Source organism: Mesorhizobium sp. M4B.F.Ca.ET.214.01.1.1, assembly GCF_004791545.1.
Taxonomy (GTDB): domain Bacteria; phylum Pseudomonadota; class Alphaproteobacteria; order Rhizobiales; family Rhizobiaceae; genus Mesorhizobium; species Mesorhizobium abyssinicae.
Window position 1 is genome coordinate 5206 of the sequence record NZ_SRUX01000005.1, and the last position, 56233, is coordinate 61438.

Annotated in this window: 54 protein-coding genes (1 of these 54 cut by a window edge); 30 read left to right on the forward strand and 24 right to left on the reverse strand. The window is 66.0% G+C overall.

Translation table 11 applies throughout. The features are described from left to right. Together EN857_RS11655 and EN857_RS11660 are read right to left on the reverse strand one after the other, a co-directional pair. The coding region (locus EN857_RS11655) for a VCBS domain-containing protein (protein WP_210235135.1) at positions 1-1562 on the reverse strand (1562 nt) is incomplete at its 3' end. Between the two features lie 677 nt (positions 1563-2239). Further along, positions 2240-3037, reverse strand: a complete 798-nt coding sequence (locus tag EN857_RS11660) for an IclR family transcriptional regulator (protein ID WP_127393914.1) — start codon at positions 3035-3037, stop codon at positions 2240-2242. A 237-nt stretch (positions 3038-3274) separates the two neighbouring features. Here EN857_RS11660 and EN857_RS11665 point away from each other — a divergent pair, with 237 nt between their 5' ends. Genes EN857_RS11665 through EN857_RS11680 form a run of 4 tightly spaced genes read left to right on the forward strand, consistent with a single transcriptional unit; the run spans position 3275 to position 7784 of the window. Beyond that, on the forward strand, positions 3275-4327 hold the full coding sequence (locus tag EN857_RS11665) for an ABC transporter substrate-binding protein (protein WP_127393913.1): 1053 nt from the start codon (positions 3275-3277) through the stop codon (positions 4325-4327). Positions 4328-4345: 18 nt separating this feature from the next. Next, on the forward strand, positions 4346-5854 hold the full coding sequence (locus EN857_RS11670; protein WP_128272850.1) for a sugar ABC transporter ATP-binding protein: 1509 nt from the start codon (positions 4346-4348) through the stop codon (positions 5852-5854). Next, positions 5851-6816: an ABC transporter permease gene (locus tag EN857_RS11675; protein WP_127392081.1), complete on the forward strand. Its 966-nt coding sequence runs from the start codon at positions 5851-5853 to the stop codon at positions 6814-6816. The genes EN857_RS11670 and EN857_RS11675 overlap by 4 nt, the downstream gene beginning before the upstream one ends. Next, positions 6813-7784: an ABC transporter permease gene (locus EN857_RS11680; RefSeq protein ID WP_127392080.1), complete on the forward strand. Its 972-nt coding sequence runs from the start codon at positions 6813-6815 to the stop codon at positions 7782-7784. The genes EN857_RS11675 and EN857_RS11680 overlap by 4 nt, the downstream gene beginning before the upstream one ends. On the opposite strand, the gene EN857_RS11685 is transcribed toward EN857_RS11680, so the two are convergent. Further along, on the reverse strand, positions 7758-8699 hold the full coding sequence (locus tag EN857_RS11685; protein ID WP_127392079.1) for an amidohydrolase family protein: 942 nt from the start codon (positions 8697-8699) through the stop codon (positions 7758-7760). The genes EN857_RS11680 and EN857_RS11685 overlap by 27 nt on opposite strands. Before the next feature lie 77 nt (positions 8700-8776). On the opposite strand from EN857_RS11685, the gene EN857_RS11690 reads away from it, so the two are divergent. The 9 genes from EN857_RS11690 to msuE all read left to right on the forward strand — a co-directional run bounded on the left by EN857_RS11690 (position 8777) and on the right by msuE (position 19499). Then, entirely contained in the window at positions 8777-10099 is a 1323-nt protein-coding gene (locus EN857_RS11690) for an alanine racemase (RefSeq protein WP_127392078.1), read from the forward strand. A gap of 37 nt (positions 10100-10136) precedes the next feature. Further along, a complete protein-coding gene (locus EN857_RS11695) occupies positions 10137-10481 on the forward strand; it encodes a RidA family protein (RefSeq protein WP_127392077.1) in 345 nt (114 codons plus the stop codon). 10 nt (positions 10482-10491) lie between these two features. Continuing rightward, positions 10492-11502 carry a succinylglutamate desuccinylase/aspartoacylase family protein gene (locus EN857_RS11700; RefSeq protein ID WP_127392076.1) on the forward strand — a complete coding sequence of 337 codons (1011 nt, stop codon included), beginning with the start codon at positions 10492-10494 and terminating at the stop codon, positions 11500-11502. A gap of 41 nt (positions 11503-11543) precedes the next feature. Then, on the forward strand, positions 11544-12722 hold the full coding sequence (locus EN857_RS11705; protein WP_127392075.1) for a hypothetical protein: 1179 nt from the start codon (positions 11544-11546) through the stop codon (positions 12720-12722). A gap of 67 nt (positions 12723-12789) precedes the next feature. Then, complete coding sequence (locus EN857_RS11710; protein WP_127392074.1) at positions 12790-13851, forward strand: glycosyltransferase family 4 protein; 1062 nt, start codon at positions 12790-12792, stop codon at positions 13849-13851. 44 nt (positions 13852-13895) lie between these two features. After that, positions 13896-16058, forward strand: a complete 2163-nt coding sequence (locus tag EN857_RS11715) for an amylo-alpha-1,6-glucosidase (protein ID WP_127392073.1) — start codon at positions 13896-13898, stop codon at positions 16056-16058. Positions 16059-16218: 160 nt separating this feature from the next. Continuing rightward, a complete protein-coding gene (locus tag EN857_RS11720; protein WP_127392072.1) occupies positions 16219-18000 on the forward strand; it encodes a trehalose-6-phosphate synthase in 1782 nt (593 codons plus the stop codon). Next, positions 17997-18791 carry a trehalose-phosphatase gene (otsB, locus tag EN857_RS11725; protein WP_127283727.1) on the forward strand — a complete coding sequence of 265 codons (795 nt, stop codon included), beginning with the start codon at positions 17997-17999 and terminating at the stop codon, positions 18789-18791. The genes EN857_RS11720 and otsB overlap by 4 nt, the downstream gene beginning before the upstream one ends. Positions 18792-18938: 147 nt before the next feature. Then, positions 18939-19499, forward strand: coding sequence for an FMN reductase (msuE, locus tag EN857_RS11730; RefSeq protein ID WP_127310866.1), 561 nt, complete (start codon positions 18939-18941; stop codon positions 19497-19499). Between the two features lie 16 nt (positions 19500-19515). Here the strand turns inward: msuE and EN857_RS11735 are convergent, their stop codons facing one another. The 8 genes from EN857_RS11735 to EN857_RS11770 all read right to left on the reverse strand — a co-directional run bounded on the left by EN857_RS11735 (position 19516) and on the right by EN857_RS11770 (position 28282). Then, positions 19516-20592: an ABC transporter ATP-binding protein gene (locus EN857_RS11735; RefSeq protein WP_127310867.1), complete on the reverse strand. Its 1077-nt coding sequence runs from the start codon at positions 20590-20592 to the stop codon at positions 19516-19518. Further along, complete coding sequence (locus EN857_RS11740; protein WP_127283730.1) at positions 20589-21389, reverse strand: ABC transporter permease; 801 nt, start codon at positions 21387-21389, stop codon at positions 20589-20591. Before EN857_RS11740 ends, EN857_RS11735 begins: the two co-directional genes overlap by 4 nt. Position 21390: 1 nt before the next feature. Continuing rightward, positions 21391-22251 carry an ABC transporter permease gene (locus EN857_RS11745; protein ID WP_127283731.1) on the reverse strand — a complete coding sequence of 287 codons (861 nt, stop codon included), beginning with the start codon at positions 22249-22251 and terminating at the stop codon, positions 21391-21393. 67 nt (positions 22252-22318) lie between these two features. Beyond that, on the reverse strand, positions 22319-23323 hold the full coding sequence (locus EN857_RS11750; RefSeq protein ID WP_127311878.1) for an ABC transporter substrate-binding protein: 1005 nt from the start codon (positions 23321-23323) through the stop codon (positions 22319-22321). Between the two features lie 64 nt (positions 23324-23387). After that, positions 23388-24863, reverse strand: a complete 1476-nt coding sequence (locus EN857_RS11755) for an aldehyde dehydrogenase (protein WP_135897637.1) — start codon at positions 24861-24863, stop codon at positions 23388-23390. Further along, on the reverse strand, positions 24860-25909 hold the full coding sequence (locus EN857_RS11760; RefSeq protein WP_127392304.1) for an LLM class flavin-dependent oxidoreductase: 1050 nt from the start codon (positions 25907-25909) through the stop codon (positions 24860-24862). The genes EN857_RS11755 and EN857_RS11760 overlap by 4 nt, the downstream gene beginning before the upstream one ends. A gap of 5 nt (positions 25910-25914) precedes the next feature. Continuing rightward, positions 25915-27702: an alpha/beta fold hydrolase gene (locus EN857_RS11765; protein WP_135858656.1), complete on the reverse strand. Its 1788-nt coding sequence runs from the start codon at positions 27700-27702 to the stop codon at positions 25915-25917. Continuing rightward, a complete protein-coding gene (locus tag EN857_RS11770; RefSeq protein ID WP_135858657.1) occupies positions 27695-28282 on the reverse strand; it encodes an amino acid synthesis family protein in 588 nt (195 codons plus the stop codon). Before EN857_RS11770 ends, EN857_RS11765 begins: the two co-directional genes overlap by 8 nt. Before the next feature lie 241 nt (positions 28283-28523). Here EN857_RS11770 and EN857_RS11775 point away from each other — a divergent pair, with 241 nt between their 5' ends. After that, positions 28524-29201, forward strand: a complete 678-nt coding sequence (locus tag EN857_RS11775; RefSeq protein WP_127285730.1) for a GntR family transcriptional regulator — start codon at positions 28524-28526, stop codon at positions 29199-29201. A gap of 65 nt (positions 29202-29266) precedes the next feature. Here the strand turns inward: EN857_RS11775 and EN857_RS11780 are convergent, their stop codons facing one another. Together EN857_RS11780 and EN857_RS11785 are read right to left on the reverse strand one after the other, a co-directional pair. Continuing rightward, on the reverse strand, positions 29267-29572 hold the full coding sequence (locus tag EN857_RS11780; protein ID WP_127392302.1) for a hypothetical protein: 306 nt from the start codon (positions 29570-29572) through the stop codon (positions 29267-29269). A gap of 218 nt (positions 29573-29790) precedes the next feature. After that, positions 29791-30822: a hydroxyacid dehydrogenase gene (locus tag EN857_RS11785; protein WP_127392301.1), complete on the reverse strand. Its 1032-nt coding sequence runs from the start codon at positions 30820-30822 to the stop codon at positions 29791-29793. A 142-nt stretch (positions 30823-30964) separates the two neighbouring features. Between EN857_RS11785 and EN857_RS11790 the strand changes: the two genes are divergently transcribed. The 5 genes from EN857_RS11790 to EN857_RS11810 all read left to right on the forward strand — a co-directional run bounded on the left by EN857_RS11790 (position 30965) and on the right by EN857_RS11810 (position 35873). Further along, on the forward strand, positions 30965-32038 hold the full coding sequence (locus EN857_RS11790; protein WP_127392307.1) for a LacI family DNA-binding transcriptional regulator: 1074 nt from the start codon (positions 30965-30967) through the stop codon (positions 32036-32038). Between the two features lie 75 nt (positions 32039-32113). Beyond that, positions 32114-33103, forward strand: coding sequence for a substrate-binding domain-containing protein (locus EN857_RS11795; RefSeq protein WP_245493492.1), 990 nt, complete (start codon positions 32114-32116; stop codon positions 33101-33103). Positions 33104-33250: 147 nt separating this feature from the next. Beyond that, positions 33251-34237, forward strand: a complete 987-nt coding sequence (locus tag EN857_RS11800; protein WP_127311935.1) for an ABC transporter permease — start codon at positions 33251-33253, stop codon at positions 34235-34237. Further along, entirely contained in the window at positions 34234-35010 is a 777-nt protein-coding gene (locus EN857_RS11805) for an ATP-binding cassette domain-containing protein (RefSeq protein WP_127311936.1), read from the forward strand. Before EN857_RS11800 ends, EN857_RS11805 begins: the two co-directional genes overlap by 4 nt. A gap of 5 nt (positions 35011-35015) precedes the next feature. Further along, complete coding sequence (locus EN857_RS11810; protein WP_127287229.1) at positions 35016-35873, forward strand: sugar phosphate isomerase/epimerase family protein; 858 nt, start codon at positions 35016-35018, stop codon at positions 35871-35873. A gap of 19 nt (positions 35874-35892) precedes the next feature. Here the strand turns inward: EN857_RS11810 and EN857_RS11815 are convergent, their stop codons facing one another. The 8 genes from EN857_RS11815 to pcaQ form a co-directional block, all read right to left on the reverse strand. Then, entirely contained in the window at positions 35893-37338 is a 1446-nt protein-coding gene (locus EN857_RS11815; RefSeq protein ID WP_135858660.1) for an aldehyde dehydrogenase, read from the reverse strand. A gap of 45 nt (positions 37339-37383) precedes the next feature. Then, positions 37384-38169 carry a coniferyl-alcohol dehydrogenase gene (locus EN857_RS11820; RefSeq protein ID WP_127390950.1) on the reverse strand — a complete coding sequence of 262 codons (786 nt, stop codon included), beginning with the start codon at positions 38167-38169 and terminating at the stop codon, positions 37384-37386. Positions 38170-38171: 2 nt separating this feature from the next. Continuing rightward, on the reverse strand, positions 38172-39233 hold the full coding sequence (locus EN857_RS11825; protein WP_127390951.1) for a branched-chain amino acid ABC transporter permease: 1062 nt from the start codon (positions 39231-39233) through the stop codon (positions 38172-38174). Next, entirely contained in the window at positions 39230-40126 is an 897-nt protein-coding gene (locus EN857_RS11830; RefSeq protein ID WP_127390952.1) for a branched-chain amino acid ABC transporter permease, read from the reverse strand. The genes EN857_RS11825 and EN857_RS11830 overlap by 4 nt, the downstream gene beginning before the upstream one ends. Continuing rightward, positions 40123-40851 carry an ABC transporter ATP-binding protein gene (locus EN857_RS11835; RefSeq protein ID WP_127390953.1) on the reverse strand — a complete coding sequence of 243 codons (729 nt, stop codon included), beginning with the start codon at positions 40849-40851 and terminating at the stop codon, positions 40123-40125. Before EN857_RS11835 ends, EN857_RS11830 begins: the two co-directional genes overlap by 4 nt. After that, positions 40848-41582 (reverse strand): ABC transporter ATP-binding protein, encoded by a 735-nt coding sequence (locus EN857_RS11840; protein ID WP_281015716.1) that lies wholly within the window; start codon positions 41580-41582, stop codon positions 40848-40850. The genes EN857_RS11835 and EN857_RS11840 overlap by 4 nt, the downstream gene beginning before the upstream one ends. A 31-nt stretch (positions 41583-41613) precedes the next feature. Next, positions 41614-42930 carry an ABC transporter substrate-binding protein gene (locus EN857_RS11845; protein ID WP_127390955.1) on the reverse strand — a complete coding sequence of 439 codons (1317 nt, stop codon included), beginning with the start codon at positions 42928-42930 and terminating at the stop codon, positions 41614-41616. A gap of 183 nt (positions 42931-43113) precedes the next feature. Next, entirely contained in the window at positions 43114-44031 is a 918-nt protein-coding gene (gene pcaQ / locus EN857_RS11850) for a pca operon transcription factor PcaQ (RefSeq protein ID WP_127390956.1), read from the reverse strand. A 92-nt stretch (positions 44032-44123) separates the two neighbouring features. Here pcaQ and pcaD point away from each other — a divergent pair, with 92 nt between their 5' ends. The 6 genes from pcaD to pobA are packed head-to-tail and all read left to right on the forward strand — an operon-like array spanning position 44124 to position 48919. Continuing rightward, positions 44124-44933 carry a 3-oxoadipate enol-lactonase gene (gene pcaD / locus EN857_RS11855; RefSeq protein WP_127390957.1) on the forward strand — a complete coding sequence of 270 codons (810 nt, stop codon included), beginning with the start codon at positions 44124-44126 and terminating at the stop codon, positions 44931-44933. Continuing rightward, the gene (gene pcaC, locus EN857_RS11860; protein ID WP_127390958.1) at positions 44926-45330 is read left to right on the forward strand and encodes a 4-carboxymuconolactone decarboxylase; all 405 of its coding nucleotides are present in this window, start codon (positions 44926-44928) and stop codon (positions 45328-45330) included. Before pcaD ends, pcaC begins: the two co-directional genes overlap by 8 nt. Next, complete coding sequence (pcaH, locus tag EN857_RS11865; protein WP_127390959.1) at positions 45323-46075, forward strand: protocatechuate 3,4-dioxygenase subunit beta; 753 nt, start codon at positions 45323-45325, stop codon at positions 46073-46075. The genes pcaC and pcaH overlap by 8 nt, the downstream gene beginning before the upstream one ends. After that, on the forward strand, positions 46075-46689 hold the full coding sequence (pcaG, locus tag EN857_RS11870) for a protocatechuate 3,4-dioxygenase subunit alpha (protein ID WP_127390960.1): 615 nt from the start codon (positions 46075-46077) through the stop codon (positions 46687-46689). Before pcaH ends, pcaG begins: the two co-directional genes overlap by 1 nt. Positions 46690-46700: 11 nt before the next feature. Further along, on the forward strand, positions 46701-47753 hold the full coding sequence (locus EN857_RS11875) for a 3-carboxy-cis,cis-muconate cycloisomerase (protein ID WP_127390961.1): 1053 nt from the start codon (positions 46701-46703) through the stop codon (positions 47751-47753). After that, complete coding sequence (gene pobA, locus EN857_RS11880; RefSeq protein WP_127390962.1) at positions 47753-48919, forward strand: 4-hydroxybenzoate 3-monooxygenase; 1167 nt, start codon at positions 47753-47755, stop codon at positions 48917-48919. The genes EN857_RS11875 and pobA overlap by 1 nt, the downstream gene beginning before the upstream one ends. A 13-nt stretch (positions 48920-48932) precedes the next feature. On the opposite strand, the gene pcaF is transcribed toward pobA, so the two are convergent. From pcaF to EN857_RS11895, 3 genes are read right to left on the reverse strand one after another with little or no spacing between them, the layout of a single operon-like run. Further along, entirely contained in the window at positions 48933-50138 is a 1206-nt protein-coding gene (pcaF, locus tag EN857_RS11885) for a 3-oxoadipyl-CoA thiolase (RefSeq protein ID WP_127390963.1), read from the reverse strand. Continuing rightward, the gene (locus EN857_RS11890) at positions 50139-50942 is read right to left on the reverse strand and encodes a CoA-transferase subunit beta (protein WP_127390964.1); all 804 of its coding nucleotides are present in this window, start codon (positions 50940-50942) and stop codon (positions 50139-50141) included. Continuing rightward, a complete protein-coding gene (locus EN857_RS11895) occupies positions 50939-51796 on the reverse strand; it encodes a CoA transferase subunit A (protein WP_127390965.1) in 858 nt (285 codons plus the stop codon). The genes EN857_RS11890 and EN857_RS11895 overlap by 4 nt, the downstream gene beginning before the upstream one ends. A gap of 106 nt (positions 51797-51902) precedes the next feature. On the opposite strand from EN857_RS11895, the gene EN857_RS11900 reads away from it, so the two are divergent. From EN857_RS11900 to EN857_RS11925, 5 genes are all read left to right on the forward strand, one after another. Continuing rightward, positions 51903-52673: an IclR family transcriptional regulator C-terminal domain-containing protein gene (locus EN857_RS11900; RefSeq protein ID WP_127390980.1), complete on the forward strand. Its 771-nt coding sequence runs from the start codon at positions 51903-51905 to the stop codon at positions 52671-52673. A gap of 347 nt (positions 52674-53020) precedes the next feature. Continuing rightward, positions 53021-53746, forward strand: a complete 726-nt coding sequence (locus EN857_RS11910; RefSeq protein ID WP_127310483.1) for a GntR family transcriptional regulator — start codon at positions 53021-53023, stop codon at positions 53744-53746. 1 nt (position 53747) lies between these two features. Then, positions 53748-54785, forward strand: a complete 1038-nt coding sequence (locus EN857_RS11915) for an ADP-ribosylglycohydrolase family protein (RefSeq protein ID WP_135858663.1) — start codon at positions 53748-53750, stop codon at positions 54783-54785. Beyond that, positions 54782-55756 carry a PfkB family carbohydrate kinase gene (locus EN857_RS11920; protein ID WP_127310481.1) on the forward strand — a complete coding sequence of 325 codons (975 nt, stop codon included), beginning with the start codon at positions 54782-54784 and terminating at the stop codon, positions 55754-55756. Before EN857_RS11915 ends, EN857_RS11920 begins: the two co-directional genes overlap by 4 nt. A gap of 39 nt (positions 55757-55795) precedes the next feature. Beyond that, a protein-coding gene (locus EN857_RS11925; RefSeq protein WP_127310480.1) for an ABC transporter substrate-binding protein crosses the window boundary here: on the forward strand, positions 55796-56233 show its 5' portion. The gene runs 624 nt beyond the window's last position; the window shows 438 of its 1062 coding nt (coding positions 1-438); the start codon lies at positions 55796-55798; its stop codon lies beyond the right edge, outside the window.

Here is a 56233-nt window from a genome sequence, read left to right on the forward strand (position 1 = left end):
GTGATCACCGCGCTGTCGTTGGTGCCATGGATGGTGACGGTGACGAGCTGGCTGTCGCTGCCGTCGGAGGAGACGGCGGTGAAGCTGTCGGTGATGGTGTCGCCGGCGCCGAGCTGCTGGATGGCGGCCTGGGTGTTGTCGGCGGTGTAGGTCCAGCTGCCGTCGGCGGCGAGGGTGAAGGTGCCATAGCCGTTGCTGCCGGCGGTGGCGGCCTGGGTGGTGAAATTGGCCTCGCCGGCGTCAACGTCGGTGATGGTCAGCAGTCCGTCGGCTGTCAGGTTGCCGGCAACGATGCCGTCGGCGCCATTGTCCTCGGTGACGTCGTCGGTCGAGACGCCGCCGATCACCGCGCTGTCGTTGGTGCCATGGATGGTGACGGTGACGAGCTGGCTGTCGCTGCCGTCGGAGGAGACGGCGGTGAAGCTGTCGGTGATGGTGTCGCCGGCGCCGAGCTGCTGGATGGCGGCCTGGGTGTTGTCGGCGGTGTAGGTCCAGCTGCCGTCGGCGGCGAGGGTGAAGGTGCCATAGCCGTTGCTGCCGGCGGTGGCGGCCTGGGCGGTGAAATTGGCCTCGCCGGCGTCAACGTCGGTGATGGTCAGCAGTCCGTCGGCTGTCAGGTTGCCGGCAACGATGCCGTCGGCGCCATTGTCCTCGGTGACGTCGTCGGTCGAGACGCCGCCGATCACCGCGCTGTCGTTGGTGCCATGGATGGTGACGGTGACGAGCTGGCTGTCGCTGCCGCCATGGCCGTCGTCGGCCGTGATCGTGTAGGTGAGGGTCAGCGTCTCGCCGGCGGCAAGAAAATCAAAGGCCTGGGGCGTCGAGTTGAAGGTCCAGGTCAGATTGTGGGTCTCGCCCGGATTGGCCGACAGCGATGCCGGCGACACCGTCAGCATGTTGATCACGGCGGCGCTGTTCAGTCCGCCGGTGGTGCCGCCGAGCGACACCGAGGTCACGCTCGCGCTCACCGTATCGGAAACATCTGCATCGTTCACCGTCAGCGTGCCGCTGGCGGTCAGGGGCGAATTGGTCTCGGTGAGCGACGCGGCGGCGCTGTCCGTGGTCACCAGATGGATGTCCGGCTTGTCGTTCGTGCCGGTGAACTGGATGGCGGCGGTGGCCCAGCTCAGCGTGCCGTTGCCGAGCTGGATGGCGTAGGTCACATAGTCGACAAGGACCTGTCCGGCGGCAAGCGACTGCAACAGTCCGTCGATGCTGGCCGTGCTGTAGTGGATCGTGCCGTCACTGGCTATCCAGATCTTGGCGCCCAGCTGGCTGGTGTCGGTGGTCCCGGCGGCTCCCGCGCTGTCGTTGGAGCTGGAGTATGTAATGTCCTTGGTCAGCAGGTCCGCCGGCGCATATGTCTTCGTCGCTGTCGAGGCACTGATGGTGTCGTCGATGGAGTAGAGAGTCTTGGCCGCGCCGCCCAGGTCGTTCGCCAGCACATTCAGAATCAGAATGCCAGTCGCATCTTCCGAATAGAGGAAGGTGTCATCCTTGGCCTGCGGTGTGTTGGAAAAAGACGTCGTGGTGCCGCCGGCACCGGTGACCTGAGTAGCCATTTTTCACCCCTGTTGTTTAACGACAGACGCCCCACCGCCTGTCGACCCCATTGAAAGACCAGCCGCTTCTTGACTGAAAATGTTGCACAGCCGGCGCGCAGATACCGGCAGACATCGATTGTATCAGCGCACCAGAGGGCCCCGATGCCGGCGCTGAGCTACGGCCAGCAAAATGCGTGGCCGGTCACAGGCGGGTGGTGGCTCAAATGGTGATGGCTGCGGCGAAAGCGATCGCCGCGCTGCGTCTCCCCAGCCCCTTTAGCGTCGCTTAACCCGTTGTTGCCGGTCGGGGGCCATTTTATTCGACGCTTATATTAGGGTATTATTAACCCTGTCAGCGAGGAGGCGTCAACATCCTGCTTGGCATAACAGTTAATATTAGGGCCGCTACTCATTTCGACGCATGGCCGCAGGACCAGTCGCGCGGCAATCAACGCATCCGGAAGATAGGCCGCGCCGGTAGAGACCGCGTGGTTCAGCTCCGCCTTGCCGCTCTTTTCCCCATGCGGCCAAGAGGGCGGGGACCGATGGTCCGGCGGCCTTGCTCGACACCGGGCGCGTTTCGCCAAGCAACTGCGCGCATCAAAATCCTGAGGCACCTTTCAGGCCAAGCATCCGGCGTGGCTCGGCCGGCGTCGCGATCTCGTGGCCGAACTCGGTGAGCCGGTCGGCGAGAGCTAGCTTCCCGCCAACGACAGGCCGCTGGCGCGTTCGCGCAGCAGGGCAAGCAACTCGCTTCGGCGCGCTTCCGGCGTGTCGACGGGCAGTACGAAACAGAGCGTCTTGTTGATGGCGCCGTGGCCGTCCTGGATCGGCGCGGCCATGCACCAGGTGAAGCGGTCAGCGAGCGCCGCGGTCTCGCTGAAGCCCTGCTGGCGCGCCAGTTCGACGTCGGCGAAGAATTCTTCCGCAGGAATGATTCGGCCGTCGGGCAGTTTGTAGTCGCCGGCGGGAATGAAGCTCTTCAGCTCTTCCTTGCCCATATGGCCGACCAGCAGACGTCCCGACGCCGTCCACGGAATCGGCACCTCGACGCCGACATCGCTGGAAATGCGGAACGGTCCGGGCGAATCGCGGCAGTCGAGGACGACGTATTTGTTGCCGCGCAGCCCACACATCTGAACCGTCTCGCCGGTCTCCGCGGCCATCCTGTCCAGCGTCTCGAGGATGCGCCGGTAATGCGCGTTGTGGTGCGAATAGGCCCAGCCGAACAGGTGCATCGCGCGGCCGAAATAGACATAGCCCTCGGTGCCGACAGTCTCGAGCATCTCGGCTTCGAGCAGGCTGTTGACGATCTCGTAGGTGGTCGAGCGCGGCGCACCGATCATCTTGGCGAGGTCGCCGACGCGCACCGGCGCGCGGTGCCTGAGCAGCGCCTCGAGCAGCATGATGACGCGGTCGATGCCACGGCGCCGCTCGCCACCTTGCGGTGACGCACTGCCAGCCTCGATCAGATTGGTCTCGCCATCGCTCATTTCAGCCGCCCGAAATCATTTTTAAGTCCTCGTCTCAAGACGCTTGAAAGAAGTCAAGGCTCGGTCTAGCATCCCGTCTGTCCGATATACAGACAGGATGTCTGAAATACCGGACAGATTAACGAGCCGGACAGAGAAGTCCAGACGAAAGAACGGGCGGTTCCGCAACGCGGCAACCGGCGGGTTTTGTCGTCCCGACCCCGCACGCCCGGACACAACCACTGAAGGGGAACAGTCATGATGAAATCGTCGTTTTTCGCATCCGCCAGCGCCCTTTGCCTCGGTCTCGTCCTGGCCCTGGGCGTAGGCTCGCAGGCCAATGCCGCCGCCAAATGCATCAAGGGCGACCGCAAGGCGCCGTACACGATCGGCTGGGCCAACATCTATTCGGTGCCGACCTGGATGAAGCAGACGCAGGGCACCATCGAGGCCGAGGTCGAAACGCTGAAGAAGCAGGGTCTGGTCGACAAGCTGGTGGTGACCGACGCCCAGGGCGACGCCAACGTGCAGATCCAGCAGATCCAGTCGATGATCGATTCCAATGTCGACGCCATCATCCTGATCGCCGGTTCCTCGACCGCGCCGGCGCGCGTCATCGCCGACGCCTGCGCCAAGGGCATCGCCATCATCAATTTCGACAGCCTCGTCGACACCGACCAGGTGACCGCCAAGGTCAACACCGATTCCTCGCAGTGGGGCGACCAGGCCGCCAAATTCCTGATCGACGCCATCGGCGGCAAGGGCAAAATCCTGATCCTCAACGGCCCGGCCGGCGTCTCGGTCAGCGACGACCGCCGCAAGGGCGCCGATGCCGAGTTGAAGGCTCATCCCGATGTGAAGGTCCTGGCCGAGACCAACACGCCCTACAATGTCGCGCCGGCGCAGGAAGCCGTCACCAGCCTGCTGTTCGCCAATCCCGAGATCGACGGCATCCTGTCGCTCGGCGGCGCGCTGTCGGCGGGCGCGGTGCTGGCGCTCGACAAGCAGGGCCGCGACCAGGTGCCGATCACCGGCGAGAACGCGCGCCAGTTCCTCGAACTGTGGAAGGATAAGGGCCTGAAGAGCTGGGCCACCATGCAGCCGAACTGGCTCGGCGCCTTCGCCACCTACACCGCTGTTCAGGCGCTTGAAGGCAAGGACGTGCCGGCCTTCGTCAAGATCCCGCTGCCGGTGATCGACAATTCCAACATCGACGAATACCTCGCCAGGGCCAAGGATTTCCCGGCTGACGGCTACATCTATTCGCCCTACGATGAGGAGCTGTTCAAGAAGCTGCTGGCGCAGAAGTAAGCCGGAAGGGTTGTAGAATTGACAACCAGGGCTCCGCTCCTTGCCGCGCGGGGGGTGTCGAAGGCTTTCTTCGGCAACCCCGTCCTGCGCGAGGTTTCGATCGCTCTCCAGCCCGGCCGCGTGCATGCGCTGCTCGGCGAGAACGGCGCCGGAAAGTCGACGCTGATCAACCTTCTGTCCGGGGCCTTGCGCCCGGATGGTGGGGCGATCGAGGTCGACGGGCGCGCTGTCGCGCGCATGACGCCGGCGCTGGCGCGGCAGGCCGGCATTGCCGTCGTGCAGCAGGAGCTCAGCCTGACGGCCAGCCTTTCGATCGCCGAGAACATCGGCCTCGGCGCCTATCCGAAGCGCTTCGGCCTGGTCGACTACAATGAGCTCGCCGCACGGGCCAGGGCGGCGTGCGGCCTCGTCGGGCTGCACGAGCCGCTGTCGACGCCGGTCGGGCATCTGTCGCTCGGGCGCCGGCAGATGGTGGAGATCGCCAAGGCGCTCTACCGCCGGCCGCGGGTGCTGATCCTCGACGAACCCACCTCGTCGCTGTCGGCGACGGAAACGAAGATCCTGACCGATCTGCTGGAGCGGCTGCGCCGGGAAGGCATCGCCATCCTCTACATCTCGCATCGGCTGAACGAGGTGATGGCGCTCTGCCAGCATGTCACGGTGCTCAAGGACGGCACCTGCACGGCGGACCGTTCGCTGGACGGAACAGACGCCAGCGGGCTGGTGCGGCTGATGGTCGGCCGCGACCCCGGCGATCTCTTTCCCAAGTGGCAGCCTTCCGCGTCGACGGCCACGGCGATCTCGGTCCGCAACTTCTCGGCCGGCCTGATGCGCGACGTCGATTTCGACATCAGGACGGGCGAGGTGCTGGGCATCGGCGGCCTGGTCGGGCAGGGGCAGGAGGATCTGCTGCTCGGCCTCTACGGCGCCATTCCGGCAAGGACGGCTTCGGCGAGCGTCAATGGCGCGTCGGGCCTGCCCGGCGGCGTGCCGAAGGCCAATGCGCTCGGCCTCGCCTATGTGCCGGCCGATCGCAAGCGCGAGGGACTGCATCTGATCCACCCGATCATCACCAACATGATGCTGCCTGCTTTCGCGCGGCTGCCGGCGCTGAAGCTGCGCAGCCGCCTGGCTGAGCGCAAGACGGCAAAGGGCCTTGCCGCGCAGCTTGCCATCAAGGGCGATCTTGAACGGCCGGCGCAGGCGCTTTCCGGCGGCAACCAGCAGAAGGTGGCGCTGGCGAAATGGATGCCGCACGATCCGCTGGTGCTGCTGCTCAACGACCCGACGCGCGGCGTCGATGTCGAGACCAAACGCGAGATCTATTTGATGCTGCGCGCCTTCGCCGCCGCCGGCAAGGCCGTCGTACTGCTCAGCTCCGACACGCCGGAGCTGGTGCATCTGTGCGACCGCGTGGCGGTGGTGCGGGAAGGCCGCATCGTCGCCACCCTCGAGCGCGCGGCGCTGAGCGAAGAAGCCATCGTGTCGGCGGCGATGGGCGCCGAGAAGCAGAAGGTCGCGGCATGAGCATTTCTTCCTCCGCGAAACCTGCCGGCTCGCTCTACTGGCCGGTGCAGGCGCGCCGCAACATCGGCGTGCGCAGCCTGTTCGTCGTCGTGCTGGCGTTTCTCATCGCCTACGGCGTGCTGTTCCCCGGTCTGTTCACGGCCTCCGGCTTCGCCAAATTCACCCAGAGCTGGTTCCCGCTGGCATTGGTGGCGATGGCGCAGGCGATCCTCATGCTCACCGGCGGCATCAGCCTGGCGATCGGCGCCACCGTCAGCCTCGGCGCCGTCATCGCCGCGACCACCATGGCGGGCCCGCTCGGCGTCGCCGGCGGCGCTGCTGCCGTTGCAACGGCCGGGCTCGGCATCGGAGCCGTCACCGGCTTCATCGTCGTCAGGCTTCGCCTGCCGGCGATCGTGGTGACGCTCGCCGGCTCCTTCATCATCGGCGGGGCCGCGCTGCTGATCCTGCCGCGGCCAGGCGGCGCCATTCCGGAATGGCTCTCCGACCTGCTGGCCGGCGATACCCCCGCTGCCTTCGTGCTTCTGGTGATGATCGTCCTGCTGTGGAAGCTCTATCTGGCGACGCCGCTGGGATTGAGCCTCTATGCTGCCGGCGAGAATCCGGTCGGCGCCTATCGGTCCGGCGTGCCGGTCGATATGGCGCGCGTCGCCGCCTATGCGATCAGCGGCCTCCTCTCGACCAGCGCCGGCCTCTTCGTCGCCGCACAGACGGGCTCGGGCGATCCGGTGATCGGCAACGCCTTCACGCTCAACTCCATCGCCGCCGCCGTGCTCGGCGGCATCGGCTTCCTCGGCGGGCAGGGCACGATGCGCGGCGCGCTGGCCGGCAGCCTGCTGCTCAGCCTGATGATCAGCGTCATGTTCTTCCTCGGCTTCACGCCGGTGGCGCAGTATGTCGCGCAGGGGCTGATCATCATCGGCGCCGTCGCCATCCCGCAATTCCGCAAGGTGCAGCCATGACAGCCTGGAACGACAACGCGGGCGGCAGGCGCGCCGTGGCGATCCTGAAGAGCCGGCCTTTCCTCACCGTCGCCATCGTCGCAGCGGTGTGGATCGGCGCGAGCTTCGCCTCGCGCGGCTTCGGCGCCTATGGCCATCTGCGCTATCTGGTCGAACTTGGCGCCGTGATCGGCCTGGTCGCTGCGGGCCAGACCTTCGTCGTGATCGCCGGCGGCATCGATCTTTCCGTTGCCGCGATCGTCACCGTCAGCGCCATCAGCCTGCCGTTGCTGTCATGGCAGGCCGATCCGACCGGCCTTGCGCCGGTCTTCGCGGTGCTTGCGCTGACCACAATGATCGGCCTGGTTAATGGACTTGGCGTCGCGCTGCTGCGCGTTCATCCGATGATCATGACGCTGGCCATGGCGACCTTCCTGCAGGGTCTGCTGATCATCATTGCGGGCGGCAGCGCCGTTACGGCCGAAAACCCGCTCGTCCATTGGCTCGGCAATGCGCGGCCGGCCGGGATTCCGGCGGGCATTCTGCTCTGGGTGGCCGTTTCCGCGATCGTGCTGACGGTGATGCATGCCACGCCTTTCGGCGCGCGCATCTTCGCCATGGGCGCCAATCCGCTTGCCGCTACCCTGTCCGGCGTGCCGGTAACGTCGACGACGCTTGCCGTCTACGGCATCAGCGGCTTCACCGCGGGGCTCGCCGGCGTGCTTGTGCTCGGCATGAACGGACAGGGCTATGTCGGGATCGGCGATCCCTACCTGCTTGCCTCGATCGCGGCGGTGGTGCTCGGCGGCACGTCCATTCTCGGCGGGCTCGGCACCTATGCCGGGACCATTCCCGGCGCGATCCTGCTGGTGACGATCACCGCGCTGATCACCGTCGTCAACGCATCGCCCGGCTGGCGCAGCATCCTGTTCGGCTCGCTGATTCTCGGCCTGCTGCTTCTCTCAGGCAGGGAGCAGGCCCGCCGATGACAATTCGTCCAGCCGGTAGATGCGCCTTGCGTTGCCGAAGAACAGTGCTCCCTGCTCGTCCGCGGAAAGGCCAGCCGAAATGGCTTTGAAGCTGTCATACACCTCGTCGAACGAGGCGTGCAGGCCGGCGACGGGAAAGTCGGAGCCGAACATGGCGCGATCCGCGCCGAAACAGTCGATGCAGTGCAGGACCACCGGTCGCAGGCTGTCGAGCGTCCAGTCATGATCGTAGGCGACGAGGTCGGAGATCTTGACGGCGACGTTGTCGCGCTGCGCCAGCAGCCGCAGCCCGTCGCGCCACCTGCGCATGCCGTCGGCGTCACGGTCGATCGGGCTGCCGCAATGGTTGAGGACGAATTGCTGGTCCGGAAACGCCGCGGCGAGGCGAGCGGCGTCAGCCAGTTGGCGCGGGAACACCATCAGGTCGAAAGAGAGACCGTAGCGCCCGAGCAGCTTCAGTCCGGAGCGCCAGGCCGGATCGTCCATGATGCCGTCGCGGGCGGCGAAGCGGCGCGCCGGATCAGGATCCCAGCTCAGAATGTCGCGGACGCCGACGACGCGGTCGAACGCGGCCTGCGCCTCGATCATCGCCGGCGCCTGTCGGCTGGCCAGCGGCACGTGGACGACATAGCGGGCTGCGACGCCTTGCGACTTTTCGAGCGTCTCCAGCCAGCGCGTCTCGCCGACGCAGTCGCCGGCGGCCCAGCCGGCTTCGACATGTACGCTGGCAACGACATTATGCCGGCCGGCATCGCGCAGATAATCCTGCGGCAGATAGTTGCGGCGCAGCGGGCCAAGCTCGCCCAGGCCGCCGCGCTCGCCGGCCGTGGCGTTCAGCCAGGGGTGCCGGCCGAGGCCGAGGTCCCAGAGATGATGATGGGCGTCGATGATCGGTCCGGAGTAGGGGGCTGGCACGCGTTTCTCGCAGGCTGTGGGGGGCGCCGGCAATCGGTCAGGCCCTCGTTTGGCGATGGCGCAAGAGGTAGCATTCGATGAGCGAGAACACATCGGCTCCGCCGCTTGCCGTGCATGAAAATTTTTGGCTCGACGACCGCATTCGCGGCGTGCCGCCCGGCACGGCCGCGCTAGACAGCAGCCATGTCGGACTGCAAGGCTGGCATCCTGCTGGTGGCCGCATGTCGCTGCCTTTGCTGACGCTCGACGAGGCCGCCTTCGCGTCAAATCGCGACCTGTTCCTGCGCTATGTCCGTGAGCATGGGGCTGAGATCGCGCCGCATGCCAAGACGCCGATGGCGCCCGACCTAGCCCGGTCACTGGTCCAGGCTGGCGCGTGGGGCACCACGGTCGCCGACATCAGGCAGGCCACGGTGATGCTCAAGGCCGGACTGACGCGGCTGATCATCGCCAACGAGGTCGGCGGCACCGGCGGGGCGAACCGGCTCGCGGCGCTTGCCGGTGCCTGGCCGAACGCCGAGCTCTATGTCTTCGCCGACTCGGTCGCCGCCGTGAACGCGCTGGTGCTGGCCTGGCGCGCCAATGCTTTGCTTGCTCCGTTGCGCGTGCTGGTCGAGCTTGGCGCGGCGAGGGCAGGTGCGCGAAGCACCGCCGAAGCCGAGGCGATCGCCGATGCGATCGCGGCGACCGGCGGACGCTTGCTGATCGCAGGCGTCGCGACCTATGAAGGGGCAGCCGCGGAGCCCGATCCGGTCCGCACCGACGAGGTCGTCTCGGCGCTGCTGGCGAATGTCGGCGACATGTTCCTCAGGCTTCGCGCCCGTGTCGGCGGCGAGACGCCGCTGATCATGACGGCCGGTGGTTCGGTCTTCTTCGATAAGGTGGTCGCGGCGCTGTCGCCGATCGTCGCCAAGGACGGCAAGGCGACGCTGGTGCTGCGCAGCGGCGCCATCTTCTTCCACGACCATGGCGTCTACGACCGATCGCTGGGCGCGGTCGATGCCCGCAACGGTTTTGCCGTCGATGGCGCCGGCGCTTCGGCGCGGCGTTCGTTCCGCCCGGCGCTGCGCATCTGGGCCGAGGTGCTGTCGCGGCCGGAGACCGGTCTCGCCATCTGCGGCATGGGCATGCGCGACGTCTCGTTCGACCAGGGTTTCCCGAAGCCGCTGACGGTCTATCGCGGCGGCCACCCGCTTGCGGTGCCATTAAAAGGCGAGGTCGTGAAACTCAACGACCAGCACGCCTTTCTGTCGCTTCAGCCGGACGATGACATCGCCGTCGGCGACGTCATCGAATTCGGCATTTCGCATCCTTGCACCTGCCTCGACCGCTACCGCGTCATCTTCGGCGTCGACGAGAGCGGGCATGTGACGCACGCCTTCCCCACCTATTTCGGCTGATCAGGGCCACAAGAAGAGACTCTCGAAAGGATCCGACATGATCAAATACTTCCAGTCCGGCTCCCGCATGTCACAGGCCGTCGTCTATGGGGGCATAGTGCACATAGCAGGACAGGTCGCCAACGACCGCAAGGCCGGGATCGAGGCGCAGACCAGCGATGTGCTGGCCAAGATCGAGTCGCTGCTCATCGAAGCCGGCAGCAGCAAGTCGAAGCTCGTAGCGGTCAACATCTTCCTGCCGCAGATCGGCGACTTCGATGCGATGAACAAGATCTACGATGCCTGGGTGGACCCAACGCGGCTGCCTGCCCGCGCCTGCGTCGAGGCGCGGCTGGCCGATCCGGACCTGCGCATCGAGGTCACGGCGGTCGCGGCTGTCTGAGGGGGGAGCCATGCATACCGGCCTCGTCCATACGCTCGATTTCGACCGCGACGGCAAGACGCTCGCGCACTTGAGCATTCCGTTCTCGATCGACCGCTCGCCCTATTTCCAGGTCAAGGTGCCGATCTGCCTGATCCGCAACGGCGAAGGCCCGTCGCTGCTTTTGATGGCCGGCAATCACGGCGACGAATATGAGGGCGAGTTGTCGCTGGCCAAGCTTGTGCGCAGGCTCGATCCCAGGCGGATCAGGGGTCGCGTCACCATCCTGCCGATGGCGAACGCGCCGGCGGTGATGGCCGCCAAGCGCTGCTCGCCGCTCGACGGCGGCAACCTCAACCGCGCCTTTCCGGGCGATCCCTCGGGCACGCCGACCGGCCGGCTGGCCAATTTCCTCGAGACCGAGCTGTTTGCCCGCCACGACGTCGTCTTCGACATCCATTCCGGCGGCACCTCGATGGAGCATCTGCCGACGGCGTTGGTCGAACGCAATGCCGAGCCCGAGCGCCACCGGCGCGGCGTCGAGCTGATGCGCACGCTCGGCATGCCCTATGGCTTCATTGCCGACAATGGCGCTGCCTCGCCAACCTCGATGGGTGCCGCGCGCCGGGCCGGCGCGATCGGCGTCAGCGGCGAGTTCGGTGGCGGCGGCACGGCCACGGTGGATTCGATGGCGCTCACCGCCCGCGCACTCGACAGGCTGATGGTGGCGTTGGGCGTGGTCGAGGCCCCTGTGCTCGCGCCGGATGCCGAGGCTGCCGCTCCAACGCGCCTGCTTTCGCTGTCCCGCCACAGCCAGGGCATTTATGCGACGCGGCGCGGCTGGTTCGAGCCCGCCGTCAGGCTCGGTGACAGCGTGAGCGCTGGACAATTGGCCGGCTGGTATCACGACCTCGAACGGCTTGATGTCGACGAGGAAGCCATGCATTTCGCCGAGAGCGGCATCGTGCTGTCGCGCCGGCTGCACACGATGTGCGAGGCTGGCGACTGTCTGATGCAGGTGGCCGAGCCGGTCGAAGGCTGAAGACCGAGGCTCCTGGCCACACTACGAACTTGAGGATCAGCATGCAGCTATCGATGTGGACCTATCCCTGGGACATCCAGGATCTCGGCCTTGAGACGGTCGAACGCGATCTAACCCAGCGCGCGGGACTGAACATGATCAGCCTCGCCACGTCCTACCATGCCGGGCGGTTCCTGCAGCCGCGCAGCCCGCGCCGGAAGGCCTACTTTCCGGAGGATGGCACCATCTACTTCCAGCCGACGGCGGCGCGCTGGGCCGACCTTGCCATCCAGCCCAAGGTGGCCGATGTGGCCGGCGAAGGCGGCGACGTGCTCGGCCAGCTCGTGCGCCGTCGCGAGGCGGGCGGGCCTGGGGTCTCGTGCTGGACAGTGTGCCTGCACAACACCCGCCTCGGCATGCTTCACCCCGAGGCCGTCACCCGCAACGCCTTCGGCGATGCCAACTACTACAATCTCTGTCCCTCGCATCCGGACGCGCGCGCCTATGTCCGCGCGCTGGTCGCGGATATCTCGCACGGCTACAGGCCGGACAGGATCGAGCTCGAGAGCCCATCCTTCATGGGCTTTGCGCATGAGTACCATCACGAAAAGGATGGTGTCGGCCTGACGCCGGAGGACGATTTCCTGCTGTCGCTGTGCTTCTGCCCATCCTGCCTGGATCGCGCCGCCGAGGCCGGTGTCGATGGCGAGCCGGCGCGAAAGCTGGTCAGGCAATGGATCGCCGAGACCTGCGAGCGCGCCGTGCCCGAGCGACGCTTTCCTGATTTCCCTGCAGGGGGACTCGACACCTTCCTGCCATGGCCGGAACTGCATGCGTATCTCGCCTGGCGCTTCGAGCCAGTGACCAGCCTGGTCGCCGAGCTGCGCGAGGTGGCGCATCCGTCAACCAGGGTCGTCATCATCGATCTGAAGGAGGGCTGGCTCGGCGGCTGCGATCTCGCCGCGCTCGGCAAGGTCTGCGATGGGGCGATCCTGTGCGCCTATGACATGCAGGCGGGCGATGTCGCTGGACTGCTCGAAGCCGGACGCGCGGCGCTCGGCCCGGAAAAGTTCCTCGGCACCGGCTACCGGCTCTTTTATCCGGAGATGGCCGGCGCGGACGTGCTCGCTGCCAAGGTGAAGCCGGCGAGGGCGCCCGGCGTCGACGGCATCAACTTCTACAATTACGGCCTCGTTCCCGCCGCGCGGCTCGACTGGGTCGGCGCGGCGCTGTCAGCTTGAGAAGCGGAACCCGGAACGATCTGCCGGCTGATGCATTTTGGCCCTGTGCCAATCAGCTGGAGACATCATGCGAATTGCCCATGTCGCGCCGCTCTATGAGTCCGTGCCGCCGAAACTCTATGGCGGCACCGAGCGGATCGTCTCCTACCTGACGGAAGCGCTGGTGGCGCTGGGGCACGAGGTGACGCTGTTCGCCAGCGGTGACAGCCGCACCTCCGCGAGGCTCATCCCTGGCCGGGAATGCGCGCTTCGCCTCGACCCGCGCCCTAAGAAATCGGAGATAGCAGCGCATCTGGCGATGCTGGCCGAGGTCCGCGAGCGGGCGCACGAGTTCGACCTCATCCACTTCCATCTCAGCCATTTCCTGCATTTTCCCTTCTTCGCGGATATGGCCGGACGGACGGTGACGACGCCGCATGGCAGGCTGGACTATGTCGATCTGGCGCCCGCCTACCGGCGCTTCCCGCGCTTTCCGATGATCTCCATCTCGCGCAGCCAGAGAGCGGGGCTGGCCGAGGCCAAGTGGCTGGCGACGATCCACCACGGATTGCCGATCGATATCTACCGGCCCGCTTTCGAGACGACGAAGGAGGAACCGTACCTTGCCTTTCTTGGTCGGCTCTCGCGTGACAAGCGGCCTGACCGCGCGATCGAGATCGCGCGCCGCTCGGGGTTGAAGCTGAAGCTGGCGGCCAAGATCGGCGACGACGACCGCGCCTATTTCCATGACGAGATCGAGCCGCTGATCGACGGTGACCGCGTCGATTATGTCGGCGAGATCGCCGAGGACGAGAAGGCCGACTTCCTCGGCAAGGCGGCCGGCCTGCTGTTTCCCATCGATTGGCCGGAGCCGTTCGGCCTGGCTCCAATCGAGGCGATGGCCTGCGGCACGCCGTCGATTGCCTGGAATCGCGGCGCCTTGCCGGAGATCATCGACCAGGGCGTGACCGGATTTGTCGTGGAGTCGATGGACGAGGCGATCGAGGCAGTGCCGGCGCTGCTTCGCCTGGACCGTCGAAAGGTCAGGGCGGCCTTCGAAAAGCGGTTTTCCGCCACCAGAATGGCTCGCGACTATGCAGCGGCCTATGCGCGCCTCATCGGCGATTCAGCCGAAGCCAAGGCGTCGTGAGAGGCGCAGCCTGATCCGGGGGCGAAACAAACGGGAAGAAACCGATGACAGAGCTCGACGAGCGCAAGCTTGATCCCGCCGTTGCCCTTGCCTCGCTGGACGAGACCGCGCCGCGCGAACCGCACCGGCTTTTTGCGCTGAAGCAGGGCGACTGCTTCGTGGTGGCCGATGCCTATGGCGACATCAGGGGCGCAGGTGACGGCTTCTTCCGCGACGACACGCGCGTGCTTTCGGAGTTCCGGCTGACCGTCGGCGGCCGGCAGACCTCGCTGCTCGGCGCCTCGCTCAGCCAGGACAATGTGCTGTTCACCAGCAACCTCACCAATCTGCCGATCCAGAGCGCCGGCGGGCGAGACATTTCACAAGGCGCAATCCATGTCGAGCGCGTCAGGCTGATCTGGCAGGACCGGCTGTTCGAGCGCATCACGCTTTCCAATTACAGCCAGGAGACGTCGGCCATCCGCGTTTCGCTGCACTTTGCCGCCGATTTCCGCGACATGTTCGAGGTGCGCGGCTCGACGAGGGCAAAGCGGGGCACCGCACACGCGGCCAAGATCGATGCGACGTCGGTGCTGCTTCACTATGACGGGCTGGACGGGCTGGCGCGCCTGTCGGCGATATCGTTCTCTCAGGCGCCCGATCAACTGACGGACAGCCGCGCCGATTTCCTCGTCGCGGTGACCAAGCGTTCCAGCAAGGTGCTCTATGTCGAGGTCGGTTCGGAGGTTGTCGAGACCCCGGATCGCGATCGCTTCCGCGCCGCAGCGGCCCGCGCCCGTTTCGGCATGCGGGCAAAGCGCCGCCACGGCGCCACGGTGCACAGTTCGGGCCGCGTCTTCAACGACTGGGTCGAGCGCGCCCGCGCCGATGTGGCGCTGCTCACCACCGAACTCGCGACAGGGCCCTATCCCTATGCCGGCATCCCTTGGTTTTCGACGGCATTCGGCCGCGACGGCGTGATCTCGGCACTGCAGATGCTCTGGCTCAACCCTGGTCTGGCGCGGGGCGTGCTTGCCTTCCTCGCCCAGCACCAGGCGACCGAGACGTCGCCGTTCAGCGATTCACAGCCCGGCAAGATCATGCACGAGACCCGCAAGGGCGAGATGGCGGCGCTGCGCGAGCTTCCCTTCGGGCGTTACTATGGCGGCGTCGACACCACGCCGCTCTACATCCATCTCGCCTGCGCCTATGCGGAGCGCACCGGCGACATGGACTTCATCGACACGCTGTGGCCGTCGCTCAAGGCCGCGGCCGAATGGACTGAAGAGGCGAGCCGGGAGACCGGGTTCGTCACCTATCAGCGCGCCGCCGAATCCGGCCTCGCCAACCAGGGCTGGAAGGACAGTTTCGACTCCGTCTTCCATGCCGACGGCCGCATCCCCAAAGGACCAATCGCGCTGGTCGAGGTGCAGGGCTACGTCTTTGCCGCGTTCCGGGGGCTGGCGGCGCTGGCACGGCGCCGGGGCGGATATGCGGAGGCCGAGCACTGGGAGGAACGGGCCGAAGAAATGCGGATCGCGGTGGAGCGCGATTTCTGGGTGGACGATCTGAATTTCTATGCGCTGGCGATCGACGGCGCCGGTGAGCCCTGCAAGGTGCGGACGTCGAATGCCGGGCATCTTCTGTTTGTCGGGTTGCCCCAGCCCGAGCGGGCAAAGCTGGTCGCCGACCAATTGCTTTCGGCTCCCTTCCATTCGGGCTGGGGCCTGAGGACGCTTGCCGACGACGCCGTGTTCTTCAACCCGATGTCCTATCACAACGGCTCGATCTGGCCGCATGACACCGCCATCTGCGGCGTCGGCCTGGCGCGCTATGGCGAGCGCGAAAGCGTGGTGCGGCTGATGAGCGGCACGTTCGAGTCCGCCGTGCATTTCAACATGCGGCTGCCGGAACTGTTCTGCGGCTTCACCCGCGCGCCGGGCGAGGCGCCCATCGCCTATCCCGTCGCCTGCCTGCCGCAAGCCTGGTCGGCCGGCTCCGCCTTCATGCTGATGCAGGCCTGCCTCGGCCTGGAAATCGATGGTTGGGAGGGCGAGGTCCGCGTCACGCGGCCAAGGCTGCCGATCGGCATCGACATGCTTACACTTCGGCACCTGACCGTCGGCGACCGGGCGGTCGACCTGACATTCCAACGCGTCGGCGACCGGGTCGTCGCCTTCCTTGCCGACCGGCATGAGGGGTTGGTGCCGCTCATCGTGCGAACTTAGCCAAGGGTTCGCTCGCCGCCTGACAAATGTCGGAACCGATGGTCCGTTTGTGCGTTGCACAATCACACCGGACGCGCGGCGGTCTGTTCCGTCGCCCGGCAAGGTGTCGAAAACAAGAAGAATGAGGCCTGCGGCGGGCCGGTGGCAAATTGGCGTATCAATGACTGATCAAGGCATCGACTTGCTGTGGGGCCTGCTCCTAGTAAGTCTTGGACTTTCCGCTCTTGCGGTGTTTTTTTCCATATCCCGACACCGCCGCAATTCCACGCCTGCGACCGTGCACGTCGCTGGCGAGGACGTGGCTTCCGAAGCGGCGCGCAAAGTACTTCGGGAATTCGAGAAGAACGGCCAGTCGGTCGACGCGGCGCTGGTGACATGGTCGCCCGAAACCTTGCGCAAGATCCTTCACGAGGACCTGCCCGAGGCGCAGGTGATCGTGGTTTCCAACCGCGAGCCTTACATCCACAACACCAAGGGCGACGGCGTCGAACTCGTCGTGCCGGCGAGTGGGCTGGTTTCGGCGATGGAGCCGATCACGCGCGCCTGCGCCGGCACCTGGATCGCCTATGGCGGCGGCACGGCGGACCGCCAGATGGTCGACGGTGACGACCGGGTGCAGGTGCCGCCCGACAATCCGTCCTACACCCTGCGCAGGGTGTGGCTCACCGAGGAGGAATATCAGGGCTACTATCTCGGCTTCGCCAATGAAGGTCTCTGGCCGCTCTGCCATATCGCTTTCACAAGGCCGATCTTCCGCGAGTCGGACTGGGACGCCTACGAGGCGGTCAACCGCAAGTTCGCCGACACCGTGGTCGCCGAGGCGCGCAACGAGCGGCCGATCGTGCTGGTCCAGGACTATCACTTCGCGCTTCTGCCGCGCATGATCCGCGAGCGCCTGCCCGAGGCGATCGTCATCACCTTCTGGCACATTCCGTGGCCGAACTCGGAAGTCTACAGCATCTGCCCGTGGCGGGAGCGTATCCTGGACGGGCTGCTCGGCAGTTCGATCATCGGTTTCCATACCCAGTTCCACGCCAACAATTTCACCGAAAGCGTCGACCGCTTCCTCGAAAGCCGGATCGAACGGGCGGACGCCGCCATTTCCTACGGCGGCCAGACGACGCTGGTGCACGCCTATCCGATCTCCATCGAATGGCCCCTGCAGCTTCTGGCCAAGCTGCCCGATGTCGCTGAGTGCCGTGCGCGCGTCCGCGACCGGTTCGGGCTGCCGGCGGATGCGAAGCTGTGCATCGGCGTCGAGCGCCTCGACTACACCAAGGGCATTCTCGATCGCTTTCATGCGCTGGAGGAATTGTTCACCAGGCATCCCGAGCTGATCGGCAAGGTCGTGTTCCTGCAGATTGCGGCTCCCAGCAGGGGCACGCTGCCTGCCTACAGGCAATTGTACGACGAATGCATGCGCTATGCCGACGACCTCAACCTGCGTTATGGCGCAGACGGCTATCGGCCGGTCGTCATCGTGGCCGAGCATCATTCGCAAAAGGCGGTCTACGAGATCTACCGCGCCGCCGATATCTGCATGGTCACCAGCCTGCATGACGGCATGAACCTGGTCGCCAAGGAATTCGTCGCAGCGCGCGACGACGAGCAAGGCGTGCTTCTGCTCTCGACCTTTGCCGGCGCCTCGCGCGAGTTGCTGGAAGCACTGATCGTCAACCCCTACGACGCGGCGATGATGAGCGCGGCCCTCTCGCAGGCGCTGACCATGTCGGCCGAGGAGCAGCGCGAGCGGATGCGTAGGATGCGCGAGATCGTGCGCGACAACAATGTCTACCGCTGGGCCGGAAGCATGCTTCTGGACGCGGCGCGCCTGCGCAAGCGCGGCGAGCTCGACCGCGTCACGGCCAGCGCCGAGCGCCTGGCCACCCCCGACAACGTCGTCCCCATCTTCGAACGCAAACAGGTAGCCGGACTCCGATGAATCTTCAGCCAGAGTTGACGCCACGCCTCCCCGAAGGCCGATGGGCGTTGTTCCTCGACATTGACGGCACCTTGCTGGAGCACGCCGCCCATCCGGACGCCGTGTCGGTCAGCGAGGAGCTTCGCCTTCTGCTGCAGACGATCGAGCGCCGGCTGGACGGCGCGCTTGCCTTCATCACCGGCCGCTCGGTCGCGGCGGTCGACCGACTGTTCGATCCGCTGAAGCTGCGCACTGCTGGTCTCTACGGACTGGAGCACAGACTTGCCCCTGGCGGCCCTGTCGAGGCCGCTGACGAACCGGCGGACATGGCGGCGCTCGCCGACGAGATCGAGCTGGAGCTGGCGAGCCAGGCCGTCTATGTCGAGCGCAAGGGCCCGGTGCTCGCCGTCCATACGCGCGCCGCGCCGCATCTGCTTGCGCGGGCGACGAAGCTCGTCGAGCAGGCTCTGGACCGGCTGCCGAAGGGATATCGTGTGATCGCCGGCAATGCCGGGGTCGAGCTGATGCCGCTCGAGGCGGCCAAGGGTGCCGCCATCAGGAGGTTCATGGACATTCCACCCTTTGCCGGGCGACGGCCGGTTTTCCTCGGCGACGACACATCCGATGAAAACGGCTTCGAGACGACCAATGCCGCGGGCGGGATATCCATCCGGATCAAGCCTCGGGGACCAACGGCGGCACGCCATGTCATTGCCGATGTCACCGGCGCGATCGGCTGGCTTCAGGACAATTTCGGCGATCTCGCCATCGAGACTGGCCGGGGCGAAGCCCGACGCAGCCGCGGACCATGAGCTGGCTGTCGCCAATAGGCCTGGTCGTGGAAAAATTGTTCGGGACCGGCGCCGCCGAAAGCCGATTGTTCCTTTTATCGGGCCCTGAAGTCTATCAAACTTGTAGACATTAACGCGAACCCATCCGCGGCGTGAAGGTGCCTGAGCATGCCCAATCCCACCGTTGTCGGCTTTTCCGGCAATTTCACCCGACCCTCCAAGACCCGGGGCTTTGTCGAACAGGTCGTGAAGGATATTGCCCGTCAGCATGGCCTGTCGGCCAGCACCTATGATGTGGAGGATCTCGGCCCGTCGCTCGGCCAGGCGAAATGGGCGCGCGATCTCGACGAGCAGGCCCGCGCCATTCTCGACAAAGTCATCAATGCCGATGTGCTGGTGGTCGGCTCGCCGACCTACAAGGGCAGCTATACCGGCCTGTTCAAGCACTTCTTCGACCTGATCGATCCGGCCGCCCTGCGCGGCAAGCCTGTGGTGCTTCTGGCGACCGGCGGCGGCGAACGGCATGCGCTGATCGTCGAGCACCAGTTGCGGCCGCTGTTCGGCTTCTTCGAGGCGCTTGCCCTGTCGACGGCGGTCTATGCCACCGACAAGGATTTCGCCGACGGCGTGCTGCGCTCCGAGCCGATCCTGAAGCGCGTCGCGCAGGCGGTGGGCGAAGTCGGGCTGGTGCTTGCCAATCGCTCCGGGGCGAGTGTCGCCGCGGAATAGGGGCACGCCAGAGCAATCAGGCGGGAAACAGGAATGCGGCGGCCGGGTCGAAAAAGACCTGCCGTCGGCTTGCCGTCGCATCGTGCGACGCCATGGCCGACGATGTCGGCCTGATGTCGATCTCCTGCCCGGCGGCGGTGCGCGCGACGATGCGGCGGCGCTCGCCGTAGAAGGCGACATCGACGATCTCGACGGCAAGCTCGGCGCTTCTCGGACCACGCTCCAGGCGAAACGCTTCCGGCCGGATCATCAGCCTGGCCTTTTGTCCGCTGCCGAAGCTGCCATTGGCGTTGATGCCTGAGAGCACCGAGCCGTCGGCAAGCCGGATGGTCGCGGCGCCGCCGACGGTTTCCAGATGCTCGGCGGCCAAAAAATTCGAATTGCCGATGAAGCCGGCAACGAAATCGGTCGCGGGCCGAAGGTAGAGATCCTCGCCGGTGCCGATCTGCTCGATGCGGCCATCCCTGAACAGCGCGATGCGGTCGGACAGATGCAGCGCCTCCTCCTGGTCATGGGTGACATAGAGGATGGTGACGCCGGTCTCGCGGTGGATGCGGCGTATTTCGGCCTGAATCTCCTCGCGCAGTTTCTTGTCGAGGGCCGAAAGCGGCTCGTCCATCAGGAGGATCGGCGGATCGTAGGCCAGCGCGCGGGCAAGCGCGACGCGCTGCTGCTGGCCGCCGGACAGCGCGCCGGGAAGCCGTTCGGCGAAACTTTCGAGCCGCACCAGCGAGAGCATGTCGGCGACCTTGCGCTTGACCTCGGCGTCGGGCCGGCGGCGGACGCGAAGTGGGAAGGCGACGTTTTCGGCGACGCTCAGATGCGGAAACAGCGTGTAGCGCTGGAAGACCATGCCGATGTTGCGCTTGTGCGAGGGCACCGCAAGCAGCGACTTTCCCTGCAACCGGACATCGCCGGAGGTCGGGTCCTGGAAGCCGGCGATCGCATAGAGCGTCGTCGATTTTCCCGAACCTGACGGGCCGAGGAAGGTCAGGAATTCGCCTTTGGGGATCTCCAGCGTCACGTCATGAACGGCGACGAAGGCGCCGAAAGCCTTGCGCAATTTGCGGATCGACAGGAAAGGCTCGGTCATGTCGGCAACTTTCGGCGCAAGAGTGCCGTCACCACCATGAGGGCGAGCGTGAGCCCGACCAGCAGGCTGGAGGCGGCGGCGATGACGGGAGTGAGGTCGGAGCGGAGGCTGCCCCAGATCTTGACCGGCAAGGTCTGCAGGGTGGGGCTCGCCATGAAGATCGCCACGACCACCTCGTCCCAGGAGGCGAGGAAGGAGAAGATCGCGGCGGAGAAGATGCCGATGCGGATCGACGGCAAGGTGATCCTGAGCTTGGCCTCAAGTGGGCTGGCGCCGCAGACGATGGCCGCGTCCTCGATCGACTTGTCGAATCCTTCGAGCGCGGTGGCAATCGGGATGATGGCGAAGGGGAGCGCCAGCACGGTGTGGGCGATGACGAAGCCGACCGTGGTGCCGCCGAGGCCAAGGCGCAGGAAGAAGGCGTAGATGGCGATGGCGAAGACGACCACCGGCAGCACCATCGGCGTCAGCAGCAGCCCGCGCAGCATCTCGCGCCCACGGAACTCACCACGAACCAGCGCGAATGAGGCAAGCAGGCCGACGGCGACGGCAAGGATTGCCGTCAGGGCGGCGATGCGGGCGCTGGTGAGCGCCGCCTCGATCCAGGACGGGTCGGCGAACAGCTCCTGATACCATTTCAGCGTCCAGCCGGGCGGCGGGAAGGCCAGCCAGCGCGACGAGCCGAAGGAGAGCAGCACGATGAAGACAACAGGCAGAAGCAGGAAGGCGGCGACCAAAGCGGTGAAGGCGAGCAGCGCAGCCTTCAGCCAGCCCAGGCGGTCATAGTCGAGCAGCATCTCAGGCGCCTCCCGCGGGTCGCTTCGAGCCGACAAGGCGCAGTTGCAGCGCGTAGAGCGCCATGGTGACGACCAGCAGGATGAAGGCGGCGGCGCTGCCGAGGCCCCAGTTGAGCAGCGACTGGATCATCTGCGCGATCATCTCGGCAAGCATCATGTTCGACGTGCCGCCGAGCAGCGCCGGCGTGACGAAATAGCCGAGCGACATGACGAAGACCATCAGCCCGCCGGCGGCGATGCCGGGAAGCGAGAGCGGCAACAGGATGCGGCGGAACGCGGCGAGCGGGCTGGCGCCGCAAAGCGCTGCCGCGCGCAGCGTCATCGGGTCGATCGCGCGCAAGGTGCCGACCAAAGGCAGGATCATGAACGGCAGCATGATGTAGACCATGCCGATGGTGACGCCGGTGAGGTTGTTGATGAGCGGCAGCGGCTGGTCGGTGATGCCGATGGCCATCAGCGCCCGGTTGATCACGCCGGTGCGCTGCAAGAGCACCATCCAGGCATAGGTGCGGGTCAAGAGGTTGGTCCACATCGACAGGATGATGATGCCGAACAGGAGCGAGGCGAGGGCCGGCGGCATGATCGCCAGCATCCAGGCCACCGGAAAGGCGACGAGAACGGTGACGACGGTGACGACGAAGGCGACCAGGAATGTGTTGAAGAACACCCTCGCGTAGGTGCCGTCGCCGAGCAGCGCAGCGTAATTCTGCAGGCCGGGAGCCGGATCGGTGACGCTGCGCAGGAGCAGCGCCAGCACCGGCACGACGAAGAAGAGCCCGATCAGAGTCAGCGCCGGCAGCAGGCCGGCGAGGCCTGTCGGAAGACGCATTCTGGCGATGCTTTGCTCAATTTCCACCGACATAGCGGTATCCCGGGTTGCGAAGCGGGACGGCGGAAGCCGTCCCGCTTCTGTCACGAGAAGGCGGGCGTTATTTCGCCTGCCAGGCGTACCAGCGCGTGGCGATCTCGTCGCGATGCTCGGCCCAGTAGTTCATGTCGAGGTTGATCTGGCCGTCGACATGGGCGTCGGGCAGACCCTTGACCACGTCGGCGGGCATCTCGGCCTTGGCCTTGGTGTTGATGGGCGCATAGCCGCTCGCCTCGGCGAACTTCGCCTGGCCGGTGGCGCTGCTCGCCGCGGCGAGGAACTTCATCGCCGTGTCCTTGTTCTTGGCGCCCTTCGGCACCACCAGAACGTCGGCGGCGGTCAGGTTCTGGTTCCAGGACACGCCGACATCGGCGCCGTCCTTCTCCAGCGCGAAGACGCGGCCGTTCCAGAGCTGGCCGAAGGCGGCTTCGCCGGAGGCGATCAGCTGCTGCGATTCAGCGCCGCCGCCCCACCAGACGATGTCGGACTTGATGGTGTCGAGCTTCTTGAAGGCGCGGTCGAGGTCAAGCGGATAGAGCTTGTCGGCCGGCACGCCGTCGGCGAGCAGCGCGATCTCGATGACGCCGGGCGCCGACCATTTGTAGAAGGTGCGCTTGCCGGGAAATTTCTTGGTGTCGAACATGTCGGTCCAACCGGCCGGCTCGCCGGAGACCGCGCCCTTGTTCCAGGCGAGCACGAAGGAATAGTAGAAGCTGCCGATTGCGTGCTCGTTGCTGAAGCGCGGATCGAGATCGTCCTTCGGCACGACGGCGAAATCGATCGGCTCGAGCAGCCCGTCCTTGGCCGCCTTGATGGCGAAGTCCATCTCGACGTCGACCACGTCCCAGGTGACGTTCTTGGCGTCGACCATGGCCTTCAGCTTGCCGTAGTCGGTCGGACCGTCCTGCAGCACCTTGACGCCGGCTGAAGCGGTGAACGGCTCGGCCCAGGATTTCGTCTGGGCTTCCTGGGTGGTGCCGCCCCAACTGGTGAACACCATTTCCTCGGCCTTGGCGGCCGTCGTTGCCATGAGGCCGGCAAGGATGCCGGCGAAAATCAGTTTCATGTCGTTCTCCTCTGACTTTGTGTGTTCCGTTTCTTGTTCTTCAGTGCACCGTCGCCATGCCGCCTCAACGCATGACGAAGGGATCGGGGATCGGCTCGTCCGATGTGCGGATCCACACCGATTTCGAGCGCGTGTAGTCGCGGATGGCGTCGATGCCGCCTTCGCGGCCGAGACCGGACAGCTCGTAGCCGCCGAACGGAACCAGCGGCGAGACGGCGCGGTAGGTGTTGACCCAGACCACGCCGGCGTGGATGCCGCGGGCCATGCGGTGCGCTCTGGCGAGGTTGGTGGTGAAGACGCCGGAGGCGAGGCCGAAGGGCGTGTCGTTGGCGAGCGCCAGCGCCTCCGCCTCGCTGTCGAAGGCAATCGCGCTCAGCACCGGTCCGAACAGTTCCTCGCGCACGCAGGCAAGCGCCTGGTCCTGCGCCTCGATGATCGTTGGCGCGTAGTAGAAGCCGTCCGCCTTGCCCTCGGGCCGTGCGCCGCCGGTGATGAGCCGGCCGCCGCCGGCCAGGCTTTCGGCGACGATCGTCTCGATCCGTTCGCGCTGGCGCAAGGTTGCGAGCGGCCCCATTTCGGTGGCGGTGTCCTGTGGATCGCCGATGGCAATGGCCTCGGCCTTGCGCTTCAGCCGGGCAAGGAATTCGTCCTTCACCGAGCGCTCGACTAGGAGGCGCGAGCCGGCGACGCAGCTCTGGCCGGTCGCGGCGAAGATGCCGGCGACGACGGCGTTGGCGGCGCTGTCGAGATCGGCGTCGGCGAACACGACAACGGGGCTTTTGCCGCCGAGTTCCAGCGTCGTATAGGCGAGGTTCTCGGCCGTGTTGGCGACGATCTGGCGGGCTGTCGAGGGGCCGCCGGTGAAGGCGACGCGGGCGACGAGCGGGTGGCTGGTCAGGCGGCGTCCGCAATCGTGGCCGAAGCCGGTCAGGATGTTGACGGCACCCGCCGGAAAGCCGGCCTCATGGACAAGCTCGGCAAAGGCGAGCAGCGGCGCCGGACCCTCCTCGGAAGCCTTGAGCACGACGGTGCAGCCGGCTGCCAGCGCCGGGCCGAGCTTGACCGCCGACAAAAAGAGCTGCGAATTCCAAGGCACGACCGCGGCAACGACGCCGATCGGCTCCGGCCGGACCGTGACCTCCATGTCGGGCTTGTCGATCGGGATGAAGGCGCCTTCGTGCTTGTCGGCGAGGCCGCCATAGTAGCGGTAATAGTCGCCGACATAGGCGATCTGGGCGCGCGTCTCGCGGATGATCTTGCCGGTGTCGCGCGTTTCCAGTTCCGCCAACCGGCCGGCATTGGCGGCGACGAGATCGCCGAGCCTGACCAGGAGCTTGCCGCGCGCCGTCGCCGTCAGCGAGGCCCAGGGACCGGAACGCAGCGCCCGATGCGCGGCCTCGACGGCGCGGTCGACATCGGCGACGCCAGCGGCCGGCATCGTCGCCCAGGGGGTGCCGGTCGAAGGATCGATGCTGTCAAAGGTCGCCGCCGCCTCGACGAACGCCCCATCTATATAATTCTTGAAGGCTACGGTGCTCATCGCGACCCCGCCTGGAAGGCCGGCATCACCCTGTCGATGAAGAGCCGCAGCGACTTCTTCTTGCGCTCATGCGAAAGGCCGCTGTCGATCCAGATCGAGTACTGGTCGTAGCCCTGCGCTTCATAGGCCTTCAGCCTGGCGATCACCTCGTCGGCCTCGCCGATGACGAGGTTCTGCCTGATCTTGTCGGGCGCGTATTGCGGCATGGCCGCGATCTCGTCCTCGGTCAGCGGCTCCAGAATGCCCTGATGCACAGGCTTCTTGTTCTGGAACCAGGCGCCGAACTGGCAGTAGAACAGCGACAGATCCCGTGCCAGACGGTCGGCGTCGGCGGCGTCCTCGGCCACGAATGTGTGCATCAGCAGCATGATTTCCGGCCGCGCTATGTCCGGATGGGCCTGGCAGGCGGTGTTGAAGCGCTCCATCAGGCTCGCCACCTCGCCGTCGCCGGAGGCAAGCGGCGTCACTTGCACGTTGCATTTGTTGGCGACGGCGAAGTCGTGCGAATTCGGATCGCGGGCCGCCACCCAGATCGGCGGGTAGGGGGCTTGCAAGGGCTTGGGCGAGGAGGTGGTCGGCGGGAAGGACCAGAACTCGCCGGACAACTCGAAATCACCGTCCCAGAGGCCGCGCAGCGCCGGCACCATCTCGCGCATGCGCTGGCCGGCGCCCCAGGCGTCGAGCCCGGGGAAGAGCCGCTGATACTCATAGCTGTAGGCACCGCGCGCGATGCCGATGTCGAGGCGGCCGCCGGTGATGATGTCGGTCATCGCGGCTTCGCCGGCGAGTTTGATCGGGTGCCAGAACGGCGCGATGATCGTGCCGGTGCCGAGGCGGATGCTTGAAGTCTTGGCGGCGAGATAGGCGATGTTGACGAACGGGTTCGGCGAGATGGTGAATTCCATGCCGTGATGCTCGCCGATCCAGGCGGCCTCGAAGCCTGCCTGCTCGGCCAGCACGACGAGTTCCTCCAGCTCCGTCAGCAGTTCGGATTGCGGCTTGGCCAGATCCGAACGCTCCATATGGACGAAAAGCGAAAACTTCATCGGTCTCACCCGTGGCCGGAATGGATTGCTGCTGACGGCGCGGCCTTGGCGAGCGGCCGGACCTCACCTTCGACCTCATTGCCGACATAGACGCCGAACTGGTCCTCGGTGCGCTCGCGCGCATAACGGGCGAGCATCGAGCGCACCGCCGGATCGGCGATCTTGAGATCGGCCATCCGGTCGATGTCGACAAGCCTGATCTGGCCGTCGCCGGACAGCGGGGCGCTCACCGTGCCGCGATAGTAGACATGGGTGCGCGAGGCGTCCGTCGCATCGTCCCAGACCGCGTAAAGGAAGCCAAGATCGGCGTCGATCGCCTTGGCGGCAAGCTTTCCCCTCAGGCTGCGGGCATCGTTCGCGGCGCCGAGGCCATGACCGGCCGGCAATTGGTGGGAGCCATCCGCCGCCTCGAGGAAGAGCACGCGGCCTTCGCTCTCGAGGATGGCGCCGACTTCGGTTCCGGGCGGGGCGGCGGCAAGCGCTTCCTGGCTGAGGCCCGGCGTGACATAGGCGCCCCGGCAATAGCCCAATGGCTGCGCGCCGTTGTGGGTGAAATCGTGGACCCGGCCGATGAGGATCGAATGGTCGCCGCCATCCACCAGTTGCTCCATGTCGCAATCGAAGACCGCGACGGAACCGTCGATCACGGGATTTCCCGTCTGGCCCGGCTGCCAGATCACCGACGCGAACTTGTCGGCCGCCTTGGAGGCGAAAATGCCTGACGCGGCCTTCTGGTCTTCCGACAGGATGTTGATCGCGAACCCCCTGGAGGTCGAGAAGGCTTGATGCCCCAGCGCCTTCTTGGCGATGCAGACAAGCACCAGCGGCGGCTCGAGCGAGACTGAGGTGAAGGAGTTGGCGGTGAAGCCGCGCGGGTCGCCTGCCTCGTCCACCGTGGTGACGATGGTGACGCCGGTCAGGAAGGAGCCCAGCGCGCGGCGGAATTCGATTGCGTCGAAAGCGGCCTCGGCGCTTGCGGCAACGTCGGCCGTCCGGTCGAGAAAGGCCGTGATGTGCTGAGTCACTTTCTTGGGCGAAGCGATTGTCATCATGTGCTTTTCTCCGCTCAGCACCAGGCATTGTCCTGATGGCGCGAGCCGCGCCATGGCGGCGGACATTGCGGGCGTGGAATTGCGATCCTCCGATCCGGTCATGAACAGTGCCGGCGCGGCAAGTGCGGCCAGGCGATCGACATGGGCCGTGTCGGCGCTGGCAAAGAGGCGATAGGTGCGGGCGTAGCCTTCGGCATCGACGCCTTCGAGCGCGGTTTGCGCGGTCGCGGCGGCGTCGGCCAGATCCGGCGGGATCGGATCGCCGAACCAGCGCGCGATCGTCGCGGCGATGGCCTGGGGATCGCCATGGCCGCCGAGTGCCGCCGCCCGTTCGCGCACCGCTTGCGCAAGTTCCGGCGGGCGGCGGAAGACGGCGTTGAGGCAAACGACGGAACTGACACGCGACGGGGCGCGCAACGCGATCTCCTGTGCGACCAGCGCGCCCATGGAATGGCCGACGACCGCGACGCGGTCGAGGCCGAGATGGTCGAGCAGGCGGATCGCCTGGTCGGCGAAGTCCGGCAGCCCGGCATCCTGCGGCGGCAGCGGCGAGCCGCCATGGCCGAGCATGTCGATGGCGATCAGGTCGAAGCGGTCCTGCATCAAGGCGATCTGCGGCTGCCAGATCGCCGCGCCCATGCCGACGCCATGGATCAGCAGAACCGGCGCTCCGGACCCGGCTCGCATGAAGCCGGTGCCGTCGGGAGCCTTGCCCAGGGCCAGTGCGGCGGCGTCAGCCATGCAGATCCCCGAGCTCCTTCAGGTCCTGGTAGCGGTCGCCGATGCGATGATGCGGGCGGCCGCCGATCGACGCGCCGAGCGCCACCACCAACTCGTCGGGCGCCGGTGCGTCGCCGATCTGGAAATGCACCGTGAGATAGTGCGAGCGGCGACCCTCATCGTTCTTGTCCATAAGCGGGATCATGATCGGCGTGTTCGGCCCGCCGCGCAGATTGGTGAAGGCGAGATAGGTCTTGGCGCCGACGGCGCGGCGATAGTGGTTGCCGAAATGCAGCGTGTGGATCAGCGCCGAAGCGTGCTCGACTTCGCCCGACGTGCCGCAGATGGCGGCTTTGCCGTAGCCTTCGATCGCTTCGCCGGAGCCGGCGACGCCAATGATCTCATTGGTCAGCGTTTCGCCGAGCACCGGGGCGACGGCGCGGATCTCGGGCGACAGGTCTTCGGTGAAGCCGCGTCCGGCCCACGGGTTGGTCAGCACCGCTGCGACGCCGATCAGGCGCAGCGGCCGGGGCGCCGCCTTGCCGCCCTCGATCAGCGTGTTCTCGACATAGGTCACGATCTTGCGAATGTCCGGTTTCATGAAATTCCTCGGACGAAACGGCGCGATGCGGGTTCGTCATTTTTTATCGTGTCTTATGGTATACCATGATATGGAGAGCCAAGAACCTTGTCAACCGGCCATGGAATCTGTTTTTGTGGCGACGCCAGAGTGCCTCGCCGTTCCATGGAAACGGAGACCCGCTCTAACTCTTTATTTTGACGCAACTCCTGACGGAAAACCGCTTCACACTTTTCCTGGAATTGCCCTAAGGGCGGAAAAAATGGCTGACGACACGCTTCGGATCGACCGCTCTGCCAAGACGCTGCGCACACTGGCGCTGGAGCGCATGCGCGAGGCGATCATGGATTTCCATTTCCAGCCTGGCGAAAGGCTGGTCGAGCGGCCGCTGTGCGACCAGCTCGGCGTCAGCCGTTCGGTGGTGCGCGAGGTGTTGCGGCAACTGGAGGCCGAGGGCCTGGTGCAGATGGTACCGGGCCACGGACCGGCGGTGGCCAAGCCCGACCTCGGCCGTACCGACGAGATCTACGAACTGCGCGCGCTGCTGGAAGGCATCGCCGCGCGAGCCTGCGCGACGTCGGCCACCAAGGAACAAATCGCTCTTCTCGACGCCGCCCTGGAAAAGCTGCTCGAAGCCTGGGCCTCGGGCGCCCCGGTGGAGGTCATGCGGGCGACGGCCAGCTTCTACGAGGTGCTGTTCGAGGCCGCCGACAAGCGGATCGCCTGGGAGATCGTCACCGGGCTCAATGTTCGCATCAACCAGCTGCGTTCGATGACGATCGCCTCGGAAAACCGCCGCGAGCCGGCGATCAACGAGATGAACGCGATCATGGACGCCATCAGGGCGCGCAAGCCGGAAGAGGCGGAGGCGGCGGCGCGGCGGCATGTCGAATCCGCCTGGCGCATCGCCCGCGATGCGCTTCGGCTGCGATCGCTGTAGGGTCCGACCAGCAAGAAAACGGCCCCGCAAGCGGAGCCGTTTCATCCATTGCGATGTCGGCAGGTTTACTTGCTGCCGCCGTTAGCCTTGACGCTGCTGCAGAACTCCGGATGGGTGTTGGTGGGATTGGCGTTCTTCGACTCGTCGTCGCAGGCCGTCATCATCGCCATCTGGTCTTCTGGCGTCAGCGCCTTCCAGGCCTTCACGAAGTCATCGCTGCTGACCATCGTCTTCATGCTGGAGTCGGTATAGAAGGGCTGCATCTTGGCCGGGTCGTCGAGTGCCGACGTGCCGGTGTTTCCTGCAGCCAGCGCCGAGCCGGCGACCATCGAAATCGCCATGGCGCCCAGGCCTATCATCTTGATGTTCACGATATAATCCTCCTGTTGCTTTGGGGATCGTCGAAGCAACGATCGAAGGCCAAACGACAGGTCTGGACGAAAGTTCCACGATGAGGCGATTAGAGAGACGATAATTCTGTCGAAACAGGATCCGGCGCAAATTGAACCTTTTCGGTCGCCCCACGTTCGATTCAATTGTACTCCGCCGACGCCTGCAATGACGTTGCGCGGTTACCGGGAATTCGTCCTCAGTTCTTGTCGACCGGCTTCGATCGCATCCTGGAAACCGTCTCGCGTTCCGCCCGCTTGGAGCGCAGCGGCGGCAGCCCGCGGTCGATCAGGTCCATATCCTCCAGCACCATGTCGCCCATGCGCTTAAAGGCGACGTCGAGCGCGCCGGCGCGGTGCGCGGAGCGCAGGAAGCCGGGCAGGGTGCGCATCGGATGGTCCCTGGCCAGCGGCTCTTCCGGAAAGACATCGCTGGCGGCGACGATCTGACCGCTGCGAACCGCCTCCATCAGCGCCGGGAAGTCGACGACACCGGCTCGGCTGAGCAGGATAAAGGCGGCGCCCTTGCGCATTTTCGCGAAGGCCTCTGTGCCGAGGAAGCCCTGGTTCTCGCTGGTCACAGAGGCGACGACGAAGACGAAATCGCTCTCCGACAGCACCTTGTCGAGCGAGGAGGGCTCGACGCCGTTGTCGATGAGGATCGACGGAGGCAGCCAGGGATCGAACACCCTGATCAGGGTGCGAAAGCCCGTCAGCAGACGGTTCAGCGCACGGCCGAGATCGCCGAAGCCGATGATGCCGACTTCGGCGCCGGAGAGGAGCCGCGCGGTCGAGTTGCCGTCGCCGCCCCACAGCTCCTTGCCCTGCCGGAAGGCAAGGTCGGCATCGACGATGCCGCGTGCCAGGTTGAGCGCCATGGCAAGGCCGAGCTCGGCGACCGGTTCGGCGAAGACCAGGCCGGTGGTGACGACATGGATGCCGCGGGCAAACAGTGTGTCGTAGGGCATGTTGTTGACGAGATTGGTCTCGACGTTGAAGACGCAGCGAAGCGCCTTCATTTTCTCCAGCGTCTCGGGAGCGAGCGGCGGCTGGCCGACAATGTAGCGCGCCTCGGCAAGCACATGCGCCGGCAACCCGGCGACACCTTCGGGCGTTGTTTCCACGATGCGATATCGCTTGCGAAAGAGCGCCAGTTGCGGTGGTGTGAAGATCAGCTCGAGCGTGCGCGGCTCGGGTGCGCTGATGACCAGCGGCAAGGCATTGTTTGACATGATGTTTCCTCCCGGCGTTGCCGGATCGTGCCACTCACAGCGGTGTTTTACTCCGGATTAAACGATTTACAACTGCGAAAAATCGATTTATCCATTGCACTGGCGAGGTGGCATGCGGCAACCCGCCCTTCGGAGCAGGATGATGGCGCATCGGGAGACCCAGCAGCGGCGTCCGTCGATCCACGACGTGGCAAGCCGCGCCGGCGTGTCCGCCGCCACCGTCTCCAAGGTTTTGGCAGGCGTCACCACGGTGAAGCCCGAAAATGCGCAGCGCGTCTTCGATGCCGTCGATCTCCTCGGTTACCGTGTCGATCCGCTGGCGTCCGACATGCGCCGGGCCAAGCGGCGCATCATCGGCGCCATCATGCCAGAGTTCGAAAGCGAGTTCTTCGGCCAGATGGTCAGCGAGCTCGAGGCGCTCGCCGAGCAGCGCGGTTTCACGCTGGTCGCCGCCTCCAGCCGTGAGTCGGAAGCGCGCGAAAAGGAGATCCTGGCCCGCATGCACGACTGGCGCGTCGCCGGCATCGTGCTGGCACCGGTGCGCAACGAGCATGGGCCGGCGGCCGGCTTCATGAAAGCCAACGGCATGACCGGCGTGCTGATCGACCGCGTGCTCGCCGACGACGCATTCGATACGGTTTCGGCCGACAGCGCCGCGGCAAGTGCGGAGGTGGCGCGCGCGCTCGTCGGCAAGGGCCATCGCCACATACTGGTCGTCGGTCTCGGCCAGCAGGCGGCAACGGTGCGCGCCCGCCTCGAAGGGTTTCGCGCGACCGCGCTGCAACTGGTGCCCGACATCCGCATCGACGTCGTGCTTGCCGAAAGCGAGGTCGAGCCGCTGCGGACGCTGCTCAGCGACTATTTCAGCGAGGGTGCCAATCGGGGTGAACGCCCGACGGCGGTCTATTCGCTGTTCCTCAAAGGCACGCTGGTGGCGCTTTCCGAATTCCGCCGTCGTGGCTGGCATTGCCCGGACGACATCTCGCTGGTCGGCTTCGACGACGCCGAATGGATGCAGGTGACCTGGCCGGCGATCGCCGCCGTGGTGCAGCCGGTGCGCGAGATCGCCAGCAATGCGATGGACGTGCTGTTTCGCAGGATCGAGGGGGAGGGCGGCCCGCCCAGGGCGCGGCTCGAGCCCTGCAAGGTCTTGATGCGGGAATCCGTTGGCTCGCCAGGCAGCGGCCCGCATTCGGGGGGAGGAAGCCGACAATAGCCCCCATTGTCGAAAACCGAGTGGCGCCGCACCTGGCTTTGGCTCGTGGCGCGTGACATCAACAGGGAGGAAAACGTGACAGCATTCGTTCTGAAGATAAATCGATTTACGATGGCCTTGGGCATCGCTCTGGCGATGTCGGCAGTAGGCGCCGCCAAGGCCGAGGACGGCGAATACGGCGTGCTGATGAAAACGCTTGCCAACCCGTTCTGGGGCGCGATGGGCCAGGGCGTAGAGGACGGCGCCAAGGAAGCCGGGGTGAAATATTTCCAGCAGGCCGCCGAGAGCGACCAGGCGGCCGAGCCGCAGCTCAACCTCTGCAACACGATGCTGGAGCGCAAGCCGGTGGCGATGATCACCGCGGCGATCAACTCGACCAACCTGTTGCCCTGCCTGAAGGCGGCGCAGGATGCCGGCATCAAGGTGGTCGACCTCGACGGCAATCTCGATCCGGCGGTGCTCGACAAGGAAGGCATCAAGATCACCTTCCGCATCGGCTCCGACAATGTCGCGGCCGGCGGACAGGGCGCAGAATATCTAGTCTCCAGGCTCGGTAAGGACGCCAAGGGTCCGGTGCTGGTGATCGAGGGCCTTTCCGGCAACATCACCGGTCAGAAACGCGCCACGGGTTTTGCCGACAAGCTCAAGGAACTGGCGCCGGGGCTGGAGATCGTTGCTTCGCTGCCCGGCGACTGGGATCGCGGCAAGGCGGCCTCGATCGCAACCGATACGCTGACCGCGCATCCTGACCTGGTCGCCATCTTCTCCGCCAATGACACCATGGCGCTCGGCGCTGTGGAATCGGTCTATGCGGCCGGCAAGGGTGAGCAGGTGACGATCATCGGCGTCGATGGCAATTCGGATGCGGTCAAGTCGATCAAGGAGGGCCGCCTCAACGCTTCGGTGGCACAGCTCCCCTATCTGGTCGGCAAGCAGGCGGTCGAGAACGTCAAGAAGGCGCTCGCCGGCGAGAAGGTCGAGGAGAGCATCGCCGTGCCTACCTTGGTGCTGACCAAGGAAATGCTCGACGCCGGCAAGGAGCCGATGCTGCAATATGTGAAGTGAGCTGGGAATAGGGAATAGGGAATAGGCAGTAGGCAGTAGGCAGTAGGGGAGTAAGCGGTTCGCATCGCTTCAGATCGCTCCTTAATCCACTACTGCCTAATCCCTACTGCCCTACTGCCTAACGGCCGCTCTCAAAGGTGCAAAGACATGGCTTCTGAACAGCCCGGTTTCTGGGCTCGGGTGCAGCGCGCATCCGTCGAACGGCTCCACATCAGGCTGGAGTCGCTGCTGGTGCTTGTGGCGCTGAGCGGGGCGATGGCGCTGCTGTCGCCGTTCTTCCTGTCGCTGAGCAATTTCCTCAACATCCTGCTCGCGACATCGACGATCGGCGTGCTGGCGATCGCCGCCACCTTCGTCATCGGCTCGGGCGGGCTCGACCTGTCGCTCGGCTCGGTCATGGGCCTTGCCGGCGTGGCGGGTGCCTTCGTCGCGGTCAATCTCGGCTGGCCGTCGGTCTTCGCGCTCATCGCCTGCATCCTGGCCGGCGGCCTTGCCGGCTACATCAACGGGCAGCTCGTCACCCGCGCCTTCGTGCCGGCCTTCATCGTCACGCTCGGCATGCTCGGCTTGGCGCGCGGCCTGGCGCTGGTCATCTCGCAAGGCAGGGCGATCTACGGGCTGCCGTCGGCGATCGTCTATATCGGGCAAGGGAGGCCGTTCGGCATCCCGATGCCGGTGATCATCCTGGTGCTGACGGCGATCGTCGCGCATTGCGTGCTCGCCTACACACGCTTCGGCCGCCACACGCTGGCGCTGGGCGACAGCGAGGGCGCGGCGCGCGCCGCGGGCATCCGCGTCGAGCACCATCGCCGCATCATCTATACGCTGTCCGGCGCGCTCGCCGGGCTCGCCGGCCTGCTGTTCACCGCCCGCGTCAATGCCGGCGACCCGACCGCCGGCATCAACTACGAGCTCACCGCCATCACCGCGGCGATCATCGGCGGCACCAACCTGTTCGGCGGCCGCGCCTCGATCCTCGGCACGATGATCGGCGCGCTGATCATGGGCGTCTTGCAGAACGGGCTGACGCTGCTTGCCGTGCAGTCCTATTACCAGCAGATGGCGATCGGCGCGGTGCTGATCCTTGCCGTCTTCATCGACCAGTACCAGGTTCGGAAGGAGTCGCGCGTATGACGCTTCTTTCGCTTCAAGGCATCCGCAAGAGCTTCGGCGCGGTCGACGTGCTGCACGGCGTCGACCTCAAGGTCGCTGCCGGCGAGGTGGTCGGGCTGGTCGGCGACAATGGCGCCGGCAAGTCGACGCTGATGAAGACCATCACCGGCATCTACCGTGCCGATTCCGGCTCGATCGAATTCGACGGCAAGGACATCCTTGGGCTCGACCCGGGCCAGCGGCGCGAGCTCGGCATCGAGATGATCTATCAGGACCTGTCGCTGGCCAAGCAGCAGGACGTGGCCTCGAACATCTTCCTCGGCCGCGAGCCGACGAAACGAGTGTTCGGCCTGTTTCCCGGTTTCGTCGACAAGGCGGCTATGGACCGCGAGGCGACGCGGATGATCGAGCGGCTCGGCGCGCGCCTGCCGTCGATCAACCGTTCGGTCGGCTCGTTCTCGGGCGGCCAGCAGCAGACGGTGGCGATCGCTCGCGCGCTGACCTTCAACCCGAAGCTCGTGATCATGGACGAGCCGACCGCTGCGCTTGCGGTGCGCGAGGTGCAGAGCGTGCTCGACCTGATCCGCCGGCTGCGGTCGGAAGGCATCGCCGTCATCCTGATCTCGCACCGGCTGAACGACGTGCTATCGGTCACCGACCGCATCGTCGTGCTGCGTCACGGCCGCGCCGATGCCGACCTCGTCACCAGCAAGACCAACATGAACGAAGTCGTCAGCCGCATCGTCGGCGGCGGCGATGTCAGCGCCGCGGCGGCGCACGAACAACGAGGCTAGAGCTCATGAACACTTTTGGACTGCACACTTTCGCCATCGCTCCGGTCTGGGACCTTGCCCGCATCGAGCCGCAGATGGACCGGCTGAAGGAACACGGCATCGGCCTGATGGAAATTCCGCTGCTGCGCCCTGAGGAGATCGACACCAAACGCACGCGGGGCTTCGCTACCCACTATGGCGTCGAGCTGATCCCGTCGCTCGGCCTGCCGCGTTCCCTCGACGTGGTCGAGCGACCGGACGAGGCGCTCGACTTCCTGCAGCCCGCCTTCAAGGTCTGCAACGAGGTCGGCAGCGAAGCGCTCGGCGGCGTCACCTACGGCACGATCGGCAAGACCACCGGCCGGGCGCCGACGCGCAAGGAGATCGACGGCATGTGCCGCTTCCTCGAACGGGCGGCGAAGTCGGCGAAGGCGCGCGGGCTGAAGCTCGGCATCGAGCCCTGCAACCGCTACGAGACGCATCTGATCAACCGCGGCATCGATGCGGCCCGGATCATCGAGCGCATCGGCGCCGACAACATCTTCATCCATCTCGACACCTATCACATGCATATCGAGGAGGAGAGCTTTGCCGCCGGCTTCGAGGCGGCCGCACCCTTCCTCGGCTATGTGCACGTGTCGGAAGCCAACCGCGGCGTGCCGGGGCGCGGCATGATCAACTGGGCGGCCTGCATGAAGGCGATCGCCGACATCGGCTACGAGGGGCCGATCACGCTCGAAAGCATGAACCATGTCGACGTCGACATCGCCGGCGGACTGGCGGTGTGGCGCCCGGTGGCTGAAGACCCGCGCGACGTCATCGAGGTCGGCCTGCCGTTCCTGCGCGACGAGGCGAGGAAGGCAGGGCTGAGCCTCGGCAGATAGAAGGTCGCCAGGCTCTCCGTCAGAACGGGTAGTGCTGGCCGGGATCCTCGATCGTCACCCAGCGCAGGTCGGTGAATTCGGCGATCGAGGCCTTGCCGCCGAAGCGGCCGTAGCCGGAACCTTTGACGCCGCCGAACGGCATCTGCGCCTCGTCGCCGACGGTCGGGCCGTTGATGTGGCAGATGCCGGCCTGAATGCGGGCAGCGACCGCCATGGCGCGCTTGATGTCACGGCTGAAGACGGCCGACGACAGGCCGTATTCGGTGTCGTTAGCGACGCGCACCGCCTCGTCCTCGCCCTTGACGCGAATGACTGGCTTGACCGGCCCGAAGGATTCTTCGGCATAGACGCGCATCGAAGGCGTCACGTGATCAAGCAGCGTTGCGTCCACCACTGTGCCGGTACGCTTGCCGCCCGCGACGAGCTTCGCACCCTTGGCGACGGCGTCGGCGACCAGTTCCTCCATCTTGTCGGCGGCCTGGCTGCTGATCAGCGAGCCAAGCACGACATGGCCGCGCGGGTCGCCGGCCGGAAGCTGCGCGGCGCGGGCGGCAAGCTTGGCGACGAACTCGTCGGCGACCTTCTCGTCGACGATCAGCCGCTCCGTCGACATGCAGATCTGGCCCTGATGCATGAAGGCGCCGAAGGTCGCGGCGTTGACCGCCGCGTCGATGTCGGCATCGTCAAGCACAAGAAGCGGCGCCTTGCCGCCAAGCTCGAGCAGGGCCGGCTTGAGATGGCGCCCGGCGAGCTCGGCGATGATGCGGCCGACCTTGGTCGAGCCGGTGAAATTGACGCGCTTCACCGCCGGATGCGCGACGAGCGCCTCGACGATGCCGGCGGCATCCTTCGGGTCGTTGGTGACGACATTGACGACGCCCTTCGGCAGGCCGGCCTCGACCAGCACCTGGCCGATCAGGCGATGCGTGCCGGGGCACATCTCGGAGGCCTTGAGCACCACCGTGTTGCCGCAGGCGAGCGGCATCGCCAGCGCGCGGGTGCCGAGAATGACGGGTGCGTTCCAGGGCGCGATGCCGAGGCAGACGCCGGCCGGCTGGCGGATCGCCATGGCAAGCGTGCCCGGCTTGTCCGAGGGGATGATCTCGCCCGAGATCTGCGTCGTCATGGCGGCTGCCTCGCGCAGCATGTTGGCGGCCAGCATGACGTTGAAGCCGGCCCATGGCCCGGTCGCTCCGGTCTCCTCCATCATCAGCCTGGTGAATTCGCCGACCTTGGAGGCCATCACCTCGGCGGCCTTGGAAAGCAAAGCGCGGCGCTCGCCTGGGCCCGTCCGCGACCAGGCCGGGAAAGCCGCGGCAGCTGCGTCGACGGCGGCATTGGCGTCGGCGATGCTGGCGGCGGCGGCGCGCGTCGCCAGCTTGCCGGTGAAGGGGTCCAGGCGGTCGAAGGAAGCCTTGCCCGTTGCAGTCCTTTCGTCGCCGTCGATCAGAAGTCCGATATCCATTTGGTCTCTCCCTCGCCCCCGGCGGAGCGTTGCAAAAGTTGGAAATTAGAAGCCGAGCACCTCGGCGTTGATCGAGGCCTCGAGGCCGCCGTCGACCGGCACGTTGGCGCCGTTGATCCAGCGCGCGCCATCCGAGCACAGGAACAGCACGACCGGCGCGATATCGCCCGACGTGCCGGCACGACCCACTCGCGAAATATCGCTGTCGACGCGGTCGTCGCCGAGCACGGCGCGGAACTGCTTCAGGATCGGCGTCTCGACCGGGCCTGGGCTGACCGCATTAACGCGGATGCCGCGGCTCTTGAAACGCTCCTGATGCGCGGCGCGGAAGGTCCACAGCAGCAGAAGCTCCTTCGAGACCGGATAGCCTTCCTCGTTCTTGACCGCATGGTCGGCGACCACCCTGGCGACATCGGGAAAGCCCTCGGTGCCGATCATCGAAGCGGCGCGGTTGAGATTGGCGCGCCAGCCGAAGCCGGCGATCGAGGCGACGTTGACGATGGCGCCGCCTTCGCGAAGCTTCGGCGCCAGAGCCTCGGAAAGCGCACGCAGTCCGTAGAAATTGACGGCGAGCGTCGACACGGCGCCGGTGTTGCCGGAAAGGCCGGCGACGTTGCAGAGCGCATCGAGGCGCTGCGGCAGCCGTGCCACCAGTTCGTCGACGCCGGCCTTCGACGAGATGTCGGCCTTGACGAAGCTGCCAGCACTTGCTGCTGGCTCACGCACGTCGACGCCGATCACGTCGGCGCCAAGTTGACCGGCGAGTTCCGCCGTGCGGGCGCCGATGCCGGAGGCGACGCCGGTGATGAGGATGGTCTTGCCGAAAAGCATGGTCAGGCCTTCTCCCGAGATGTCGTTGTCTGTGCCGGCGAGGCCGTCTCGCCCGTCGTTAGGGTCGCGTTGACGGGAATCCTGACGCTATAGCCGACGGGCAGCAGCCGAAGCCCAAATCGCTCCTCCAGGGTTCCCCACAGGCCGCGCGGCAACAGCAGCGAGAAGGCGAGCGCTGTGGCGCCGAGGCCGATCAGGTACCAGACGCCGGCGCCGCCGAACCAGGTCTCGATGAGGAAGAAGAGCAAGGCGCCAAGGATTGCGCCCTCAAAGGTGCCGATGCCGCCGACCAGCACCATGAAGATCATGTAGGCCGTCCACTGGACGCTGAAGTAGGTCTTCGGCTGGAAGGTGATCGAGGTCGCCAGCCACAGCGCGCCGGCAATGCCGATGCCAAAGGCGGCGAGAACGAAAAGCAGCCGCTTGGTGCCGGTAACGCGCACCCCGACCGAGGCTGCCGCATCCTCGTTGTCGCGGATGGCGCGGATGGCGGCACCCGTGCTGCCGCGCAGCAGGCCGAACAGGACGGCAAGCAGGGCGGTCATCGACGCCAGCGCCAGCCAGTAGATCGCCACGCGTCTGGTCGAAGCGTCATAGACGTTGAGCGAGATCAGCGACGTGCCGGTCTCGCCCTGCACCAGCCGGTCGAGGTTGACGAGGAGATGGGTCAGCGCCGCGATCACCCACATGCCGATAGCGAACTCGCCGTTCCTGAGCCGCAGCATGAACAGCGAGATCGGCCAGGAGACAGCGCCGACGACGATCGCCGAAACGAAGAGCGCGACGAAGGGATTGAGGCCGGCATCCGCCAGCCGGATGCTGAAATAGGCGCCGAGGCCGAAGAACACTTGCTGGCCGACCGAGACCAGTCCGCCGAAACCGGCGAGCGCGTTCCACATCGCCGCGAGGATCACATAGATGAACAGCGCGGTCATGCGGTCGACGGCGCCTGCCGACAGGAATTGCGGCGCGATCGCCAGCAGCGCGATGATCAGGGCCACCGCGATCGCGGCAATGCGCGAGGCGGCGGTGCCGCGCTCGATGACAGGGGAGGCGGCGCTCATGATGCCTTCCCCGCGGGCAGGCGCAGCAGGCCGCGCAGGCCGAGGCCGGAGGTGGACAGGCGTATGAACAGCGCGATCAGGAACGCGACATGGCCGCCGATCAGGAAGCCCTGCGGATGCACCTGGGCGCCGAGCGTCTGGGCGAGCGCCAGCACGATGCCGCCGATCAGCGTGCCCCACAGTGAGCCGGCGCCGCCGATGACCGCCGCCTCGAAGGCGAACAGCAACTGCGGCGCGCCGGCATAGGGATCGAAGGTGGCGCGCATACCGAGGAAGGCGCCGGCGAGGCCGACCGTCACCATGGCGATGGATGCGGCGACCGCATTGGCGCGGCGCGCATCGATGCCGACCAGGCCGGCCGTATCAGGGTCCGCCGAGGTGGCGCGGATCGCGCGGCCAAGGCCGGTGCGGGTGAGGAAGAGCTGCAGCCCGCCAAGCAGCCCCACGGCGGTGACGAAAATGATGACCGCGAGCTTGCCGACATAGATGCTGCCTGGCCATTCCCAGGAATCGTAGGAGAGGCTGCCGATAAAGGGCGCCAGCGAGCGCGTGTCGGCGCCGAACTGCTCGAACAAGAGATTGTCGATGACGATTGCGAGGCCGAAGGTCGTCAGGATCGGCAACAGCGCACCGCCACGCGCGCTGCGTTCGAGCAGGAAGCGCTGCAAGGCCCAGCCGATCGCGGCCATCAGCGGCAGGACGATCAGCAGTCCAAGGAAGGGTGAAATGTGGAAGCGCGAGGCGAGCAGCCACAGCGCGAAGGCAGACAGCACGGCGAGGCTGCCATGGGCGAGGTTGATGATGCGCATCACCGAAAACATGAAGGAGAGGCCGCAGGCGATCAGCGCGTAGTAGCCGCCGAGCAGGATGCCCTGGACGATCTGGTTGGTCATGCCGGCACGCCTCCGGCGGCTTGCCGGTGCAGGCCGAAATAGGCCTTCGTCACTTCGTCGCGCGACACGCTCTTGCTGTCTCCCGCAAGCGCGATCCTTCCCTCCAGCATGCAGATGACCTTGTCGGAGACGGAGAGGGCACGGTTGAGATCCTGCTCGACCAGGATGATCGTCGTGCCGGAACTGATCAGGCCGTGCAGCGAGGCGTATACGCGGTCGACGACCAGCGGCGACAGGCCGAGCGAGACCTCGTCGAGCAGCAGCAATTCCGGATTGCTCATCAGCGCGCGGCCGATAGCGGTCGCCTGCTGCTCGCCGCCGGACAGATGGCCGGTCCTTGAATGGCGGCGCGGCTTGAGGTTGGGAAACGTGTCGAGCACCTTGTCGACGCTCCAGTCGCCGGGGCGGCCGGCCGTCTTGCCGAGCAGTAGGTTTTCCTCGACCGTCATCTCGACGAACAGTTTCCTGCCTTCGGGCACCAGCGCGATGCCCATGCCGACTCTGCTGTGCGAGGGCACCCCGGAGAGGTCGGCGCCGTCGAACCGCACGCGACCCGATGCCTGCGGATGCGCTCCGGCAATGGCGCGCAGCAGCGTCGTCTTGCCGGCGCCGTTGGCGCCGACCAGCGCCAGCGTCTCGCCGCGCTCGACGGTGAAGCTGACGCCGCGTACCGCCTGCAACAGGCCGTGGCGGACAACGAGATCCTCGACCGAAAGCAGGCTCATTTCGGGCCTCCGCCGAGATAGGCGCTGATCACCTGCGGGTTGGCCATTACCGCTTGCGGATCGCCGTCGGCGATGATCTTTCCGGCATCCATGCAGATCAGTCGCTCGGCCACCTGCAGCAGGATGTGGACGATGTGCTCGATCCAGACGATGCCGATCTTGCGGCGCCGCAATTCCCTGATGGTCTCGACCAACTCGCCGGCCTCGCCGTCGGTCAGGCCGCCGCCGATTTCGTCCAGCAGAAGCAGCGTCGGCCTGGCAGCGAGCGCCCGGGCGAGTTCCAGCCGCTTGCGGTCGAGCAGGCCGAGCGTCTCGGCGCGCCGGTTGGCAACGCCCAGCATGCCGCAGAGTTTCAGCGAGCCAAGCGCTTCCTCATAGGCTTCGTCGCGCTTGAGGCCGGCGCCATGCGAGGCGGCAACGAAGACGTTCTCAAAGGTGGTCATGCCGCCGAAAGGCTTCGGCACCTGATGCGTGCGCACGAGGCCGAGGCGGCAGCGCGCTGTGGCCGGCAGCGCGGTGACGTCGCCGCCTTTGAAGGCGACGGTGCCGGCACTGGGCGGATAGGCGCCGGACAGCACGCTGAGCAATGTCGTCTTGCCGGCGCCGTTCGGGCCGACAATGCCGACCGCCTCGTCGGCTCCCATGGCGAAGTCGATGTCGTCGAGCACCACCAGCGCGCCGAAGCGCTTGTGGATGCCGGCGGCATCGAGGATCGCAGCGTTGGGCAAAATGGTCACGATGCGAACCCCGTCAGCAGTCCAATCAGCCGTTGTACGGCTGCAGCTTGGCTTCGACCGGCACCTTCGGGTCGGTGGCGTTTTCGGTCACGACATAATCGAGCGGGAACTTGCTGCCTTCCTTCGCCGCCACCCACTGCGTGCCGATGATCGGGCCGGGCGAGACGTTGGCGACGGGGCCGCTGGTGAAATCGACCTTGCCGATCATCGTCTCGGTGTTGAGCGCGCTCAGCGCCTTGGCGACCGCCGCCTTGTCCTTGGCGTCGGTGCTGGACTTCAGCGCTTCGAAGCCGGCGTCGAGCAGCGACATCGTGGCGCCGAGCTGCTGCGTCCACTGCTTGCCGCTCGCCGCTTCGTAGCCGTCGGCCAGCTCGGTCCCGGAAACACCAGTGAGCGGCGACTTGTAGGGGAAGGCCTTGTGCCAGTAAGCGGCGCTCGCAATCTTCATGCCGAGGTCGCCGAGCGCCTCGATGTCGGACGGGAACAGGCCGGTCTTGGCGACCTGGGCGATCTTGATCTGCCGGGTCAGGCCCTGCTGCGCCGCCTGGCGCCAGAAGGCGGCGAAATCCGGCGGGATCGGGAAGGAATTGAAGATCTCGACGCCTTCCTGCTTGAACAGCGCGATCTGCGAGGAATAGTCGGTGGTGCCGGTCTCGTAGGCGCCGGGGTCGACGATGGTGAAGCCCTGCTTGGCGAGCAGCGGCGCAAGATGGGCACGGATGGCATTGCCGTCGGCGTCGTTCGGATACATGACGCCGACCTTCTTGTTGGTCTCGATCAGATTCCACTGCGAGACATAGGCCTTGAAGAATTCGTCGACGCCGAAGCCGAAATGATAGGTCCATTTGAACGGCGAAGGCTGGCCCGGCTTGGCGCCGCGGCCGAAATACCAGGCTTCCCACGGCATGACGGTGGACAGGCAAGGTACGCCGGCCGCTTCGCAAGCATCGGCTACGGGGTTGATCACCTCAGGCGTCGAGACGGCGAGCATCAGGTCGATGGCCTGGTTGTTGATCAGGTCCTTGGCGAGTTGGCCGGCGCGGGAGGGATCGGATTGCGTATCCTGATCGAGGATCTCGACACTGTATTTCTTGCCGCCGAGCTCGATGCCATTGGCGAGCGCCTTGCGGGCGAGGTCGAGCACGTAGCCGTCGGTCTCGCCGAAACCGCCGAGAGGCCCGGTGCGCGGGCTGACGAAGCCGACCTTCAGGGTGTCCGCGGCCTGCGCGAAGGCCTTGCCGCGGCCGAGCGCAAGAGCCGCGCCGCCGGCCACCGAAGTGGCAATGAACTGGCGTCGCGACATGCCGGCGACAACGGGTTTGCTGCCGATAGTCCTGGTCATCTGCTCCTCCCTCCGTGGCCGTCCCCGTATGGGCCGGTACCGGTTTTCCGGTGCCGCCAGACAGGGCTCGGCCTTGATCCTCCACGGTCACATTGCACTAGCGGTTTGGTTCGGTAAAATGATATTTTGCGGTGTTTCATTAACCCATAGGTTACGAAAGGCCACGCCGAACGGAGTCCGTTGTCAGGCGTTATGCCGCGCCGCCTCGCGGATCGTCTGCAGCAGGATGGAAAAGGCCGGCGAGGGGGCAGTGTCGGTGCGCATGGTCAGGCCGACCGGTCCCTTGGTCTCCTCGGTGTCGACCGGCAAGGCGACGAAGGCGCCGCTGGCGATCTCGTTGGCGACGACGCCGGCCGAGATGATCCACACCGCGTTGCTCTGGCGCATGAAGGAACGGCCGAAGGAATCCGAAACGGTCTCGATTTCGGTGGCCGGCGCGGTCATGCCATTGGTGATGAACAGGCGGTCGACGAAGGGGCGGATGACGGACTCCCGCGTCGGCATCAGCACAGGGAATTCGTCGAGGCGGGCGAAGATGTCCGCCCCCGGTTCCGACAGCGGGTGTCCGGCCCGCACCACGAACAACACCTGTTCGGAATAGAGATGCTCGAAGAAGAAGCCGGTCATGTGCTCCGGCGCCGCCAGCCGGCCGACGACGAGATCGAGCGCGCCGACGCGCAGCTGTTCCAGCAGCACCGCGTTCTCGCCGGTGACGATCTTGAGGGCGGCGCCCGTGTTCTCCCCGAGGAACAGGCTCATGGCGAGCGGCATCACCCGCGCCGACACCGTCGGCAAGGCACCGATGCGGATCGGATGGCGGTTGATGGCGCCGTCCTGGCGGACGGAATCGACGCCGCGCTTCAGTGCCGTGATCGCCGTGCCGGCATGGCCGAGGAAGATCTCGCCGAGCCGCGTGACGCGGATGCCGCGGCCGTCGCGCTCGACGACGGCGATGCCGAGCGCCTCTTCCAGCTCGCGCAAGGTCTTGGTCACGGCCGGGGCGCTGACATGCAGGAACTCGGCCGCCCTTGCCACGCTGCCTTGTCGCGCCACTTCGAGAAACGCTTGCAGGTGTCGGAAGCGGATGCGGCTTTCGGCCATGGTTCGATAACCTCGGAGTTAATGAAACGCCGCAAAATATCATTTTACCGAACCAAATACCTAGTGCAAGCTAACATCGGAGGATCGAAATCGTGCCATTCGTCAGCATTGGCGGCGTTACGCTGCACCACCGCTACAGGCCGGGGACTGGCAATGCGTGCCCGATCATATTCATGAATTCGCTGGGGACCGACTTCCGGATCTGGGACGAAATTGTCTCGCTGCTCGGCGATGAAATGCCGACGCTCGTCTATGACAAGCGCGGGCACGGGCTGTCCGACATCGGCGGCGTCAGCTCGATCGACGATCATGTCGATGACCTCTGCGGCCTCGTCGATCACTTCGGCCTTGCCAAGGTCGTGCTGTGCGGCCTGTCGGTCGGCGGCCTGATCGCGCAGGGCTTCCATGCGCGGCGCCCCGAAAGCGTCGAGGCCCTCATCCTGAGCGATACGGCGCACAAGATCGGCACGGCCGACAGCTGGAACACACGCATCGCGACGGTCGAAAGCAAAGGCATCCAGGAGATCGCCGACGCCGTGCTCAAGCTGTGGTTCACCCCTGCCTTCCACGCGGAGCGTTCGGCCGATCTCGACGGCTGCTGGAACATGCTGACCAGGCAGCCGCTCGCCGGCTATATCGGCACCTGCGCTGCCGTTCGCGATGCTGACTTCACCGAGGCCGCGCGCCGCATCGCGGTGCCGACGCTTTGCGTCGTCGGCGACCAGGACGGCTCGACGCCGCCCGACCTCGTGCGCTCGCTTGCCGATCTCATCCCTGGCGCGCGCTTCGAGATGATCCGCAATGCCGGCCACATTCCCTGCGTCGAGCAGCCCGGGCCGTTTACCAGGCTGATCCGCGATTTCGTCGCATCGCTTCCCAGCGGAAAACAAATCCATGGATGACATTTCCAAGAACACAACCCGATACCGGACCGGACTTGAGGTCCGGCGATCCGTACTCGGCGATCCCCATGTCGACCGGGCCGAGGATGCGGCCACCGATTTCGACCGGCCGTTTCAGCACCTGATCACCGAGGCCGCGTGGGGAACGGTGTGGGCGCGGCCGGGCTGGTCGAAGCGCGAGCGCTCGATCGTGACGCTGGCGCTGCTTGCGGCACTCGGCCATGACGAGGAGGTGGCCATGCATGTGCGCGCCACCGCCAACACCGGCGCATCGCGCGACGATATCTGCGAAGCCTTTCTGCATGTCGCGATCTATGCCGGCGTGCCGGCCGCAAACCGCGCCTTCAGGATCGCCAAGGAGGTGTTCGCGCAGATGGACGAGAATGCCCATGCCTGAGCCGGGCTCCAACCGGGCGCCGGAGACCGGCGCCTTCTTCCAGCGCGATCGCCTTTGGCATCCGACGGCGCTGACGCCCGCCTATAAGAGCTCGGTGCTGCGCTCGCCGCAAAAGGCACTGCTTTCCTTCGACAATACGCTGTCGGAACTCACCGGCCCGGTGTTCGGGCACGCCATGCTCGGCGAATTGGACAACGACCTGATCCATAATTTCGCCACGCCTGGCGAGAGCGCCATCGGCGAGCGCATCATCGTGCATGGACGGGTGCTCGACGAACGGGGCAAGGGCGTGCCGGGCGTGCTGCTTGAATTCTGGCAAGCGAATGCCGGCGGCCGCTACCGCCACAAGAAGGACGGCTATCTGGCGCCGCTCGATCCGAATTTTGGCGGCTGCGGCCGCACCATCACCGGCGATGACGGCGGCTACGCCTTTCGCACCGTCAGGCCGGGACCCTATCCGTGGCCGAACGGTCCGAACGACTGGCGCCCTGCCCATATCCATTTTTCGGTGTTCGGCAAGGGTTTCGCGCAGCGGCTGATCACGCAGATGTATTTCGAAGGCGATCCGCTGATCTGGCGCTGCCCGATCGTCGGCGGCATTTCCGACAAGGCAGCCATCGAAGCGCTGATTGCAACCCTCGACATGCAGTCGACGATCCCGATGGACGCGCTCGCCTACAAGTTCGATATCGTGCTGCGCGGACGTCGCTCGACGCTGTTCGAGAACAGGCCGGAGGGCAATTGATGGCGCAATCGCTCGACCGGCTGAAGGAAAGCCCTTCGCAGACCGCGGGACCCTACGTTCATATCGGGCTGACGCCGAATTTCTGCGGCATCGGCGGCGTCTATGAGAGCGATCTTGGCTCGTGCATGGTCAACGGTGAGACCAGGGGCGAGCGCATCGAGCTGCGTATCCGCGTTTTCGACGGCGCCGGCGCGCCGCTCAAGGACGCGCTGATCGAGATCTGGCAGGCCGATGCCAGCGGGTTCTACAATTCGCCGGCCGAATTGCGCGGCGCGGCCGATCCGAACTTTTTGGGCTGGGGCCGGCAGCCGACCGACATGGAAACGGGCGCCTGCCTGTTCCAGACGATCAAGCCAGGCCGCGTGCCGTTCCGCGACGGGCGGCTGATGGCGCCGCACATCACGCTGTGGATCGTGGCGCGCGGCATCAATATCGGCCTCCATACCCGGCTCTATTTCTCGGACGAGGAAAAGGCCAATGGCGAGGATCCGATCCTTGCCCGCATCGAGCATCGCTTGCGCGTCCCGACGCTGATCGCCGAGCGCCAGGGCGACACCTACGTCTTCGATGTCCACCTGCAGGGCGACAAGGAGACGGTCTTCTTCGACAGCTGACCGGCCTGAACATGACCGTATCGCCCTTCGATCATCCGCTGCTTTCGGCTCTCCTTGGCGACGAGGAAGCGGCAAGGCATTTTTCCGTGGAAACCGACATCGACGCGATGCTGGCTTTCGAGCGCGCCCTGGCCGAGGCCGAGGCCGAGTGCGGCGTGATTTCCAACGACGCCGCAACGGCAATCGGCTCGGCTCTGACCTCGTTCCGGCCCGACACGGCCAGGCTCAGGGCCGGCGTCGCCAGGGACGGGGTCGTGGTGCCGGAGCTGGTACGCCAGATCAAGGCCGCCGTCGGCGAACCGCACAATGCGTTCGTTCATTTCGGCGCGACCAGCCAGGACGTCATCGATAGCTCGCTGGTGCTGCGGCTGAGCGGGGCGGTCGACCATATCGGCCTGCTGCTCAGCGAAAACATCGTGCGGCTTGCGGGCCTCGAACAGGATTTCGGGGGCAGGGCGCTGATGGCGATGACGCGCATGCAGCCGGCAATCCCGATCACGGTTGGAGATCGGATCGCCTCATGGCGGGCGCCGCTCGAGCGCCACCAACTCAGGTTGAAGGAACAGTCCGCGCGTCTGCTCGTCGTCCAGTTCGGCGGCGCGGCTGGCACGCTCGATAGACTCGGCGACAAGGCTGCGCCCGTGCGGGCGGCCCTTGCCGCAAAACTCGGCCTTGGCGATGCGGCGCAATGGCATAGCCAGCGCGACGCGCTGGCCGATTTCGCCGGCTGGCTGTCGCTGGTGACCGGCAGTCTCGGCAAGTTCGGCCAGGACATCGCGCTGATGGCGCAAGGTGGCATGGACATCAAGCTGTCCGCGGGCGGCGGCTCGTCGGCGATGCCGCACAAGCAGAACCCGGTGAAGGCGGAGGCGCTGGTGGCCCTTGGCCGCTTCAACGCCACCCAGCTTGCCGGCATGCACCAGGCGCTGGTGCACGAACAGGAGCGCTCTGGCGCCGCCTGGACACTGGAATGGCTGATCCTGCCGCAGATGGTGGTGGCGACAGCGGGAGCACTCCGGCTCGCCGCGGAGCTTGCCGGACAGATCGAAAGCCTCGGACACTGATGCGTACACAGGTTGCTATCATCGGCTCGGGCCCATCCGGCCTGCTGCTCGGCCAGTTGCTCGCCACCATCGGTGTCGAGACGGTCATTCTCGAACGGTCGAGCCGGGAGCATGTGCTCGGCCGCGTGCGCGCCGGCGTGCTGGAGCAAGGCACGGTCGACCTGCTCGGCGAGGCCGGCGCCGCGGACAGGCTGCACGCCGAAGGCCTGCCGCATGCCGGCATCTCGCTCGCCTTCGACGGTCGCCTGCACCGCATCGACCTCACGGCGCTCACCGGCGGCAAGCATGTCACCGTCTACGGCCAGACCGAGGTGACGCATGATCTGATGGACAAGCGCGAGGCGGCGGGGCTGGTCACCGTCTACGAAGCCGCCAATGTCGCGCTTCACGATTTCGATGGCACGGCGCCTTTCGTCACCTATGACAAGGACGGTGTCGGCCACCGCATCGACTGCGACTTCATCGCCGGCTGCGACGGCTATCACGGCGTCAGCCGCCGCTCGGAGGGCGCGCTGAAGACCTTCGAGCGGACCTATCCGTTCGGCTGGCTGGGCGTGCTGGCGGAGGTGCCGCCGGCCGACCACGAGCTGGTCTACGCCAATCACGAGCGCGGCTTTGCGCTGTGCTCGATGCGCTCGCCGCACCGCAGCCGCTACTATGTGCAGTGCCCGGCGGACGAGCGCGTCGAGGCCTGGTCCGACGACCGTTTCTGGGACGAGTTGCGCCGGCGCTTGCCGCCGCAGACGGCCGCCGCCGTCACCACCGGGCCGTCTTTCGAAAAGTCGATCGCGCCGCTGCGCTCCTTCGTCGCCGAGCCGATGCGCTTCGGAAAGCTGTTCCTGGTCGGCGACGCGGCCCATATCGTGCCGCCGACCGGCGCCAAGGGCCTCAACCTTGCCGCCAGCGACGTGCGCTATCTCTTTGCCGGGCTTCGCGAATTCTATCGCGAGAGGTCGCAGGCGGGGCTCGATGCCTATTCAGCCAAAGCGCTGGCGCGGGTTTGGAAAGCGGTACGTTTCTCGTGGTGGATGACGACGATCCTGCACCGTTTTCCCGAGACGGGCGAATTCGGCCAGCGCATCCAGGAAGCCGAGCTCGACTATCTCGTGCATTCCAAAGCGGCGTCTACCGCTCTGGCGGAGAATTACGTCGGCCTGCCGTATTGATCGGCAAGGCCCGTCAAACCCGCTCCAGCGCGATCGCAATACCCTGGCCGACGCCGATGCACATGGTTGCGAGCGCATAGCGGCCGCCGCGCTCGCGAAGCTCCAGCGCCGCCGTGCCGGTAATGCGGGCGCCCGACATGCCGAGCGGGTGGCCGAGCGCGATCGCACCGCCATTCGGGTTGACGTGCGCGGCGTCCTCGGCGATGCCGAGCTGGCGCAGCACCGCGATGCCCTGCGAGGCGAAGGCCTCGTTGAGCTCGACGACGTCGAACCGCTCGGGCGTCAGGCCGAGGCGGGCGCAGAGTTTCTTCGTTGCCGGCGCCGGGCCGATGCCCATGATGCGCGGCGCAACGCCGGCGGCAGCACCGCCAAGGATGCGGGCGACCGGCGTCAGGCCGTGTTTCTTCGCGGCTGCTTCCGAAGCGATGACGAGGGCGGCCGCGCCGTCATTGACGCCGGAAGCATTGCCGGCGGTCACCGTGCCGCCCTGGCGGAACGGCGTCGGCAGTTTGGCCAGCGCCTCGATGGTGGTGCCGGCGCGTGGATGCTCGTCCTTGCCGACCACGATCGCGTCGCCCTTCCTTTGCGGGATCGTCACCGGCGTGATCTCCTTCGCCAGCCGGCCATTGGCTTGCGCCGCCACAGCCTTGTCCTGGCTGCGCACGGCAAAGGCATCCTGGTCGGCGCGCGAAACGGCAAAGTCCTCGGCAACGTTTTCGCCCGTTTCCGGCATGGAATCGACGCCATACTGTTTCTTCATCAGCGGGTTGACGAAGCGCCAGCCGATGGTGGTGTCGTGGATCTCGGCGTTGCGCGAGAAGGCGGTGTCAGCCTTGGGCATGACGAAGGGCGCGCGGCTCATCGACTCGACACCACCGGCGATCATCAGCTCGGCCTCGCCGGCCTTGATGGCGCGCGCCGCGATGGTGACGGCATCCATGCCCGAGCCGCAGAGGCGGTTGACGGTGGAGCCCGGAATGTCCTGGGGCAGGCCTGCGAGCAGCAGCGCCATACGGGCGACGTTGCGGTTGTCCTCGCCTGCCTGGTTGGCGCAGCCATAGACGATGTCGTCGACGGCAGCCCAATCGACACCCGTGTTGCGCTCGACCAAAGCCTTCAAGGGTATGGCGCCGAGATCATCGGCGCGCACCGAGGAGAGCGCGCCGCCAAAGCGGCCGATCGGCGTGCGGATGTAGTCGCAGATGAAGGCGTCGGTCATCTATGCAGCTTTCCCCTTGGCGGTCCCCTCATGCGCCGCCTTGGTGCGGGCCTGAAGATCGCGCAATGTCGTCAGCTCGAGTTCCGTCGGCGCCGGCGTCTCGTCAAGAGCCTCGGCAAATCTTACCACCCAGCCACAGGTCGCCTGCACCTGTTCGCGGGTCACGCCTGGATGCAACGACACGACGGTGAATTCCTTGGTGACCGGATCCGGCTTCCAAATCGCAAGGTCGGTGATCAAAAGCGTCGGGCCGGCCGTATCGATGCCGAGCCGCTTGCGGTGATCGCCGCCCTCGCCATGGCCGAAGGAGGTGAAGAAGTCGATCTTTTCGACCATGCCGCGTTTCGATTGCGCCATGGTGATGTAAACCTCTTTTGAAGAGGTGGCGATCTCCGGCGCGCCGCCGCCACCGGGAAGGCGCGTTTTCGGGTGCGCGTAGTCGCCGATGACGGTGGTGTTGATGTTGCCGAACCTGTCGAGCTGGGCCGCGCCGAGGAAGCCGATGGAGATGCGGCCGCCCTGCAGCCAGTAGCGGAACATCTCCGGCACCGCGACGGTGGTGACTGCTGTCTCGCACAGTTCGCCGTCACCGATTGACAGCGGCAGCACGTCGGGCGCGGTGCCGATGGTGCCGCTCTCATAGATCAGCGTGATGTCCGGCGCATGGGTGAGCCGCGCGACGTTGCAGGCGGCCGATGGCGCGCCGATGCCGACGAAGCAGACGTCGTCATTCTTCAGCGCGCGGCTGGCGGCGATCGTCATCATTTCGTTGGGCGTGAAGCCCAAATTTCCGGCGTCGCTCATGCGGCTTTCCTCAGATGTTCGACGCGGGCGGCGAAGTCGTCGGCGCTGCCCTCGATGACGTTCTTCTGCATCCATGCCTGGAAGCGGTCGCGGTCGGCGGCGACCTCGTCCCATTCGAGATAGGCGGCGTTGTCGCGCGCATAGTAGCCGTGTGCGTAGGACGGATGCGAGCCGCCCGGCACGACCGAGATGGCCGATATCGTCCAGCTCGGCAGAACGGTGAGGTTGGGGTGGAGATCGTCGAAATTGTCGACCACTTCCTCGACCGTCACCACGGCGCGCCTGGCTGCGAGCACGGCTTCCTTCTGGATGCCGATGATGCCTTCGACCAGCACATTGCCTTTGCGGTCGGCCTTCTGCGCATGGATGAAGCTGACGTCGGGCCGGATCGATGGAACGGCGGCGAGCACTTCGCCACTGAAGGGGCAGGTGAGCGACCTTATGTTAGGGTTGACCGAAGCGAGGCCGGCGCCGCGATAGCCGCGGAAGATAGCGCAAGGCAGGCCGGCAGCACCCGCCTCATAGGCGTTGGCCATGCCGGCGTGGCTGTGCTCTTCGATCTCGATCGCGCGCGGAAAGCCATTCTCGATGGCGTCGCGGGCGCGCCGCAACAGGCCGACGCCGGGATTGCCGACATAGGAGAAGATGATCTTTCTCGCCATGCCCATGCCGATCATCTGGTCGTAGATCAGGTCAGGCGTCATGCGGATCAAAGTGAGATCACGGAAGCCCTGGCGGATGGCTTCGTGCGCGGCTGCGGTCGGGATCAGATGGGTGAAACCCTCGAATGCGGCCGTATCGCCGTCGTGCAGGTTCTCTGCGACAGCCTCCTTCAGCGGCAGGAACTTCACCATGCTTGGGCTCCGGCGTTGGCAAGAAAGTTCGCATTGCGAACATATGTTTTATATGAGATACTTTCTAATCTTGCCCTGACGGGGAGTCAATGCCATGGGCCCAGTCGTGGAAGACGAAGCCAGTTCGCGCGATCATGTCGGCTCGCTGGAGCGCGGCCTTGCGGTGATGGAGATCCTCGCCCGCTACCCGGCCGGCATGACGCTGACCGAGATGGCGGAGGAGGCGGGCCTGACCCGCGCCGGCGCCCGCCGCTTTCTGCTGACGCTGGTCGCCACCGGCTACGCGACTCAGTCGGGCCGGTTGTTTTCACTGTCGCCGCGCCTGCTCACCGTCGCGCGGACCTGGCTCGGCGGCGCCTCGCTGTGGACCTTCGCGGCGCCGATCATGCGCGAGGTGGCCGCGCAATTCGACGAGGCCTGCAACGCCGCGGTGCTGTCGGGCGAGGATGTCGTCTATGTCGCGCGCATCCCCGGCCGCCGCATCCTCAGCGTGGCGCTGGACGTCGGCACAAGGCTGCCCGCCTACTGCACATCGATGGGTCGCGTGCTGCTCTCCGGCCTGAGCGCCGGTGAGATGAAGACCTTCCTCGCCGATGCAAAGATCGAGCGGCGGACGCCGAAGACGATCGTCAGGCGGGACTTGCTGGCCAAGGCGGTTCAACAGGCCGAGACGGACGGCTTCGCCATTGTCGACGAGGAACTGGAGCTCGGCCTGCGTTCGATAGCCGTACCGATCAGCGACCGTACCGGCCAGGTCGTCGCCGCCATCAACGTCTCGACGCAGTCGGCCCGCTTTTCGGTCGAGGCGATGGAGCGCGAGATCCTGCCTGGGCTGCGCAAGGCCAAGCAGCGGGTCGAGGAATTCTTCTTCGTCTGACTGGCGATCGTCGCCGCCAGTTGCCAATTGTCCGAGGTTGGCGCCGCCCCTCATCGCCCTGCCGGGCACTTCTCCCCGTATAGTGACGGGGAGAAGGGGCTGGCCACAACGACGGCCCTTTCTTGGCAACGCTGATGATTGGCGAAACCGGCAGGACAGCGCCCCTCTCCCCGTCACTATACGGGGAGAGGGGTCGGCAGGCAGGTGAGGGGCGGCGCGACGGTTGAAAATGGGAATGAGGCAGTCGCCTGAGGAGTTCGTTCCCTGCTCAAAGGCTTACCCGTTGACGCCGCCTTTCGAACGCACTATTGAACAGGACTATACAGGTTCACTGAACAGGTATCGATATGGCCCGTCGCGCGACGCAGATCACCCCCGGAACCGGCAAGCCCGAGCAGATCGCGACGGTTTTGGAGCACGAAATCCGCTCCGGGGTGCTCGGCTTCGGCGACCGCCTGCAGAGCGAGAACGAACTCGTCCAGCGCTTCTCCGTCAGCCGCAACACGGTCCGCAAAGGGCTCGAGGAATTGTCGAGCCGGGGCCTGATCACCACCAGGGTCGGCATCGGTTCCTTCGTCACCTTCGACGGCATGCCGGTCGACGATGCCGTCGGCTGGTCGCGCGCGCTTGCCAATGCCGGCGCCAATGCCGAGACGCGCACGCTGCGGCTCGAAGTCATCGAGGACGCGGACCTTGCCGCCAGGCTCGGCCTTGGCAATCCGGCCTTCATCGCCGTCGATCGCGTCCGCACCAATGCAAATGACGGCCATGCGATTTCGATCGAGCGCAGCCGCCTGCCGCTTTCGCCCGAGTTGGAAGACGTGCCGCTGCGCGGCCTGCGCGAAGGCTCGCTGCACCAGACGCTGCGCGGGGCAGGGCTGGTGCCCGACCATGGCGAGGAATGGGTCGACATCGAGATGCTGAGCGCGGCGGATGCCGCTATCCTCGATTGCGCGCCCGGCACGCCCTTCCTGCGCACCCGGCGCCTGACCCGCGCCGCCGACGGCCGCGCCATCGAATTCGTCACCAGCCTGCTCAACCCGGCGCATTTCGCCCTGCATCTGGAGTTTTGAGATGACGCCTGCGGCCGGGGCGATCGACCGCGCCATGGGCGCGCTGATCGGCGGCGCGCTTGGCGACGCGCTGGGCATGCCGACGCAGCTTCTGTCGCCGGCCCGGATCGCCGAACTTTACGGCCATGTCGAGGACTTCGTCGCGCCCGTCGACGATCATCCGGTGTCGAAGGGCCTTGCTGCCGGCACGATCACCGACGACACGGAACAGGCGCTGCTGCTTGGCCGCATTATGGTCGAGTCCGGCGACCGTTTCGACCACACGCGCTGGGTCAATGCGCTGCTCGACTGGGAGCGCGAGGTCAAGGCGCGCGGCAGCTACGACCTGCTCGGCCCGTCGACCAAGCGCGCCATCGACGCCATCAATGACGGCGTGCCGCCGGAGGAAGCCGGCAGCGCCGGCGATACCAATGGCGCGGCGATGCGCATCGCGCCGGTCGGCATCATGATGCCACCGGAGCCGCTCGACGCGCTGGTTGCGAAGGTCGCGGAAACCTGCCGGGCGACGCACAACACCTCGATCGCCATAGCTTCGGCGGCCGCGGTCGCTGCGGCGGTCAGCAGCGGAGTCTCAGGCGCCGACTGGCGCGCGGCTTCCGGGCGCGCCGTGACCGCGGCGCGGCTGGGGGCAACGCACGGGAATTGGGTCACCGGCGGCGATATCGCAGCGCGGATCGCCTGGGCGCAGGATCTCGTGCGCGGCAAGACTGAGAAAGAAGCGATCAGGCTGATCGTCGATCTGGTCGGCACCGGCGTCGCCAGCCAAGAATCGGTTCCGGCGGCGTTCGCCGTGCTGGAGGTCGCCGATGGCGATCCCTGGCGGGCGGCCGTCATCAGCGCCAATCTCGGCGGCGACACCGACACGATCGGCGCCATCGCCGCCGGCATGGCAGGCGCCTCAGCCGGACTGTCGCGCCTGCCGCAGCACCGCATCGCCAAGTTGCACGGCATCGATCTCGCCGAGGTTCGCGCGCTGGCAGACGATCTCGTCGCGGCACGCAAGGCAAAGATCCGCTCCGGCAAGGAGGCTGCCGCATGAGCGGACGGCTGGTCCATGTCGGCAGCGCCGTGGTGGACTATGTCTACCGCATCGACGCCTTGCCGGCGCCAGGCACCGAGAAGACCGCGTCGAGCTACGCGCGGGTCGCCGGTGGCGGCTTCAACATGATGGTGGCGGCGAGCCGCACCGGCATGAGGGTGGTGTTCGGCGGTCAGCTCGGCACCGGGCCCGACGGCGATTTCCTGCGCACGGCCTTTGCCGCCGAAGGCATCACGACGTTGACGCTGCCATCGCCGTTGATGGACAGCGGCAATTGCGTCGCCATGATCAGCGGCGATGCCGAACGGACCTTCGTCTCCTGGCCGGGGGCTGAGAGCTGGCTCACGCTCGACATGATGAAGCCGGTCCAAATCCTTTCGGGCGATTGGGTTTTCACCTCTGGCTACACGCTGAGCTATCCAGGAAGCCGAGATACGCTCACCGACTGGATCGAGGCGCTGCCTGCGGAAGTCCCCTTCGTCTTCGATCCGACGCCGGTGATAGCCGAGATCCCGCGCCCGATCCTGGACCGGGTTTTGGCGCGCACGACCTGGCTGAGCTGCAACACCAACGAGGCGGCCGAGATCGCCGGTTCGGGCGACGCGCAGACCGTCGCCATCCGGCTGCTCGCCGACCATTGCCAGAGAGCGGCGGGCGTCGTCATCCGCGCCGGCGCGCAGGGCTGCCTCGTACGGCTTGCCGATGGCCGGACGCAGGCGGTGCCGGGCTTTGACGTGGAAGCCATCGATACCAACGGCGCCGGCGATGCCCATATCGGCGCCTTCGTCAGCGGCCTGTCGCGCGGAATGCCGCCTTACGAAGCAGCGCGCTACGCCAACGCGGCGGCTGCGCTTTCCGTCACTCGTCATGGCGGATCGTCGGCGCCGACCGACGCCGAAATCCAGGAATTCCTTGCCCGGCGCGTTCAAACGGCGAGCGCTCAGGACCGGGAACAAGAGGCCACAACTTAACAAGCCCGCAAACCGGGCAAACAATGAGAGGAAAGAAACATGCGCATGCCCAGACTGACCGCTTTTCTGACGGCGACAGCCGTCTTCGCTTCAGCATTCACGCTTGCCGCCAATGCCGGCGAAGTGCATGTGCTCAACTGGAAGGGTTACGGCGCCGACGAGCCATGGGCGATCGCAGCCTTCGAGAAGGCGACCGGCAACAAGGTGGTCAACGACTTCTTCAACTCCGAACAGGAGATGCTGACCAAGCTCAGGACCAATCCCGGCCTTTACGACGTCGTCATGATCAATGCCGCCTTCAACGATCAGGCAATGGCCGGCAAGCTGATCCAGCCGATCGACGTGTCGAAGCTTGCCAACTACGCCGACATCAGCAAGGACAAGGCCGGCTCACCGATGCTCAACCATGACGGCAAGGTCTATGGCGTGCCGTGGGTCTGGGGGCTGACCGCCTTAGCGATCAACGAGAAGTCGTTC

What these genes read in the sequence shown, in the direction of transcription:
- EN857_RS11660 (WP_127393914.1), bottom strand. Translation starts at nt 3,037, where the DNA reads ATGAGCGATGGCGAGACCAATCTGATCGAGGCTGGCAGTGCGTCACCG.
- EN857_RS11665 (WP_127393913.1), top strand. Translation starts at nt 3,275, where the DNA reads ATGATGAAATCGTCGTTTTTCGCATCCGCCAGCGCCCTTTGCCTCGGT.
- EN857_RS11675 (WP_127392081.1), top strand. Translation starts at nt 5,851, where the DNA reads ATGAGCATTTCTTCCTCCGCGAAACCTGCCGGCTCGCTCTACTGGCCG.
- EN857_RS11680 (WP_127392080.1), top strand. Translation starts at nt 6,813, where the DNA reads ATGACAGCCTGGAACGACAACGCGGGCGGCAGGCGCGCCGTGGCGATC.
- EN857_RS11690 (WP_127392078.1), top strand. Translation starts at nt 8,777, where the DNA reads ATGAGCGAGAACACATCGGCTCCGCCGCTTGCCGTGCATGAAAATTTT.
- EN857_RS11695 (WP_127392077.1), top strand. Translation starts at nt 10,137, where the DNA reads ATGATCAAATACTTCCAGTCCGGCTCCCGCATGTCACAGGCCGTCGTC.
- EN857_RS11700 (WP_127392076.1), top strand. Translation starts at nt 10,492, where the DNA reads ATGCATACCGGCCTCGTCCATACGCTCGATTTCGACCGCGACGGCAAG.
- EN857_RS11705 (WP_127392075.1), top strand. Translation starts at nt 11,544, where the DNA reads ATGCAGCTATCGATGTGGACCTATCCCTGGGACATCCAGGATCTCGGC.
- EN857_RS11710 (WP_127392074.1), top strand. Translation starts at nt 12,790, where the DNA reads ATGCGAATTGCCCATGTCGCGCCGCTCTATGAGTCCGTGCCGCCGAAA.
- EN857_RS11715 (WP_127392073.1), top strand. Translation starts at nt 13,896, where the DNA reads ATGACAGAGCTCGACGAGCGCAAGCTTGATCCCGCCGTTGCCCTTGCC.
- EN857_RS11720 (WP_127392072.1), top strand. Translation starts at nt 16,219, where the DNA reads ATGACTGATCAAGGCATCGACTTGCTGTGGGGCCTGCTCCTAGTAAGT.
- otsB (WP_127283727.1), top strand. Translation starts at nt 17,997, where the DNA reads ATGAATCTTCAGCCAGAGTTGACGCCACGCCTCCCCGAAGGCCGATGG.
- msuE (WP_127310866.1), top strand. Translation starts at nt 18,939, where the DNA reads ATGCCCAATCCCACCGTTGTCGGCTTTTCCGGCAATTTCACCCGACCC.
- EN857_RS11735 (WP_127310867.1), bottom strand. Translation starts at nt 20,592, where the DNA reads ATGACCGAGCCTTTCCTGTCGATCCGCAAATTGCGCAAGGCTTTCGGC.
- EN857_RS11740 (WP_127283730.1), bottom strand. Translation starts at nt 21,389, where the DNA reads ATGCTGCTCGACTATGACCGCCTGGGCTGGCTGAAGGCTGCGCTGCTC.
- EN857_RS11745 (WP_127283731.1), bottom strand. Translation starts at nt 22,251, where the DNA reads ATGTCGGTGGAAATTGAGCAAAGCATCGCCAGAATGCGTCTTCCGACA.
- EN857_RS11750 (WP_127311878.1), bottom strand. Translation starts at nt 23,323, where the DNA reads ATGAAACTGATTTTCGCCGGCATCCTTGCCGGCCTCATGGCAACGACG.
- EN857_RS11755 (WP_135897637.1), bottom strand. Translation starts at nt 24,863, where the DNA reads ATGAGCACCGTAGCCTTCAAGAATTATATAGATGGGGCGTTCGTCGAG.
- EN857_RS11760 (WP_127392304.1), bottom strand. Translation starts at nt 25,909, where the DNA reads ATGAAGTTTTCGCTTTTCGTCCATATGGAGCGTTCGGATCTGGCCAAG.
- EN857_RS11765 (WP_135858656.1), bottom strand. Translation starts at nt 27,702, where the DNA reads ATGGCTGACGCCGCCGCACTGGCCCTGGGCAAGGCTCCCGACGGCACC.
- EN857_RS11770 (WP_135858657.1), bottom strand. Translation starts at nt 28,282, where the DNA reads ATGAAACCGGACATTCGCAAGATCGTGACCTATGTCGAGAACACGCTG.
- EN857_RS11775 (WP_127285730.1), top strand. Translation starts at nt 28,524, where the DNA reads ATGGCTGACGACACGCTTCGGATCGACCGCTCTGCCAAGACGCTGCGC.
- EN857_RS11785 (WP_127392301.1), bottom strand. Translation starts at nt 30,822, where the DNA reads ATGTCAAACAATGCCTTGCCGCTGGTCATCAGCGCACCCGAGCCGCGC.
- EN857_RS11790 (WP_127392307.1), top strand. Translation starts at nt 30,965, where the DNA reads ATGGCGCATCGGGAGACCCAGCAGCGGCGTCCGTCGATCCACGACGTG.
- EN857_RS11800 (WP_127311935.1), top strand. Translation starts at nt 33,251, where the DNA reads ATGGCTTCTGAACAGCCCGGTTTCTGGGCTCGGGTGCAGCGCGCATCC.
- EN857_RS11805 (WP_127311936.1), top strand. Translation starts at nt 34,234, where the DNA reads ATGACGCTTCTTTCGCTTCAAGGCATCCGCAAGAGCTTCGGCGCGGTC.
- EN857_RS11810 (WP_127287229.1), top strand. Translation starts at nt 35,016, where the DNA reads ATGAACACTTTTGGACTGCACACTTTCGCCATCGCTCCGGTCTGGGAC.
- EN857_RS11815 (WP_135858660.1), bottom strand. Translation starts at nt 37,338, where the DNA reads ATGGATATCGGACTTCTGATCGACGGCGACGAAAGGACTGCAACGGGC.
- EN857_RS11820 (WP_127390950.1), bottom strand. Translation starts at nt 38,169, where the DNA reads ATGCTTTTCGGCAAGACCATCCTCATCACCGGCGTCGCCTCCGGCATC.
- EN857_RS11825 (WP_127390951.1), bottom strand. Translation starts at nt 39,233, where the DNA reads ATGAGCGCCGCCTCCCCTGTCATCGAGCGCGGCACCGCCGCCTCGCGC.
- EN857_RS11830 (WP_127390952.1), bottom strand. Translation starts at nt 40,126, where the DNA reads ATGACCAACCAGATCGTCCAGGGCATCCTGCTCGGCGGCTACTACGCG.
- EN857_RS11835 (WP_127390953.1), bottom strand. Translation starts at nt 40,851, where the DNA reads ATGAGCCTGCTTTCGGTCGAGGATCTCGTTGTCCGCCACGGCCTGTTG.
- EN857_RS11845 (WP_127390955.1), bottom strand. Translation starts at nt 42,930, where the DNA reads ATGACCAGGACTATCGGCAGCAAACCCGTTGTCGCCGGCATGTCGCGA.
- pcaQ (WP_127390956.1), bottom strand. Translation starts at nt 44,031, where the DNA reads ATGGCCGAAAGCCGCATCCGCTTCCGACACCTGCAAGCGTTTCTCGAA.
- pcaC (WP_127390958.1), top strand. Translation starts at nt 44,926, where the DNA reads ATGGATGACATTTCCAAGAACACAACCCGATACCGGACCGGACTTGAG.
- pcaH (WP_127390959.1), top strand. Translation starts at nt 45,323, where the DNA reads ATGCCTGAGCCGGGCTCCAACCGGGCGCCGGAGACCGGCGCCTTCTTC.
- pcaG (WP_127390960.1), top strand. Translation starts at nt 46,075, where the DNA reads ATGGCGCAATCGCTCGACCGGCTGAAGGAAAGCCCTTCGCAGACCGCG.
- EN857_RS11875 (WP_127390961.1), top strand. Translation starts at nt 46,701, where the DNA reads ATGACCGTATCGCCCTTCGATCATCCGCTGCTTTCGGCTCTCCTTGGC.
- pobA (WP_127390962.1), top strand. Translation starts at nt 47,753, where the DNA reads ATGCGTACACAGGTTGCTATCATCGGCTCGGGCCCATCCGGCCTGCTG.
- pcaF (WP_127390963.1), bottom strand. Translation starts at nt 50,138, where the DNA reads ATGACCGACGCCTTCATCTGCGACTACATCCGCACGCCGATCGGCCGC.
- EN857_RS11890 (WP_127390964.1), bottom strand. Translation starts at nt 50,942, where the DNA reads ATGAGCGACGCCGGAAATTTGGGCTTCACGCCCAACGAAATGATGACG.
- EN857_RS11895 (WP_127390965.1), bottom strand. Translation starts at nt 51,796, where the DNA reads ATGGTGAAGTTCCTGCCGCTGAAGGAGGCTGTCGCAGAGAACCTGCAC.
- EN857_RS11910 (WP_127310483.1), top strand. Translation starts at nt 53,021, where the DNA reads ATGGCCCGTCGCGCGACGCAGATCACCCCCGGAACCGGCAAGCCCGAG.
- EN857_RS11915 (WP_135858663.1), top strand. Translation starts at nt 53,748, where the DNA reads ATGACGCCTGCGGCCGGGGCGATCGACCGCGCCATGGGCGCGCTGATC.
- EN857_RS11920 (WP_127310481.1), top strand. Translation starts at nt 54,782, where the DNA reads ATGAGCGGACGGCTGGTCCATGTCGGCAGCGCCGTGGTGGACTATGTC.